Consider the following 55,831-nt stretch of genomic DNA (forward strand, 5'->3'; position numbering starts at 1 on the left):
GCTGGGTGCGGCCCAGGTGCTGGGCAAGCCGATGACCGTCACCGAATGGAACGCCGAACCCTTCCCCTTGCCTGATCGCCATTCACTGCCGCTTTACGTGGCCGGCACCGGCAGCCATCAGGGTTGGGACGCGATCATGCAATACGCCTACAGCCAGCAAGCGTTTTATGAACAGTGGCGCCGGGCCGACAACTGGAACGCCTACAACGACCCGGGGCTGATCGCCACCCTCCCCGCGGCCGCCCTGCTCTATCGGCGCCAGGACGTGCACCAGGCCAAGACCCGCTACGTTTTCGCGCCCACTGCAGCCACCCTGTTCAACCAGGAGATCTCCCCGGCCAACTCGGTGATGCTGCGCACGGCCATGGAGAAAGGCCGCCTGCAGATCGCCATGCCGCAAACCCCGGAGTTGCCATGGCTGCAAGCCGGCGCACTACCTGCAGATGCGCAGGTACTGAAAGACCCTGGTCAGTCGCTGATCGATAGCGATGCCAGTGAGGCGGTAACCGACACCGGCGAGCTGCGGCACAACTGGCAACAGGGCCTGTACACCATCGATACACCCATGACGCAGGCGGCAACCGGATGGTTGGGCGGCCAGTCGCTCAACGTGGGTGACATCCAGCTCCAGCTGAAAACCGCCTACGCCAGCGTCGTGGTGCAGAGCCTGGACGCCAAACCGCTCACCCAGTCACGCAGCCTGCTGATTTCGCTGGGCAGCCGCGCCGTGCCCAGGCCCGACGACGTAACGCCGTTCCATGTCGAGCCCCTGCAAGGCAGCCTGAGCATCAAGGCACCGGCGGGCCTGAAACTCTACAGCCGCAGCAGTGACGGCCATGAAAAAAACCTGCCGGCGAGCTACAAGGATGGGCGTTATCTGATCACCTTCGATGGCCAGCACATGGCCAACTGGCTGTTCTTGAAATAGGGCATATCGCCATCTACAGTCATTGAAGCCCTGTATTCCAGGCATTCGACGCTGCGTCTGTTCCAGGAGGATTGGATGAAGTACTTGGTTGTCGGTGGTGCAGGTTATATCGGCTCACACATGGTCAAGCACTTGCTGCGTGCCGGCCATGAGGTGGTGGTGGCGGACCTTGAGGCGCCGGCACCCGGCATCGAATGGGTATGCCTGGACATCGCCGACGGCCACGCGCTCGACGCTTTGTTCAGCGATTATCACTTCGACGCGGTGTTCCATTTCGCGTCGTTCATCCAGGTCGGTGAGTCGGTGGTCGACCCCGACAAGTACTACCTGAACAACGTCTGCGCGACCCTGAGCCTGCTCGAGGCCATGGTACGGGCAGGTATCAAGCGGCTGATCTTCTCGTCAAGTGCCGCCGTGTATGGCGACCCTCAGTATGTGCCCATCGACGAGCAACACCCGAAGCTGCCGATCAACCCCTACGGGCGCAGCAAGTGGATGGTTGAACAGATGCTCCAGGACTTCGACCAGGCATATGGCCTGCGCTCGGTAAGCTTGCGTTACTTCAACGCGGCAGGCGCCGACCCGGAGGGTGAACTGGGCGAATGCCATGAGCCGGAAACCCACTTGATTCCGCTGATTCTGCAGGCGGCCTCCGGGCGACGCGAAGCCGTGACCGTGTTCGGCCATGACTACGACACCCCGGATGGCACCTGCATGCGTGACTATATCCACGTTGCCGACCTGGCTTCGGCGCACGCGCTGGCGGTCGAGTACCTGCTGAGCGACGGTGCAACCGTATCCTTCAACCTGGGCAACGGGCTGGGCTTTTCGGTGCAGGAAGTGATCGAGACGGCGCGCACGGTGACTGGCCGGCAGATCGCTGTCAACGAAGCGCCGCGCCGCGCCGGGGACCCGCCTCGGCTCGTGGCGGATGCTGAGAAAGCCAGGGCAGTGCTGGGCTGGCAGCCCGTGTTCAGTTCACTGGCTGAGATCGTCAGTCACGCCTGGGCGTGGGAGCAGAAATACCCCTGGAAGTAACAGCCAACCCCTTCGCGCCAGCTCGACGCCAAGGGGCCAACCCTCAGTAATAGGTCCGCGGTTGCTCATCCGCCTTGTTCAGTACCGCCCCAACCAGATTCGACGAGGCCAGGTGATACAGGCAATCTTCGATGTCTTTCTTGCTGTTCATGCCATTGGCCACCACCAGCAGCACGCAGTCGAACTTCGGCAGCACGGTGATCGCGTCATCCGAACTCAGCAGCGGCGGCAAGTCGAAAATGCAGATCCGAGAGTCATAACGGTCGCGCAGGTCGGTGATCAGGTTGCTGACCTTGGGTGACGACAGCACCTCGGTAGACATCGGTACCGGCTCGCGCGTCGGCAGCACCACAAAACGAGGCAGCGTCGGGTTGACCAGCGCCTCTTCGAGCCAGGCCTTGCCATTGAGCACGTCGTTCAGCGCTTTCTCCATCGGCAGGCCGAGGCTGCTACCCACCCGTGGGCGGCGCAGGTCGAAGTCCACCAGCAAGGCCGTCTTGTTGGTGTGGTGGGCGATGCTCATGGCCAGGTTGACGGCCAGCACCGTCTTGCCCGCCTCGGGTGTTGGCGAGGTGATTGCCAGCGTACGCCAGCCATTGTCCTCCATGGCCTGCAACACCTGAGTGCGCAGCAGGTCGATCGCCCCGCTCATGTTCGAGTTCTTGTTGAAGGAAACGATCCGGTTACGCTCCAGGAGCTCCGCATTCAGCGGCACCACCCTGGTCTGTACATAATCGAACTGGCCGAGCTCCCCGGGCTTTTCCATGACCGAAGGCACCTGCGCCGTCTCGGAGGTGGCAGGCGAAACCTGGTGAATGTTCTTACCAATAGCCGGCGTAATTCTGTCCATCGCTGCGCTCCCTATTCAAACCGAGCCATCGCTTTGTAAAGCAGGAGGTCCAACGGCATGTAGACCACATGGACGACCACCAACAGGATAGCAACCAGCAGCAAACCGGCACCGATCATCATCGACAGCAGCTTCTTGCGCCTGGCCTTGTCCGCCTTGGTCGAGATATACGGCACCGCCACCAGCACGCGCCTGCCCAGCACGCTTTCCAGCGCCCCGACCCCGCGCACGCGCTGATTGAGCATTTCCAGCAGCATCACCAGGCCACCGCCAGCGGCCGGGGCCAGCACCAGGCCGAGGGCGACAATTTTCTTGCGGTTGGGTTTGACCGGTTTTTCCGGCATCAGCGGTGGCTCCAGCAACACGAAGCGCTCGGCCTTGTTTTCCTGCTCGAGGCTTTCGGTGATCTTCGCGCCCATTTCCTTGTTGCGGATTTCTTCGTACTTCTTGCGCGCGTTGTCGTGATCGCGCATCAGCGTCACCAGGCCGCGTTCAACTTGCGGTGCTTCGAGGATATCGGCCTCGTAGCCTTCCATCTTGGTGGTCAGCTGGCGCTTCTGCTCGGCCAGCGATGCGATGCGCGACTGCGCCGCAGCCATCTTGGTGCGCACCCTGGCGGCATCCAGGTTCAGTGCCCCGGCGGCGGCGATGCCCTGGTCGCCCGAAGCCTTGAGCACGTCGATCTTGCGTTTGATTGCCACCACATCCGGGTGCGCTTCGGTGTACTTGGTCAGCAGGCGCGCATACTCCGCCTTCAGCCCTGGCAGGTCTTGCGGATCAGGGGCTACGGCCCTGCCGTTGGCGCCCTGGGCCGAGGCGCCGGAGTTGGCCGCTGCAAGTTCCAGCTCCAGGTAGCGCAGTTCTTCCTGCGCGGCCTTGTAGTCGCGGTCCACTTCGCGGTATTCCAGTTCGGAACGCGACAACATGCTCATGCGCAGTTGCTGGTTCTCGGGCAAGGCATTGGAATGGGTCTGCTTGAAGTCTGCCAGCTGATTTTCCAGGTCGGCCAGCTCGGCGCCGAGCTTGTTGGCTTCCTGAGTGAGGAATTCGGTGGTTTCGGTGGCACGCTCGGTACGCTGCTTCATGTTCTCGTTGAGGAACAGCGACACCAGTTCATCGGCCACTTCCTTGGCCACGTCCGCGCGTTTGTCTTCGTAGGAGACGGTGAAAGCCACGGTGGCCTCTCCGCGCCCTTTGACAAAGGTGCTGAGCGTGGCCACCACGATGGCGCTGCGCATCTGCTCGATCTTGTCGGTTTCGCTGAGACGGCTGCCGCGGTCGGCAAACAGGCTGTACTTGTCGATGATCCGCAGCAGGTTCTCGCGGGTCATCACCCGCTGGCGGATGACCTCGATACGCTCGTCGGCAAAACTGTTGTTGCCGGCCGAGACCAGGTCCGGGGAAATCTGCTGCGATTCCACCAGAATGGTCCCGGTCGATTGATAGATCGGTGGCACGCTGATTGCCACCCCGACGGTCGCCGCCAGCACGACCACTATGACAACCCCCAACAGCAAGGCACGGTCCTTGATGATGGCGATGTAATCTTTGATAGAAAGCTCGTACTCAGATTTCATAGTGGCCACCAATCCGATGTTCAGATGTCGGGGTATCTATACGTCAGCGTCAAACCAGCGATGGTAGCGTCGGCATCGGGCAGGCCATCCTGTTCACGCTTCTTGTACAGCAACGAGAAACGCAGGTCCCAGGCCGGCGAAAAGGCCCGGCTGGCCCAGACGCTGTAAGTCTGCAGGGTGTTGGGGTTCTGCCCTTTGCTGTCCTGCCACCAGGCATCGGCGCCGACCCGGGTGGTTTCAGTGACCAGGTAGCTCCAGCCGGCACGTACCGTGTCCATCTCGGCAGCGCCGCCCTGGGCGTTGGACATCGTGCTGCGGTCGGCACTGAGGTTGGCCTCGGTACGCGAGCCACGGTAGGTCAGCGATGCACCGCCTTCACCACGGCGCTGGGTACCGGCACCGTTGGTCTGGTTGACACCAACATGCATGTCGCCGACCAAGCTGTCAGAGAACTGGTACTTGACGCCAATGCTGGGGACATAGCTGTTGGTGGCGATTGCCGTAGTGCCGCTGTCCGGCTCGTATCGCCGGGCCTCGAAACGGGTAATGATGTCGGTGCGCTCGCTCCAGGCGTACGTCCAGCTGAAGTCGTTGGCGTACTCGTCATAACCGGTCAGCGAGCTGATGTCGTAGCTGGCATGGGAATAGCGAAGTTCGTTGGCCAAGGTGCTGCGCTCGGTCACCGCGCTGCTCCAGTTGCCCGAGAGCCTGGACATCTTCTGCGTGCCGTCGGTGGTGGTCACCACGCCGGTATCCTGCACCGCGCCGGAGAGCGTCGAGCTTTCATCGTATTGCGCCAGCAGGCCAAAGCCGCCGCTTTCGGTTTCGCGCTGCCAGCCTAGCCTGAGGTTGGGGTCTTCACGGTCATCCATCACCGAGCGGTCGGATGAGCGCAGCACATGCATGCCTACGCCCATGCGCAACTGGTCGCGATCGAACTGACCTACCAGGGTGTAATCAGGCGCAATGATGGTACGCGTCACACCTTTCTCCTTGGACGTCAGGAGCAATGGGTTGCTGTCGTACTCGACAGTCGTGGGAACTTCGACTGAAGACTGCCAGCTAGCGGCATCAACCACCCCAGAGAACGGCATCATCATGATTGCCGTTACAACACTCGTCGTTTTATTGATAGGCACAAGTCGTTCTTAGTTATTAGGAGAGTCAAGGTACGACCAGCGTATCGCCAGCCTGAAGTTGGAAGTTGGTGGACATGTCACGCCCAGAAACCAGATCCTTGTATCGCACCGGCATGACCTTTTGGCCGCGAATGACCTTGATGGCACTTTCGTCGGCGAATTTGTCCATTCCACCCGACATGCTCAAGGCCTGAAGCACCGCCGTAGGGCCTGCCATCGGCACCGGGCCGGGCTTGATCACTTTGCCTTGGACATACACAAGGTTGCCAGCCGTGCTGGTGACCACCACGCTGACGTTGGGCTGCGCCAGGTAAGGTTTTAGTGCGGTCTCGATTTTTTTCGCCACGGCAGTTGCTTCAAGGCCGGCGACATCCACGCGACCCGCCAGCGGGAAGGTGATACTGCCATCGGGAAGGACCACGGTTTCTTGACGCAGGGTATCTTCCTGCCAGACCGAGATCATGACTTTGTCACCAGGGCTTAACAGGTAGGCAGAAGAGGAAGTGTCGGCAGCGGCGGTGCCAGACCAAGCCACCAAGGCACAGAAAACGGACATCAGCAAACGTACCATGAGGGATCCCTCCGGCCAGTCGGCCCAGGTTAAGAGCACTGAATGAGAACAGCAGCAAACCTCTCGCTCCACGTCGCAGGGGCATTACCCGCCGCGCTGGCCTCTACCTTCCTCGAGGCCCGATGCCGCCATGTCGCCACCCTTGCCTCTGCCGCTTCGCACCCACTGGGGGCACTGGCTAGTGGAATATAGCAACGGCTGTAAAATTGACAAGCACTGGCCGGCCGGAAAAACGTAAATATCCCTTTTCTAGCGTCAATCCATTGGCATGGCGGCAACATTGAAACAACTTAGATCTTCTTTCTGTTGGCCACCGCCACAAAACCGATAATGGCAAATGCAAACAACCAACCTGCGGTTGCCAGCGGCACAATATTGGTTTGACTTATATAAGAGTCTGCGGCTCGCGCTGCACCACTCATTAACACCAACAGGAATATCGATTTGATGAAGAGAGTCGAGCGCATGTGCCCCTCCTGCAAAGAGGACAGATCATTATTATTGAGGTGGCGGAAGACTTGATCGCTGCTGATTTGAGCTTATGGGCAGAATGATATTACGTCAACGATCCGACACCATAATAAAAATTAATGACCACCACATGGTCGCGTCAGAAACCCGCCGCCGCTCTGCAGCAGGCCTGACGGTATCCGCATCTTTTGACAGGAAGGCTCTGGCATAGGGTTTTCAGCCGCACAGGTTACAAGCTGAAAAGTGAACAGCGGCGCCCCTGTTCGCATGACACGCCAAAACAGGGGCGGCACCGCTGTTGCGTTACTGAAATACTGAACGGCAATCATTGTTATATCGATATGAAAATCGTCACGCCAATATTCAGGCAGGCAACAGGTCCAAGGTTCGCTCAACTTCATCGAGACTGATGCTGAAACCCTCGCCGTCTGGCTGCCCGACCACGAACGCGAAGTGTTGACCGTCACGGTCGGTCAGGAACTTGTAATAGCTGACAAAGCGTTTCGGTGGCTGCAAGGCGAACACGGTGCCACCCGGCTGAAGGACATTGACACCGTGCACCAGTTGGCTGCCTTCGACACCCATCACCACGCGGGCGCCGGCACACGCTTCAACGATTTCCGGCACCTGCATCCTCAGCGGGTTGATAACCCTGAAACCCCGTGACTTGCGCAGGTGCTCGGCCAGTTCCAGTTCATTGCGCAACATGCGCCGCTCGCCATCGCCGCCACGCAGAATGAACACGCCAGGGTGCGGCGCATGGGAAACATGGGCCAGCAGCTTGTTCCCCATGTCGCGAAAACGCTGGAAACGGCTGTCGTTGTTGCTCATGTCGTCGAACAGCACCAGCTCGCGAAACAAGGCCGTGCGCAGGCGCAGGGGCTGCATGCCCAGCCAGGCCTCGTATGCCGGCGCTTGAGTAAACAGCGGATAACGTGCCGATGGCGCAATGGTTACCGGCACGCCCTCATTGCTGGCCAGGGCATAGGTCGGGCAATCCTCCATCATCCACGTACCGAACCAGCTGTTGCCGTTGTGCGTGCAGTAGATAGCCGCACGCTCGATCTCGTGCTCGACCCTCAGCGAGGGAATGGTAGCTTGCCGCAACGACAGCCACTGGCTTGCCTTGCCCTTGTACAGCGCACCATCGATCAGCCACACATCCTTCAGCAGATAGCCGCGCGTCGGGCCGTGCGTGACTGACAGCCCACCCCGCATGGTCGGGCCAGGGTGCACGTAAGGAAAGAATTCTTTCTCTTGCCAACCCGTGACCCGTTCCATCTGTCCGGGCAGGAAAATCGCCGCAGGCGAAACGGCGCTGCCACCCGGCGCGATATCCCAGCTTTTTTCGGCCAGGCTCTTGAGTTCCTGACCGGGCTGGTGCCCCAGACGCTTCCTGACCATGGCGCTGTAGGCAGCCAGTGTCCATCTGTGGCGGCCGAAACCGCTTGGCGTAGCGAACCTGGAAATATCAGTACCCATTTGCGCCCTCCCTTGAAGGCCAGGTCAGTACATGCGTCGGCACGGCCACCTGTCATTGACAGGCAACGTGTTCCAGAATCGGTGGGCTGGGAAAGCCCGCATAGCGGCTGCGCAGCGTCTGCAGGAACACCTCCTCTGCCCGCCTGGCGCTGTACAGGTAGATCTTGTGCAGGCCGCCAAACACCATTTCCTGATAACGGCTGGCAATTTCCTCGTCGCTGGCTGTATCTGGCAGGCCCAGGTGCAAGGTGACCTTGTTGCCTTCCATTGCAAACAGTGGCGTTTCCCAGAGGAAGTCCGCCTTGCCGGTTCTGGGCAGGCGCACGAACAGGCAGGCGTGGTTGTTCAGGGTGTCCACATCACCGCCACGCCTGCGCTTCCACCTCAGCAACCCGTCATCCGGACGCGCCACGCACAGGCCGATATCGTGGTAATCGAAACCATTGGCCAACGCCCATTCCAGCGTCATGAAGGTGGTCATGGAATTGACTTCGCGCAGCTTTTTTGCGTCCGAAAACACACTTTCGCAATAGCCAAAACGCAATGTGCTCCAGTAACGCTTGCCACCGCGGATGACCTCACAGCCCAGATGGCAGGCGACCACCTCGTCATCGAGCGTGATCAGATCGAGCCGCCCATAGCCTTTGGCCAGGCGGAACACTTCTTCGGTGGGAAACTGCGCCGCCTTGCTGCCCTGCCTGGCGGTGGCGTATGGCCGCAGCAGGTCACGGTCGGCCATGGCGATTTCTTCATCCGACATCACCGGGCGCATCTGGTACAGCGACCGGTTCTTGCGGATACTGCGGCGCAGTTCGCTGTCGTAGCGGGCAATGATCTCGTCCAGTGGCCGCCCCAGGGGCACCACCGCGCTGACATAATGCGGCACCGACAATGCGCCGGCAGTGGGCAGTTCACTTACCAGCACCACCGGGCGCTTGGCGCCGCTGGCCGCCAACGATACCGGCGCCTGATCCTTGCCGCCAATCAGCAGACTGGCCATTTCCCGTTGCTGCTTGCGGCCGATGTAGAGAATTTCGTAGGGGCTTTGCTGCCGCAGGCTGAACCTTGCGACTTCCCATCGCCAGAAACAGGCACGCCCAACCGCTTCGCGTAACTTGTCTGATACATTTCGTATTTCGTAGCGCATGGAGGGCGAGATGAATTTTCGCGCAACAGCCGTCAGCTTCGCTTTCATGTCTTCTTCAACGTCCTTTGCTGTTGCCAATGGGGCTGATCGGGAAAGAGCATGATAAAACTGCGAATGCACACATAAGTCCTTGATGCATATAACATCAACTACCTTGACCCGCCTCACATTCAGTAACAATTTAAGATGCAAGCGCGCGCCTTGGCAAGCGGCATTTTGACAGCATGCGGGCCTATTTCATGACGTCAAAAAACACCATGCCGCACTAACGGGCGGTGTTACTTTTGCTATATACCTGGCTTATTTCACACACGTGAACGTTGCGGTACCCCACTACCGCTCCGTCTGCAGGCCAACAATGCTGCAGGCACGCCTGGCCGAGCGCGGCTTCACTGAACCGCTGCGCACCAGTGAACGTCTGCGCGTGGACCGAAGCTGGAATTGGCAAGTATTGCGCTTTCTCTACAGCCACCGTCCTGACAATTTGTTGTTGCAGGCCGCGCTGCAGCACTTTGCCGATGACGAATCGTTCATCAACGAACGTGCAATTTCCAATCGCGATGCAATCCAGGTGACGCCGAACACTGTGCAAGCGACAGCGGTGACTGGGCCACAGACGCCAGCCGTGCATTTTAAGCTGGCATCGGAGCGCGCCAGGGATGATTGGGTGCTGCTCGACCTTGAACCATTCACTTCGCGCCCGAGGCGAGCCCGCGCAGCGTTCTGGCGCCGTCTGAGGGCGATCGACCAGAACCTGCAATTACGTCGACACGTACTCGGGCAACCGGCCCCTGAGCTTTTCAACATGGCGCGGCAAGCACCCTGCCATTAACGCGGCAATCGCGCCCTGAGCGGGTTGCCCACCACCCATTTCTGCAACTCGGCGGCCGGCATCGGCCGACCCAGCAGGTAGCCCTGGCCCTGGTCACACCCGGCATTGCGCAGGAAATCATACTGCTGCTGGGTCTCGATCCCTTCGGCAGTGATGCGGTAGCCCAGCGCATGCCCCAGGTCGATGATCGCCCGGGCAATGGCCACCGCGTCGTCGTCATCCGGCAAATCCTTGATGAACGCCCGGTCGATCTTCAGGTGGTCGATGGGCAAGGCGCGCAGGTAAGCCAGCGACGAATAGCCGGTGCCAAAGTCGTCCACCGCCGTGGCCACGCCCATGGCCTGCAGCTGGGCCAGGGCCGCGCACGCCTGTTGCTGGCTTTCCATCAACAGGCTTTCGGTGATTTCCACCTCCAGCATGTTGGGTGCCAGGCCATGGCGCTCCAGGGCCATGGCCAGGCTCGAGACGTAGTCGCTGCGCTCGATCTGCAGCGCCGCCACATTGACCGCCAGGGGCCCCGGCAGGCAGTCGGCGGCGCGCCAGGCTGCCAATTGCGCACAGGCCAGGTCGAGCACCCGCTCCCCCAAGGGAATGATCAGGCCACTGCGCTCGGCCAGCGGGATGAAATCGCCAGGGGGTATCAGCCCATGTTCCGGATCGCGCCAGCGCAGCAGCGCCTCGACCCCTTCCAGCTGACCGCTGAACAGGTCGACCTTGGGCTGGTACCACAATTCGAACTCGTTATCCTGCAACGCCCGGCGCAAATTGCGCTCCAGTTCCAGGCGCTGGTGCAGCCGTGCGGTCATGTCGGGGTGATAGGGGCGCCAAGCGTTGCGGCCGCCTTCCTTGGCCGCATACATGGCGGTGTCGGCATGGCGCAACAAGCTGCCCACGTCTTCGCCATGCTGTGGGCACCAGGCCAGGCCGATGCTGCCGGTCACCAGCGCGGTGTTGCCGTTGAGGTCGAACGGCCGCTGCAGGCAGCGCAGCAGCTGCCGAAGCTGATGGCTGACCTGGCCTTGGGTGCCCTGGAGCATGAACACGAATTCATCGCCGCCAAGCCGGCACACCCGGTCGCTGCTGTCGAGCTCCTGCAGGAAGCGCGCTGTCGCCTGTTGCAGCAGCAGATCGCCCATGGCGTGGCCAAGGCTGTCGTTGACCTGCTTGAAACCGTCGATGTCCAGCAGCAACACGGCCAGGCCATGGCCCTCGGCAGTGGCCTCGGCCAATTGCTGCTGGAACAGCACCCGATTGGGTAACCCGGTGATGGTGTCATAGTGGGCCAGGCGTTCCAGCTGGGCCTGCGAGCGCTGCAATTCACGATTACGCTGGTGCAGCTGACGCTGCTTGCGGTTGATCTGGGCAATGAACAGGCTGAGCAGGCCGCTGCAGGTCAGGGCGAACCAGAACAGCGGCGAGTGGAACAGGCTGGCATCCTGCTGGCTTTGCTGGCGCTGTATGTCCACGTGGCCAAGCACCATGGACACGCCGATGCCGGCCAGGGAAACACCGACCGGCAACAAGCGGCAAAGGGCACGACGCGGCGTGCCGGCAGTCGGTTTCTGTTCGTGGGTCATCGGGGAATTGGACGGGGTCATAAGCCTGCAGGTGTGGGCGATTGCCCCTGTATCGGCGCGGCCCACGCAATATTGAGCCAGACTGGTGTTTTTCTTGCTCAGGGTGCATGCTCGAAGCTGAAGCGTTTCACCCGTCCAGACACGTGAGGTGCAGTACCCATGGATCATCTGCTCGATTCGCTGTTTCCTGCCGCCGGCAACATTCCCGAAAACTGGCGCCTTGATGCACCGCTGGAACAACGCGACTACCTGGTGAACGGTGAACTCAGGCGCTGGGACGGGCCGTTGGCCACGGTACGCAGCCCAGTCTGGCTGAAGGAAGCGGACAGCGAACGCCAGGTCGTGCTCGGCAGCGCGCCACTGCTCGACGCCGACACCGCCCTTACCGCCCTGGACGCGGCGGTAAACGCCTACGACAAGGGCCGCGGTGCCTGGCCGAACATGCGCGTGGCCGAACGCATCCAGCATGTGGAAACCTTCCTCGCGCGCATGCGTGAGCAGCGCACCGCCGTGGTCAAGCTGCTGATGTGGGAGATCGGCAAGAACCTCAAGGATTCGGAAAAGGAATTCGACCGCACCTGCGACTACATCGTCGATACCATCAACGCCCTCAAGGACCTCGACCGCCGCTCCAGCCGCTTCGAGCTCGAACAAGGCACCCTCGGCCAGATCCGCCGTGCGCCGCTGGGCGTGGCGCTGTGCATGGGCCCGTACAATTACCCGCTCAACGAAACCTTCACCACGCTGATTCCGGCGCTGATCATGGGCAACACCGTGGTGTTCAAGCCGGCCAAGTTCGGCGTGCTGCTGATCCGCCCGCTGCTCGAAGCGTTCCGCGACAGCTTCCCGCCTGGTGTAATCAACGTGATCTACGGCCGTGGCCGGGAAACGGTCAGTGCGCTGATGGCCAGCGGCAAGGTCGATGTGTTCGCTTTCATCGGTACCCACAAGGCGGCCAGCGACCTGAAGAAACTGCACCCACGCCCGCACCGGCTGCGTGCGGCGCTGGGCCTGGACGCGAAGAACCCCGGCATCGTCCTGCCCCAGGTGGACCTGGACAACGCCGTGGAAGAGGCCGTTACCGGCGCGCTGTCGTTCAATGGCCAACGCTGCACGGCGCTGAAGATCCTGTTCGTCCATGAAGATGTGGTCGAAGCCTTCCTCGACAAGTTCCAGCGTAAGCTCGCTGCGCTCAAGCCGGGCATGCCTTGGGAACCCGGCGTTGCGCTGACGCCGCTGCCGGAGCAAGGCAAGGTCGATTACCTCGACCAACTGGTGGCCGATGCCACGGCCAAGGGCGCACGGGTACTCAACGAAGGTGGCGGGCAAAGCCGCGGTTCGTTCTTCTACCCCGCCCTGCTCTACCCGGTGAATCGCGACATGCGGGTGTACCACGAAGAGCAGTTCGGCCCGGTGGTGCCGGTGGTGCCTTACCGCGACCTGCAGACCGTGATCGACTACGTGCTCGATTCCGACTACGGCCAGCAACTGAGCCTGTTCGGCAACGACCCGGCAACCATCGGCAGCCTGGTCGACATCTTTGCCAACCAGGTCGGCCGCATCAACCTCAACGCGCAGTGCCAGCGCGGCCCCGACACCTACCCGTTCAACGGCCGCAAGAACAGCGCCGAAGGGACCCTGTCGGTGCACGATGCCTTGCGCGTGTTCTCCATCCGGACCTTGGTCGCGACTCGCTTCCAGGAAGCGAACAAGGAGCTGATCAGCGAAATCATCCGCAACCGCCAATCGAGCTTCCTGACCACCGACTACATCTTCTGACCGCGCGCTTATAGAGAATCGATCTAGGGTCATTGTCGATTTTCCATCTGCGCAGACGACTCTAAGCATCAGGGCGCCCATCGGCGCCCATTGCAAAGGAGCGTCGAACATGGCTGCCAAACCCATCCCCGATGGCCAGCACAGCATCACCCCGTACCTGGCCATCAATAACGCCGCCAAGGCCATCGAATTCTACAAGCAAGCCTTTGGCGCCTCGGAGATGTTCCGCCTTGAAGGCCCGGACGGCACCGTTGGCCACGCCGAACTGCGCATCGGCGACTCGTCGCTCATGCTCGGTGACCCCTGCGACCGCGAGGGCGGCCTGACCGCCAGCCAGAAACTCGCCGGTGCTGGCGTAGGCCTGCATCTGTATGTCGAGGACTGCGACGAGGTCTACGCCCAGGCCCTGGCTGCCGGCGCCACCCAGCTGCACCCGGTGACGGACCAGTTCTACGGCGACCGCAGCGGCACCCTGAAAGACCCATTCGGCAATATCTGGTTCGTGTCCACCCACAAGGAAGACCTGACCCCCGACGAAATCCGCGCCCGCGCCGCCAAGATGTTCGCCGGCAACTGAGCGACGAGTTGAAAGCGCGGCGCGTTTGCTTGAAGCTTGAGGCTCGTAGCTTGGAGCTGCTTCATGCGAATCATCGACAAAACCGCCGCGCAGGTGCGCAGCCTGACCCCGGCCGAAGAGGAACTGCTGGTCGGTTTCGCCACCGGCAGCCTCGCCGGGCCGCGCCTGCTGCAGGCCAACCAGCTGCTGATGAAGGTGCGCAGCGCCAACCAGTGGCTGGCCTGCGATTGCCGCAAGGATGCCTTGCCGGTGCTCAATGTCACCCTTAATGGCAGCACCGGCACGCTGTTTTTGAAGAACAACCCGGGCACTGCCGAGCATGCACCCGGCTGCCCGTTCACCAAGGACGAACGAGAAGCCAGCGAGCGCGAGGATGAACCCGTCACACCAGCCGCCTGGCTGGCTCCTGACACCCCACTGCGCCTGATCGGTGATTTCCGCCCTGCCAGCGATACCAGCACAGGCGTGGCGGACGGCAACGACCGGCGCGAACAGCAGCGCCTGTTGTCGCTGCTGCTGACCTGGGTCGAGATCAGCGGCCTGAACCTCTACGCCACGCACCTGAAGAAAGACCTCACCAGCCAGTTCGCCGAGCTGCGCAGTGTCGCCAGCCGTTACCCGCTGCTAGAGCGAGTGCCGGCCGGCAACTACCTGGAAACCCGCCTGGACATGAAGCACATGATGATGCTCAAGTCCCGCCTGCGCGAAGCCACGGTGTTCGGCAACCACCGCCGCCATGGCCTGTTGCTGGATTGCGTCGACCAGATCAAGGGGCGCAAGCTGTTCAACAACCGCAGTGAGGACGGTTTCGACTTCCAGGGGCACCATCTGTATTGGGGCGGCAGTCGGGCGTCGGGCCCACTGTTGGCGCTGGCCCTCTACTCGCCCACCACGGCGGGCAGCCACTTCTATGAATTGATCCACGTGGCCAGTGTGCCGGTGCTGTCGCGCGCGCACCTGTTCCCGGTGTACCGCGACGAGGAGCGTGAGCCACTCAAGGCGCTGGTGTCGCTGATCGACTGGATGGCCAGCAAAGGTGTGAAAGTGCAGATGCGCCGACCGGTGATCGGTGGCCAGGTGATGGATGAGCTGGTGCTGACCTCGGATCAGGACCGGGTGCTGTCGGTGTCGTTGCTGGAGAAACCGATCGGGCCGGAGCCCGATGCCGAGAACTTCAAGCGCTATGCCGACTTCAAGAGCCTGGAAACCTTCCGCAAGTATGTGGCCGGGTTCTTCATGCGCGAGCGCTAAAGACCGTGTCGCCTGCTTTGCGGCTAAAGCCGCTCCTACAGGGATCGCGCTGAATCTGAAATGGGCGCCATACCTGTAGGAGCGGCTTTAGCCGCGAAGAGGCCGGTGCAGCCAAATCACTTTCGACTAAAACGCAGCCCGGAAAATCCCCTCGATCTCATCCTGGCTGGCCGGCCGCGGGTTGGTCAGCCCACAGGCATCTTTCAAGGCATTCTCCGCCAGGATGCCGACATCCTCGAGCTTGGCCCCCAGCTCCGCCAACCCCGCAGGAATACCAACCGCTGCCGCCAGGTGCTCGATGGCCGATATCGCCGCCCCCGCGCCCTGCTCCGCGTCCAGCCCGCAGACCTTGATGCCCATGGCCTTGGCCACATCGCGCAGGCGCGCGGCACTGACCTTGGCATTGAAACGCTGCACATGGGGCAACAGCACGGCATTGCACACGCCATGGGGCAAGTCGTAGTACCCACCCAACTGGTGGGCCATGGCATGCACATAGCCCAGCGAGGCATTATTGAACGCCATACCGGCCAGGAACTGCGCGTAGGCCATGTTCTCCCGCGCCTGCAGGTCGTTGCCATCGTTCACGGCCTGGCGCAGGTTCTCGCTGATCAGGCTGATGGCCTTGAGTGCGCAGGCATCGGTGATCGGCGTGGCCGCCGTCGACACATAGGCCTCGATGGCGTGGGTCAATGCGTCCATGCCGGTGGCCGCCGTCAGCCCCTTGGGCATGGCGACCATCAGTGCCGGGTCGTTGACCGAGAGAATCGGCGTGACGTTGCGGTCGACGATGGCCATTTTCACATGGCGGCTTTCGTCGGTAATGATGCAGAAGCGGGTCATTTCACTGGCCGTGCCTGCCGTGGTGTTGATGGCGATCAGCGGCAGCTGCGGCTTGCGCGAGCGGTCGACACCTTCATAGTCGCTGATAGGCCCGCCATTGGTGGCGCACAGGGCAATGCCCTTGGCGCAGTCATGGGGCGAGCCACCACCCAGCGATACCACGCAGTCGCAGCGCTCGCGCTGCAACAGGGCAAGGCCCGCCTCGACATTGGCGATGCTGGGGTTGGGCTTGGCGCCGTCGAACACCACCGAGTCGATATCCTGCAAGGCCAGCATGCGCCCGATACGGGCGGCGACACCGGCCTTGGCCAGACCCTGGTCAGTGACGATCAGCGCCTTGCGCAAGCCATAACCGGCAATTGCGGCCATGGCCTCGTCGAGGCAATCGATGCCCATGATATTGACGGGCGGAATGAAGAAGGTGCTGCTCATGACCGGATCCTCCTGGCAGGTCTGTCTGCCCATGAGCATCCGCCCGTTCAATGAACGCGATGTTGATCCAGGGCAACGTTAGCCAAGGAACAGCTGGTAAGCCGGATTAGCGGTTTCGTCCCAGTAGCGGTAGCCCATTTCATCCAGCGCCTGGGGCAGGCTGGCCTGCTCGTCGGCCGGCACTTGCAGCGCCGCCAACACCCGCGCCTCCGCCGCGCCGTGGTTGCGGTAATGGAACAGGCTGATGTTCCAGCGCTTGCCCAGCCGCTCCAGGAACCCCAGCAGTGCCCCTGGCCGCTCGGGGAATTCGAAGCGCTGCACCCGCTCATCGGCGCCTGGCGCTGCATGCCCACCCACGGTATGGCGCACATGCAGCTTGGCCAGTTCGTTGTCGGTCAGGTCGAGCACGCTGTAGCCCTGCCCGCGCAGGCTGGCCAGCAGTTGCTCGCGTGGGTCGTGCAGTGGGTGGGTCTGCACGCCAACGAACAGGCGCGCCTCCTTGCCCGGGTAATAGCGGTAGTTGAACTCGGTGATCTGCCGCTTGCCCAGCGCCTGGCAGAAGGCCCGGAAGGCGCCGGGCTGTTCGGGGATGGTCACGGCGATGATCGCTTCCCGCTGCTCGCCCAGCTCGGCCCGCTCGGCCACGTGGCGCAGGCGGTCGAAGTTGACGTTGGCGCCGGAGTCGATGGCCACCAGGGTCTGCCCCTGCACGCCCTCGCGGGCCACGTACTTCTTGATCCCGGCCACGGCCAGGGCACCTGAGGGTTCGGTGATCGAGCGGGTATCGTCATAGATGTCCTTGATTGCCGCGCACAGTTCATCGCTGCTGACGGTCACCACTTCATCGACAAAATGCCGGCACAGTTCGAAGCAATGGGCACCGATCTGCGCCACCGCCACGCCATCGGCGAAAGTGCCGACCTGCGGCAGGATCACCCGCTCGCCCGCCGCCATGGCAGCCTGCAGGCAGTTGGAGTCCTCCGGTTCGACACCGATCACCTTGACCTCGGGGCGCAGGTATTTCACGTAGGCGGCAATGCCCGCGACCAGCCCGCCGCCGCCGACCGGCACGAAGATCGCGTCCAGCGCACCCGGTTGCTGGCGCAGGATCTCCATGCCCACAGTGCCCTGGCCGGCGATCACGTCCGGGTCGTCGAACGGCGGCACGAAAGTCGCCCCTTCGCTGTCGGCCAACGTCAATGCGTGGGCCAGGGCATGCGGAAAGCTTTCGCCGTGCAGCACCACATGGCCACCCCGCGAGCGCACCCCTTCGACCTTGAGCGACGGCGTGGTGGTGGGCATGACGATGGTCGCCTTCATGCCCAGGTGCGCAGCCGCCATGGCCACGCCCTGGGCATGGTTGCCGGCAGAGGCGGTGATCACGCCGCGTTCGCGCTGGGCGCGGCTCAGGCGCGACAGCCGGGTATAGGCGCCGCGGATCTTGAACGAGAAGGTTGGTTGCAAGTCTTCACGCTTGAGCAGCACCTGGTTGCCGAGGCTGGCAGAGAGCGCGGGGGCAGCTTGCAGGGGCGTCTCGATGGCCAGGTCGTACACCGGCGCGGACAGGATGCGGCGCACCTGTTCCGATAGCAGCTGCTGCGGGGTGGACGGGGTACGAGGGTTGACGTTGAGGCTGGTCATCGGTTGCAACTCCTTGGCTTTGTTCACGTGGCCCAGGAGTCAGAGAGAAAAAACCCGCCTCCAGGGCGGGTTCGGTGCACGTACGCGCTAGCCCGCCAAACTGATAATGGCGGTAATAATAATGGCGTTGACGTGCTGGAAGGTTTTCATGGGTAGCGAAGTTATCCCGCCTGGCTTGGCCAAGTCAACACTTGGCTTGCTGCGCCGACAGCGGCACGTCGAAGACCTTGTCGAAGCCCCACTGGAACACAAAGGCATAGACGAAGAAGAACACGAAGAGTGCCAGGTTGGTGAGCAGCGCCGCCCACAGGCTGACATCCAGCCAGTACGCCACCAGTGGCAACAAGATAAGCACCAGCCCGCCCTCGAAGCCCAAGGCATGCAGCAGGCGCCGCATAAAGGTGCGCTCGCGTTGCTGCTGGCGTGCTTCCCAGCGCTCGAAGGCCCAGTTGTAGCCCATGTTCCAGCTCATGGCGATGCCCGACATCAGGATCGACAGCACGGTCGACTGCGCCATGCCGGCGCCAAACGCCAGTTCCAGCGCCGGCGCCACGCAGGCCACGGCGATGGCTTCGTAGAGAATGGCCTGGACGATCTTGCGTGCCTTGCCTTGCATGTTGAGCTCCATCGAGATACGGCCTGACAAAGTACAAGATGAATGCTTGAAGAAAAAGGTTGTTCGGTCAGGTGCCCGCCTTGGGTTTTGCGATGGTGCGCAGATCGAGCGCCGCCCGCGCGGCGCAGCGCGGATAAATCCGCTCCCACATCTGTTTCGGGCCCGTCACGCCTGTGAGGCCAACAGGGCCCGCCTCGTTGGCACGGCGATACATCTCGGTGGGCATTGACGCTGCTCCATCGGTCTACAGTGATGCACCAAGGCGGACAGCGATGGACTGACAGCAACAACTGGCCCGAAACAGATGTGGGAGCGGATTTATCCGCGCTGCGCCGCGCGGGCGGCGCTCGGTCTCACAGGCGCTGGGCTTGTCGCGCCGAACTCCTCACCCATTGGACAACCCCGCATCCAGCTGCTTGTATCTAATCACTTGCAAGCGGCGACAAGTCGACCCACTTCGTCCAGGGAATCGAACGAGGAACAAGACTATGGCGAACTCCGTCATGATGGTTTTCGGCACGCGCCCCGAAGCGATCAAGATGGCCCCGCTGGCCCGCGTCTTGCGCGAATGGCCCGAGGTCGATCTGCACATCTGCTCCACCGGGCAGCACCGCGAAATGCTCGAACAGGTACTCACCGCCTTTGGCCTGAGCGTCGACCAGGACCTCAAGGTCATGACCCAGAACCAGACCCTCAACGGCCTGGCCCGCGACCTGTTGGGCAAGCTCGACCAGGCCTACGAACAGGTCAAGCCCGATATCGTGCTGGTTCACGGCGACACCACCACCAGTTTCATTGCTGGCCTTGCCGCATTTCATCGGCATATCCCCATCGCCCATGTCGAGGCCGGGCTGCGCACCGGCAACCTGCAGCAACCCTGGCCGGAGGAAGCCAACCGGCGCCTGACCGGGGTCATTGCCGACCTGCATTTCGCGCCCACCACCAAGGCCCGCGACAACCTGCTGCGCGAAGGCGTGCCCGTGGAGCAGATCGAGGTCACCGGCAACACCGTCATCGATGCACTGCTATGGATGCGCGAGTACCTCACGCAAAGCGCATGGCAGCCCGCCGCCGATTCGCCGCTGCACACGCTGCATGCCGACCAGCGCATGGTGCTGATCACCGGCCATCGTCGGGAGAACTTCGGCGCAGGCTTCGAGCGCATCTGCCTGGCCCTGGCCGAACTGGCCCTGCGTTACCCCGACGTGCAGTTTGTCTACCCGGTGCACCTCAACCCGCAGGTGCAGAAAGCGGTCTACGGCCTGCTTTCCGGGCACGGCAACATCCACCTGGTGGCGCCCCAGGACTATCAGCATTTCGTCTGGCTGATGAACCGCGCCTACATCATTCTCACCGACTCCGGCGGCGTCCAGGAAGAAGCCCCGGCGCTGGGCAAACCGGTGCTGGTGCTGCGCAAGGTCACCGAACGCCCTTCGGTGCTGGAGGGCGGCACGGTGAAACTGGTTGGCACGCGCACCGAACGAATCGTCAAGGAAACCAGCCAGCTACTCGACGACCCCGAGGCGTATCAGCGCATGGCGAGGGTCTTCACCCCCTTCGGTGACGGGCATGCCAGCGAAATCATCGCCACACGCCTGAGCCGCTGGCTCGAGGAAACCGCCGCCGAGCGAGGCGACGCATGAGCCTGGCGTTTGTCGACTTCCTCACCTATGTGCTGTTCGGCCTGAAGATCCTCGCGATCATCCTCGCCTCGCTGATGTTCCTGCTTGGCCTTGACGACCTGTTCATCGACCTGTGCTACTGGGGCCGCAAGCTGATCCGCCGTTTTCGCATCTACGACAAGCACGAAAGGGCCGATGAGAAACGCCTGTTCGAAGTACCGGAAAAACCCTTGGCAATCATGGTCCCGGCCTGGAACGAGGTGGGCGTGGTCGGCGAAATGGCGCGCCTGGCGGCCTCGACCATCGATTACGAAAACTACCAGATCTTCGTCGGCACCTACCCCAACGACCCGCAGACCCAGGCCGACGTCGACGCCGTGTGCCTGCATTACCCCAACGTACACAAAGTGGTCTGCGCGCGCCCCGGCCCCACCAGCAAGGCCGATTGCCTGAACAACATCATCGACGCCATCCTGCGCTTCCAGGACGATGCCCGTATCGAATTCGCCGGTTTCATCCTGCATGACGCCGAAGACGTGATCTCGCCCATGGAACTGCGCCTGTTCAACTACTTGCTGCCGAGCAAGGACATGATCCAGATCCCGGTGTACCCCTACGCGCCGGAATGGAAAGGCTTTACCGCTGGGCACTACGTCGACGAGTTCGCCGAAAATCACGGCAAGGACGTGATCGTGCGCGAGGCCCTGACCGGCCAGGTGCCCAGTGCCGGTGTCGGCACCTGCTTCAGCCGGCGCGCCATCAGCGCCCTGCTCGAGGACGGCGATGGCATCGCCTTCGACGTCCAGAGCCTGACCGAAGACTACGACATCGGCTTTCGCCTGAAGCAAAAGGGCATGAAGTGTATCTTTGCCCGCTACTCCATCAGCGACCCGGCGCTGGCCCTCAAGCATGAGTGGCGCCCGGGCATGAGCCGCGAGTTCGCCCAGGTGATCTGCGTGCGCGAGCACTTCCCGCGTGACTGGCAGCACGCCATCCGGCAGAAGTCGCGGTGGATCGTCGGCATCGTGTTCCAGGGCACCAGCAACCTTGGCTGGAGCCGCACCGGCGCGCTCAACTACTTCCTCTGGCGCGACCGCCGGGGGCTGTTCGCCTACCTGCTGAGCTTCCTGGTCAACCTGTTGCTACTGGTGCTGCTGGCCATGTGGCTGGTGACCGTGATTGCCCCGGATTCCTGGCGTTTCATGTCGATCCTCAGCGACAGCCAGCTGCTCACCACCCTGCTCTGGCTCAACGGCCTGATGCTGGTCAACCGCCTCTTCCAGCGCGGCTGGTTCGTCACCCGCTACTACGGCATCTTCGAGGGCCTGCTGTCGGCACCACGGATGATGTGGAGCAACTTCGTCAACTTCTTCGCCAACCTGCGTGCCCTGCGCCAAGTCATGGAAATGGGCGACTCGCGGCGGGTGGCGTGGGACAAGACCACCCACGAATTCCCAGCCCTCACTTCGCCTGCGCGTACGCCGCTGGGCCATCGCCTGGTGGAAAAGGGCTACATCACCGAACAACAGCTGGAGCAGGCGATCACCAGCCCGGTACGCCGGCGCCTGGGCCGAGAATTGCTGCTGCGGGGCTGGCTGAACAGCGAGCAGCTTGTAGAAACGCTGGCCGAACAGCTCGACCTGCCCTGGGCACCGCTCAACCCATTCAAGCTCGACCCTCAGTTGATCGCCCTGCTGCCTCGCCGGTTGGCCACGCACTATGGCGTGCTGCCGGTCGCCGAAGACGGCAACACCCTGGTGCTGGCCAGCGAAAGCCCGGTCAGCCAGGTATCGCTGGGGGTGATCAGCCGCCAGCTGAAACGCCCGGTCAGCTGCCGCCTGGCGCCCCAGGGCCGGGTCACGCTGGGCTTGCGCTATCACTACCCGAGCCCCTGGCAAAAGCCCGAAACCCACGACATGCTGACCGTGCTGGAGCGGCACCAGGACGATGCCGACCTGCTCGAACGGGTCAGCCAGCACCAGGTCATGCTCGGCGCGCTGCTGCAGGTGCGCGGCATGGTCCCGGTCACCCTGTTCAACCAGGCACTGATCGATTTCGACCCCGAACGCCAGAGCCTCGGCGAGCACCTGATCGCCCGCGGCATCATTACCGAGGAGGTGCTGCAACAGGCCCTCGCCGAACAGGCCAGCGAACAGCAGGCAGCCTTTGACCTGACCCGGGAGGTGGCATGAAGCCGCGTCTGTCCCTGACTCTTTCCGGCCTGCTGCTGTGCTCCACCGCGCTGGCCACCCAGGCAGCGCCGATGACCGAATTCCAGCGCTTCACCAGCTACCCGTTCATGGAGCGCAGCTACCGCGAAGCGAAGAAAGACAACTGGGCCGAAGTCGAACGCCTGACCCGCCATGTCCTCACGCGTGTGCCGAACAACGATGAAGCCCGTGCGTTGCTGGTCGAGGCCCTTGCCCACCAGCGCCGCTACAAGGAGGCCGAAGCCATGGCCGAGCAGCTCGGCGACGGCCCCGAATACGCCAACGCCCTGCTGGAGCTGCGCCTGACCTGGATCGAGCAGGACCCGCCAGCGGCCAGCCAGGTGGAAGACTGGCTGGCCGGCGCCGACGGCATGCAGCGGGTACGCCTGTGGCAAGCCTACAGCCTGAGCCTGGCCAAGTTCGGCGGTGCCGGCAAAGCCCTGGACTGGCTCAGCCAGCTGCCGCCACGCGACGATGGCCAGGTGCTGCGCCTGGCCCGCGCCAACTTTGCCGAGCAACTGCGCAACTGGAAAGAAACCATCGAACAACTCCAGCCACTGGCCGACAAGGGCCAATTGCCGCCTGAAGACTGGCAGCGGCTGGCCAATGCCTATGTCCAGCAGGTGGACGAAAAGGGCCTGACAAAACTGCTGCAAAGCGCTCCGTCAACCGAAGCCGCCAACCAGACGCGCCTGGCCATGGCCCACCGTGCCATCGCCGTCGGCCATAACCAGCTGGCGCAGCGCTGGCTGCAGCAACTGCCGACCGAACAACTGCAGCAACCCGAGCAACGCCAGCAACTGTGGGAGCTGGCCCGCGAGGGGGACGATGCACAGCTGGTACGCCAGCTGAGCAACGAACTGCAGCGCCCCTGCCTGGAAACGGTCGATTGGCTGTCGCGCCACGACCCGGAGGTCGCCCGTGAGCAGTTCAAAGGTTGCCCCGCCAACGCCGATCCGCGTGCGTATGCGGTACTCAAGCAACGCCTGTATGGCGACCCGGTGCAGCCGCCACAACCGCGCACGGCCGCCGAATGGGAAAAACGCTACCGCCAGAGCGGTGACCTGGCGGCGCTGGAGCAAACGACGTTCCTCTTGCTGCAACAAGGCCGGAATGAACATGCCCGCACATTGCTGGAGCAGGCCTATGACCGCCGCCAAGGGCGCCTGACCCCTTCGCTGCTGCAGCGCCTGGCCAACCTCTACGCGCGCAATGATGGCCCGTTCAACAGCCGGCGCCTGCTTGAGCTGATCCCCAGGGTCGACGCCAATGCCCGCGCACAGCTCCTCGGTCGTTTGGCTGAAAACGGCCAGTGCGATGCTGTGCGCCAGTCGATACCGGCAAACCCGAGCGAAGCTGGCCAGTTTCGTGCCCTGGGCCGCTGCGCCATGCCCGACCGCCCCGGCGAGGCGGTGGTCTACTACCAGGCGGCCGAGCGCCTGGGCGGCGGCGGCAACCGCCTGCCCCTGGCCTATGCCCTGGAAGCCGCTGGCGATTCCGAAGCGGCCCTGCCGATCTGGCGCAGCCTGCCGGCCAGTGCCTGGAACGACAACGCACGCCTGACGGCCGCACGCGGCGCTCTGAATGCCGGTGACGCCAATGCCGCCCGCCGCTACTGGGACGCCGCCACGCACCACAGTGCCGATGACTGGGCGCTGGGCGCCGCCATTGCGCAACGTCAGGGCGACCTGCAAGCAGCCCTGGGCTTCCAGCGCCAGGCCCTGGCGCACAACCCGCGAGCCGATCATTACTACGCGGCCGCCAGTACCGCCCAGTCAGCCGGCGACAGCGCGCAGAGCACCGCTTGGCTGGCCGAGGCCGTGCGCCTGGCGCCCGATCAGCCACGCTATCGTGCCGACTACGGCATGCGCCTGGCAGGCTCGCAGGACCTGGCCCAGCGCCGCCAGTCGATCCCCTATCTGGAACGCGCCACCCACGACTTCCCCGAAGACTATCGCCTGGGCGAAACCCTCGCCCTGCGCTACGACGAAGCCGAGAACAGCGCCGCCGCACGGCGCGAGCTGCGCCGGGTAATCGACGTGGAAGAAAATCTGGTCGATGCCGACGACGAATACGGCAGCCTCGAAGCCCGCAAGTACCGCCAGCGCCGCGCCCACGAAAGCCTGTCACGGCGCGACACCATCACCCTGGCCAGCACCTGGTCACCCGCCGGCACCTCGACCAACGACAAGTTCCTCGACAATGGCCAGCGCAGCGGCACTTCACGGCGCGCGCAATCGCAGAACGTGCAGCTGGCCATGTGGGACCACGCCCTGGGCGAGGAGCCCAGCCGCAACGGCAGCACCTTGTCGGTCTACGGCCGGGTGCTGTTCGGCGGCCAGAGCCGCACCGACTATGCGCAAAGCATGGGCACCGGCCTCGGCCTGCGCTACAAGCCGCTCGGCCAGGCCAACCTCAACCTGTATGCCGAGCTGTATCACCAACGGCAGATCGACGACGACCACTACAGCGGCCTGAGCCTCGGCGAGCTGCTGAGCCCTGCCAAGGTCGGCGGCAACTGGGGTGACCTGCGCCACCATGCCGAATCCAGCAACGACCTGCTGCTGCGGGCCACTGCCTCGTTCCTTGACCAAGGCGACTGGCGCAATGACTGGCGGGTCGACGAGGACGACTGGAACGAGCGCTTCCTCTACCTCGACGCCGCCTGGTGGACCCGCGCAGGCGACCACGCCTGGCTGTCGCGCTACCAACAGGGCCATGCCTGGAAGCTGCCCGGCAACTCGCCACAGACGCTCATGCCGTACGGCTTCTTCGAGTTCTCCAGCCAGGACCCGAGCAACGACTGGCGCCAGGACGCCCGTGCCGGGGTCGGCGTGCGCTGGCAATGGTGGTTCGACGATGACCGCTACAACGCCTACCGCGGCTCGCTGAAGGTGCGCGCCGAGTATCAGCAGTCGCTGGGTGGCAACCTCTACAAAAGCGCCAATGGCGTGCTGGTTGGCGCGGAGATGACCTTCTGATGCGTACGCTCCTGGCAATCTGCATGCTCGCCCTGTGCCTGCCGGCCATGGCCGACCAGCGCCTGTTCTATCAGCCGCTCAACCGCGATGAAGCCGTGACGCCGGCGCAATGGCAGCAGTTATGGCGCGCCACCAAGGCACAGGGGGGCAAGACCCTGATCGTGCAGTGGAGTGCCTACGGCGACAGTGATTTCGGCGGCGCGCAGGGCTGGCTGGCCAACAGCCTGCGCGAGGCCCACGCCCAAGGCCTGGAGCTGGTACTCGGGCTGTACCTGGACCCGGCCTACTACCAGCGCATCGAGGAACTGGACGGTGATGGCCTGGGCAACTACTGGAAGTCGCAGCTGGGCCGCTCGCTTAGCCAGTACCAACAACTTCGCCAGCACTGGCAGCTGCCCGTCAGCGGCTGGTACCTGCCAATGGAACTGGACGACCTGCACTTTCGCGATGCCGGGCGCCGCGAGGCGTTGTACAGCCAGTTGCAGGCATTCAACCGGCGGCTGGACAAACCGCTGCACATCAGCGCGTTCAGTGCTGGCAAGCTGGCACCGCGGGTCAATGGCGCCTGGCTGGATCAACTGGCCGGGCTGGGCTTGACGGTGTGGTGGCAGGACGGTGCTGGCACCGGGCGGTTGCCGCAGCTGGTGCGTCAGAACTACGAGCAGGCGCTGCCATGCCGGGTGGGTGTGGTGCGCGAGGCGTTTCGCCAGGTGAGCAGCGCGGGCCAGGCGTTCAGGGCCGAGCCTGCCGAGCCGAAGCTCAATGGCGGGTGCCATGCCGAGGCGGTATTTGCCTTGCGTTACCGCCCCTGGGCCAAAGGTGTGTTGCCACAGAATTGAGTCGCCAGGCCCGGCCTCTTCGCGGGTAAACCCGCTCCCACAGAACTCTGTGCGGTCTCTGTAGGAGCGGGTTTACCCGCGAAGCGGCCGGGCCTGGCCAAGCAGTACTCCCAGGAGCCCACCGATGTACAAGACCATCGAAGAGCACGTACGCAAGCAAGTCGCCCCCGCTGCCCTGCGCGCCGAGTTCCGCCAGCATGAATTCGACCAGTCCCGACGCTTCTGCCAGCTCATCTTCTGCCTCAGCATCACGGTCTGGCTGATCTTCGACCTCATCGTCAGCTACTTGGGCAACCAGGGCTTCACGTGGTTGTCCGGCCTGTTCATTGGGCTGCTGTGCAGCCTCACGGTGGTCCTCGGTTTCACCCGCAAAGCCCACCACTTCGACGTGCTCAACTTGCTGTTCATTGCCATCATCACCCTGGGCATGCGCCTGATCATCGAAGGCATCCCGATCGCCCTGCGCCCGGTCTGGCTGGTGCTGGGCACCTCTACCGTGCTGTACAGCGTCTCGGTGTTGCCGGTACGACGCTGGTCGTTCTTCTGCGCCATGGCCATCACCTGGGCCATGCTCAACCCGTTCTACCGCACCAATATCGACCTGGACGACCTCGAAGCCGCGATGCTGTTGAGCTATGCCGTGTTCCTCAGCGGCCTGGTGACCTACAGCTACCTGCAGATGCGCCAGGCCAAGCTGCACAACTTCTACATGTCCAAGCTGCTGCTCGAACAGGCCTATGTCGACGTGCTGACCGAAATCCCCAATCGCCGCTCGTTCATGACCAAGGCCGAACGCCAGTTGCAACAGGGGGCTGGGCAATACCTGGCGATGATCGACATCGACAACTTCAAGAAAGTCAACGACCGCTTCGGGCATGACATTGGCGATGAAGTGCTCAAGCGTGTGGCGCTGCACATCAAGGCATCGATGGGAGCGCATGAGTTCGCCAGGCTCGGCGGCGAGGAGTTTGCGATCTTCTTCCAGGGCCTGGACCAGCAAACGGCCGAGCGAGAAGTCGGCAGCTTGTGCAAGCGTGTACGGGAAGACCAGGGCGCGCACCCGGTGACTATCAGCATCGGCCTGGCCCAGGTGGACGCTGCTGACACCCTGACCATGGCGCTGGTCAAGGCCGACCAGGCACTGTACGCGGCCAAGCACCGTGGCAAGGACCGCTTCGTGCTGTGGACTAGCCAGCTGGCAGGTGAATCCTGAACTGTGCCCCGCCCAAGGCGGATTGCGCCACCGTCAGCGTCCCGCCCTGCCCTTCGATCGCCCGGCGGCTGATCGCCAGCCCCAGGCCAAACCCACCCGTGTTGCGGTCACGGCTGCGGTCCAGCCGGTAGAAGGGCTGGAAGATCCGCTCGCGCTCCTCCACCGGAATGCCGATGCCGTCGTCCTCCACGGTCAACAGGCAGGCGCCGTCTGCCTCCAGGCGCAACCTGAGCAACAGGCTTTCATCGCAATAACGCATGGCATTGCGCACCAGGTTCTGCACCGCCCGAGCGGTCAGGCGTGGGTCCAGCACGAAACGAGGTAGATTGCCCTCGGCCTGCACCTCCCACTGGATACCTCGTGTATCCAGTTCTTCGGCAAACCCGCCGAGCACACTGTCGACCAGCTCCAGCAACGACACCTCGACCCGTTCGCGGGCCTGGTCGGCGTTATACAAGCGGCTGTACGACAGTAGCTCAAGCACCAGCTCGTCCAGCTCGCGCACATGCCCGACCAGCTCCAGCAGGCGCTTGCGGCTGGCCGCAGGCACCTCGTCAAACAGCAGCACCAGGCCGAAATCCAGCCGGGTCAGCGGCGTGCGCAGCTCGTGGGATACCGCGTTGAGCAGCTCGCGCTGTTGATTGACGTGGCGTTCAAGGTCGCTGGCCATGGTGTCGAACACCCCTGCCAGCTCACCGATGTTCGAATGCGCCGAAATGTGCGTGCGCTCGGCCATCTGCCCCTGGCCCAAGCGCCGGGCGGTTTCCTTCAGGCGCTCCAGGTCGCGCCAGTGCGGCCATACCCACAGCAGCAGGCAGCCGAGCATGGCCGCACCGATCAGCACTGTCACGCCCCAGGACAGCACGTTGATATCCAGCGGGTCCGGCGGTGAATGCAGGCTCACCAGCCAATCCTTGTCCAGAGGCGCCAGCACCGTTTCGTAATAGCCCCAGTCGCCGATGCGTACAGCGTACTGGCCATGCTCCAGGCGCGCCTGCTCCGACGGGCTCAGGCCGGCCTGGTCGTTACGCAGCAGGTTGACTTGCAACGGCGCGAACAACTTGGCCAGGTCCTGCTCCACCGCCGGCCACTGTTCGCGCGGCACCTGGCGGAACTGGCGGACGATCAGCGACTGCACGCCCTTGGCCTGATCCAGGTTGTAGGCCATGAACCGCTCGTGGAACAGGCCGACGATGGTGTCAGGGATCAACAACAGCGCGCCGGCGTAGGCCACGATGATCACCAGATACAGGCGCACCAGGATTTTCAGCATGCTCGGTCAGCACTCCCACTCGACGCGGCTGAACAGGTAACCCTTGCCCCACACGGTCTTGATCTTGCGCGCCTCACCGGCACTGTCGTCAAACTTGCGGCGCAGCTTGGAAATAGCCACGTCCACCGAGCGGTCGGTGCCGTTGAACTCGATACCGCGCAGTTGCTGCAGGATACGGTCGCGACTGAGCACCACACCGGCATTGCGTGCCAGCACCACCAGCAGGTTGTATTCACCGCTGGACAGCTCCACTTCATCGCCGCGCCAGCTGACCAGGCGCTCGGCGAGGTCGATGCGCAAGCCGCCGATGAGGATCTGGTGGTTGTCCAGGCGCGGCTCGTTGACGCTGCTGCGGCGCAACAAGGTGCGCACACGGGCCAGCAGTACCCGCGGTTCGCAAGGCTTGGTCACGTAGTCGTCGGCACCCATCTCAAGGCCCAGTACCTGGTCGTGGCTGTCGTCGCGGGCCGTCAGCATCAGGATCGGCAGGCTCTGGGATTCCTGGCGCAGCAGGCGGCACAGTTGCAAACCATCGATGCCAGGGAGCATCAGGTCGAGAATCACCAGGTCGGGGTTGTCCTGCCGAAAGGCATCCAGCACGTGGTCGCCCCGGGCAATCACCCGGACATGGAAATCGTTGCGTTGCAGGTAACTGGCGATCAGCTCGGACAGCGCGCTGTCGTCTTCGACCAGGAGAATGTTAGGCATAGGGGCTGCTGGAAAAATGGAGGGGAGCGTCACCGGCCTCTTCGCGGGCAAGCCCACTCCCACAGAATGCTGTACTGCACCTGTGGGAGCAGGCCCACCCACGAAGAAGTCGGCACAGATACCTGCAGAATATAGAAACCCACAAACCGGTAGGACTGTTCTTAACACTTTTTCACACAGGCCCTACAGGTGTTAACAGCCACCCGAGGAACGGTTGCCTTAGGATACGCAGGTCATCATCGGAAGATCCGTATGCCTATTACCCTCCCCCCGCGCCTGCGCCCCCTGGCGCTCGTGGCGCTGCTTGCTCTGTCCCTGGCCGGTTGCGACGATTCGGCTGAGCAGGAAGAAAAACAGCCCGTTCCCCAGGTCCGGGTCGAGACGCTGCAACTGCAGCCCCTGGCCATCAGTACCGAGCTGAGCGGGCGCATCCTGGCGCCGCGCACGGCAGAAGTGCGTGCGCGCGTCGCTGGCGTGGTGCTCAAACGGGTGTATCGGGAAGGCAGCGACGTCAAACAGGGCGATGTGCTGTTCCTCATCGACCCGGCGCCGTTCAAGGCCGACCACGACAGTGCCCGCGCGACCTTGGCCAAGGCCGAGGCCACGCTGTACCAGGCGCGCCTGCGAGAGCAACGCTACCGCCAGCTGGTGGACGACAAGGCCGTCAGCCGCCAGGAATACGACAACGCCCGCGCCGCCTTCCTGCAGGCCGACGCGGCCGTTGCCGAAGCCAAGGCCGCGCTGGAACGCGCCCGCCTGAACCTTGGTTACGCCACCGTCACCGCGCCGATATCCGGGCGCATCGGCCGCGCCCTGGTCACCGAAGGTGCACTGGTCGGGCAGAACGAAACCACGCCGCTGGCGACCATCCAGCAGCTCGACCCGATTCACGCCGACGTGACCCAGTCGACCCGCGAGCTCAACGCCCTGCGCCGTGCGCTACGCGCCGGTGAACTGCAGCAGGCCGGCGAAGGCCAGGCCCGCGCCACCCTGATTCAGGACGATGGCAGCGCCTACCCGCTGCCGGGCAAGCTGCTGTTCTCCGACATCAGTGTCGACCCGAGCACCAACCAGATCACCCTGCGCAGCGAGTTCCCCAACCCGGACCTCGACCTGCTGCCGGGCAGCTACGTGCGCGTGCGCCTGGAGCAGGCCGTGCAACCCAAAGGCTTGAGCGTGCCGCAGCGGGCCATCCTGCGTGACAGCGCCGGGGTGCCGAAGGTGCTGGTGGTCGATGCTCAGGCGCGCGTCAGCGAACGCCAGGTGGTACTGGGCAGCGTCCAGGGTGACCGCTGGCTGGTCAGCGAGGGGCTGGCGCCCGGCGAACGGGTGGTGGTCGAAGGCCTGCAGCACGTCAAGGCAGGCGACCAGGTCCAGGTCGACCCCGCCGCCCAGCCCATCGTCCAGCACACCGGCCAGTGAGGGCCTGATCCATGCCGCAGTTCTTCATCGACCGCCCGATCTTCGCCTGGGTCGTCGCACTGTTCATCCTGCTCGCCGGCGCCCTGGCGATCCCCCAGCTGCCGGTGGCGCAGTACCCCAACGTGGCGCCGCCGCAGGTGGAGATCTATGCCGTGTACCCGGGCGCCTCGGCAGCGACCCTGGACGAAAGCGTGGTCAGCCTGATCGAGCAGGAGCTCAATGGCGCCGACAACCTGTTGTACTTCTCGTCGCAGAGCAGCCTGGGTAGCGCCACCATCACCGCCACCTTCGAGCCAGGCACCCACCCAGACCTGGCCCAGGTGGACGTGCAGAACCGCCTCAAGGTGGTCGAGTCGCGCCTGCCGCGCCAGGTGACCCAGCAAGGCCTGCAGGTAGAGAAGGTGTCCACCGGGTTCCTGCTGCTCGGCACCCTCACCGCCGAGGACGGCAGCCTCGATGAAACCGCGCTGTCCGACATCCTTGCGCGCAATGTGATGAACGAAATCCGCCGCCTCAAGGGTGTCGGCAAGGCGCAGCTGTATGGCTCCGAACGCGCCATGCGCATCTGGATCGACCCAAGCAAGCTGATCGGTTTCAACCTCACGCCCAACGACGTGGCCGAGGCCATCGCCGCACAGAACGCCCAGGTCGCCCCCGGCAGCATCGGCGACCTGCCCGCCCGCAGCACTCAGGAAATCACCGCCAACGTGGTGGTCAAGGGCCAACTGAGCACGCCCGAGGAATTCGCCGCCATCGTCCTGCGTGCCAACCCGGATGGCTCCAGCGTCACCGTCGGCGATGTCGCCCGGGTCGAGGTCGGCGCCCAGGAGTACCAGTACGGCACGCGCCTGAACGGCAAGCCGGCCACCGCCTTCAGCGTGCAGCTGGCGCCAGGGGCCAACGCCATGGAAACCGCCACCCTGGTGCGGGCGAAGATGCAGGAGCTGTCGCGCTACTTCCCCGAAGGCGTCAAGTACGACATCCCCTACGACACCTCGCCGTTCGTCAAGGTGTCGATCCAGCAAGTCATCAGCACCCTGTTCGAGGCCATGTTGCTGGTGTTTGCGGTGATGTTCCTGTTCCTGCAGAACCTGCGCTACACGCTGATCCCGACCCTGGTGGTGCCTGTGGCGCTGATGGGCACCTTCGCTGTGATGCTGGCCATGGGCTTCTCGGTCAACGTGCTGACCCTGTTCGGCATGGTCCTGGCCATCGGCATCCTGGTCGACGACGCCATCGTGGTGGTGGAGAACGTCGAGCGGATCATGGCCGAGGAAGGCCTGCCGCCCAAGGAGGCCACGCGCAAGGCCATGGGCCAGATCAGCGGCGCCATCGTCGGCATAACCCTGGTGCTGGTGGCCGTGTTCCTGCCCATGGCCTTCATGAAAGGCTCGGTGGGGGTGATCTACCAGCAGTTCTCGCTGTCGATGGCGGTGTCGATCCTGTTCTCGGCCTTCCTCGCCCTGAGCCTGACCCCGGCGCTGTGCGCCACCTTGCTCAAGCCATTGGCCAAGGGTGAGCACCATGAGCGCAAGGGCTTCTTCGGCTGGTTCAACCGCCGCTTCGAAAGCATGAGCAACGGCTACCAGCGCTGGGTGCTGCGGGCGCTCAAGCGCAGCGGCCGCTACCTGCTGGTGTATGGCGTGCTGCTGGCGGTGCTGGGTTATGGCTTCAGCCAGCTGCCCACGGCGTTCCTGCCCACCGAAGACCAGGGCTACACCATCACCGATATCCAGCTGCCGCCGGGCGCCAGCCGCATGCGCACCGAGCAGGTGGCGGCGCAAATCGAGGCGCACAACGCCGAGGAGCCGGGGGTGGGCAACACCACGTTGATCCTTGGCTTCAGCTTCTCGGGCAGCGGCCAGAACGCCGCGCTGGCTTTCACCACGCTCAAGGACTGGTCCGAGCGCGGCACCGATGACAGCGCGCAATCGATCGCCGACCGGGCCACCATGGCCTTCACCCAGCTCAAGGACGCCGTGGCCTATTCGGTGCTGCCACCACCAATCGACGGCCTGGGCGAATCGACCGGCTTCGAATTGCGCCTGCAGGACCGCGGTGGCATGGGCCATGAAGCGCTGATGGCCGCCCGCGACGAGCTGCTGGCCGGCGCACAGAAGAGCAAGGTGCTGGCCAACGTGCGTGAGTCTTCGCTGGCGGAGAGCCCGCAGGTGCAACTGGAAATCGACCGCCGCCAGGCCAATGCCCTGGGCGTGTCGTTCGCCGACATCGGCTCGGTGCTGGATGTTGCAGTGGGCTCCAGCTACGTCAACGACTTCCCCAACCAGGGCCGCATGCAGCGGGTGGTGGTGCAGGCCGAAGGCGACCAGCGCAGCCAGGTCGAGGACCTGCTGAAAATCCACGTGCGCAACAATAGCGGCAAGATGGTACCCCTGGGTGCCTTCGTCCAGGCCAAGTGGGTCAGCGGCCCGGTGCAACTGACCCGCTACAACGGCTACCCGGCGGTGTCGATTTCCGGCGAGCCGGCGGCCGGCCACAGCTCGGGCGAGGCCATGGCCGAAATCGAGCGCCTGGTCGCACAACTGCCGGCCGGTGCTGGCCTGGAATGGACTGGCCTGTCGCTGCAGGAGCGCCTGTCCGGCAGCCAGGCGCCGCTGCTGATGGCGCTGTCGTTGCTGGTGGTGTTCCTGTGCCTGGCAGCGCTGTACGAAAGCTGGTCGATCCCTACCGCGGTGCTGCTGGTGGTGCCGCTCGGCGTGCTCGGCGCGGTGCTGGCCGTAACCTTGCGCGGCATGCCCAACGATGTGTTCTTCAAGGTCGGCCTGATTACCCTGATCGGCCTGTCGGCGAAGAACGCCATCCTGATCATCGAATTCGCCAAACACCTGGTCGACCAGGGCGTGGACGCCGCTGACGCAGCACTTCAGGCCGCACGCCTGCGCCTGCGGCCGATCGTCATGACCTCGCTGGCGTTCATCCTCGGCGTGGTGCCACTGGCCATTGCCACCGGCGCCAGCTCCGCTAGCCAGCAGGCGATCGGTACCGGGGTGATCGGCGGCATGCTCAGTGCCACGCTGGCGGTGGTGTTCGTGCCGGTGTTCTTCGTGGTGGTGATGCGTCTGGCCGGGCGCGGCCGTACCAAGGCCGAACAGGCGCAAGCCGGCGAAGCCTGACTGGACAAGCCGGGCGTTGAATGAGAGGGTTCCAGGCATTGACTGCCCGGAACCCTTTTTCATGCCTGATGCCCTGCCCCCCTGCTCCGTTCTGATCCTCGCCGGTGGCCGCGGCCAGCGCATGGGCGGGCGTGACAAAGGCCTGATGCAATGGCGCGGCGAGCCCTTGGTTGCGCATATCCACCGTACCGTGCGGCCGCTCAGCGATGACCTGGTGATTTCCTGTAACCGCAACCAGCAGGCGTATGCCGCTTATGCCGACCAACTGGTGGGGGATGCCGAAGCGGACTATCCAGGGCCACTGGCCGGTGTGATTGCCGGGCTACAAGTGGCCAGGCATGAATGGGTGGTGCTGCTGGCGTGCGATGCGCCGTTGGTTGACCAAGGCCTGATCGATGCGCTCAGGCAACGGGCTATCGACGGGAACAGTGCCGCGATGGTGCGACAGGGTGGGTATTGGCAGCCGATGTTCAGTGTATTACCACGCCGCGTGCTGCCGGTGCTGGAGCAGGCCTGGGCAGCGGGTGAGCGGAGTTTGCAGAAGGCCTTGCTGCGGGAGGCCGTGCAGGGGTTTGAGTGTGCCGGGGATGATCGCAGGTTGAGCAATTTCAATAGCCCGGAGTTGCTGCTCGACTAAATACGTGACGCGGTCGATGTAGGAGCGGCACCATGCAGTTAAAAGATCGCGCAGCGGCGCAATGCAGTTAGCCATTGGTCAGTTCCTCGATACTGATCTCGCGCATCCTGAACTTCTGCACCTTGCCGGTCACCGTCATCGGGAATTCGTCGACAAAGCGGAAATACCTGGGCACCTTGAAGTGCGCGATCCGCGCCTTCGCCCACTCGCGCAGCTCGTCCGCGCTCGCGATGTGCCCCGGGTGCAGGCGTACCCAGGCGACGATCTCCTCGCCATACTTGCTGCACGGCACGCCAATCACCTGCACATCGGCCACCGCCGGGTGGGTGAAGAAGAACTCCTCCAGCTCCCGTGGGTAGATGTTCTCGCCGCCGCGAATGATCATGTCCTTGCTGCGCCCAACGATGCGCACGTAGCCCTGCTCGTCCATCACCGCCAGGTCGCCGGTGTGCATCCAGCCGTCACTGTCGATGCTCTCGGCGGTGGCCTTGGGGTTGTTCCAGTAGCCAAGCATCACGCTGTAGCCGCGGGTGCACAGCTCGCCGATCTCGCCACGCGGCACCGTATTGCCGTCGGCATCGATCACCTTGTTCTCCAGCAGAGGCTGTGTGCGCCCAACGCTGGTCACGCGGCGCTCCAGGTCGTCGTCGGGGCCCGTCTGCAGCGACACCGGGCTGGTTTCGGTCATGCCGTAGGCAATCTGCACCTCGGCCATGTGCATTTCGCCGATTACCCGGCGCATCACTTCGATGGGGCAAGTGGCGCCGGCCATGATCCCGGTGCGCAGGCTCGACAGGTCGAAGTCGCCGCGCTGCGGGTGATCCAGCTCGGCGATGAACATGGTCGGTACGCCATACAGGGCGGTGGCCTTTTCCTCGGCCACGGCGCGCAGGGTCGCCAGCGGGTCGAAGGCGTCATTCGGGTAGATCAGCGTGCTGCCGTGGGTCATGCAACCGAGGTTGGCCATGACCATGCCGAAGCAGTGGTACAGCGGTACCGGTACGACCAGGCGGTCATGCTCGGTCAGGCCCAGGCTTTCGCCGACCATGTAGCCGTTGTTGAGGATGTTGCTGTGGCTGAGCGTGGCGCCCTTGGGGAAGCCAGTGGTACCGGAGGTGTACTGGATGTTGATCGGGTCGTCGCAGCGCAATTGCGCCTGGCGCTCGGCCAAGGCAGCAGGGCTGACGGACTGGGCGCGGGCTTGCAATTCATGCCAGGCGAGGAAGCCGGGCGGCGGTGACACCGCCAGGCTGACCACACCGCGCAGTTCGGGGAAGCGCTCGCAGCCCAAGGCACCGGGCTGACCGTTTAGCAGGCCCGGGACCAGGCCCAGCAGCATGGCGTGGTAATCGGAAGCCTTGAAGGCGTCGGCACAGATCACCCAGCGGCAGCCGGACTGGCCGAGCGCGTAGTCCAGCTCACTGGAACGGTAAGCCGGGTTGATGTTGACCAGGATCGCGCCGACCTTGGCGCTGGCAAACTGGGTGATGCACCATTCGGCGCAGTTGGGCGCCCAGATGCCCAAGCGGTCGCCGGGTTGTACGCCCAGGGCCATGAGTGCGCGGGCGTGCTGGTCGACGGCGTCGGCCAGCTGCTGCCAGGTGTAGCGCAGGGCCTGGTGGCGGACCACCAGCGCATCGCGCTCGGGGAAGCGGGCGACGGTGGTGTCGAAGGCATCGCCGATGCATTGGCTGAGCAGGGCCTTGGTCTGGTTGCCCTGGGAGTAGCTTGGCTGAGACATCGGCATTCTCTTGTTGTTCTTGTGTTGATAGAACCGGCCTCTTCGCGGGTAAAACCGCTCCCACAAGATCACCACAGTATTCGAAAACAGCGCCGTAACTGTGGGAGCGGGTTTACCCGCGAAGGGTCCTGCACTGAACTACCTTACGAACACCTGCGGCGTGGTGGTGGACATGTCCCCCCCCGGCAACTTGATGTTCTTCACCTTCTCCAGCGTCTGAGGGTCGAACACCGCCAAGTCGTTGAAGGTACCGCCCAGGTACAACTTGTCGCCCTTCTTGTCGAAGGTCACGCAGTAATAGGTGTGCTCCAGATTAGCCGCCTTGATCAGCTTGCGCTGCTTGATGTCGTACTTGGCCAGGCGGTTGAGCACACCGTAGATCTGGTTCGGATCTTTCGGTGAACGCAGGCCGGTGAAGTACAGCTCGGTCAGGTCGGCGAACTCCTGGGTGTGGGTCTTGCCGGTCTTGAGGTCGACACTCAGGTAGCCATACAGCAGCTCGGCCTCGTTCGGGTCCTGCTTGGCGTCTTTGAACTTGGCGATGGTGTAGAGCATCGAGAACTCGTGGCGCGGGCTCTGGTGCGGCCAGAAGTACAGCACATCCGGGGCGCTGTAGCCCTTGCGGTTCCAGTTGCGCAGCGGCAGCGCCACCGTGTACTTGCCGGTCTTGACGTCCATCTTGTAGATGTCCGGCCCGGCGACGAACAGGCTGCCGTCGTCGGCGGCGCGCATCAGGTAGACCTGGCGCGGCATCGGGAAGGTACGCACCGGCTTGGCCTCCAGGCCATCTGCGGTGCTGTACACCTCCAGGCGCGGTGGTTTGACCACATAGTGGTCGTTCAGGTGCTGGGTCGGGTTGACCGTGGCGTACACCTCTTTGCCATCGGGGCTCAGGGCGAACGAGTACATCGACTTGCCGACTTCGCCCGGCACGCTGGAGAGGTTGGCGTGGAAAGTGGTCTTGCAGGTGTCCAGGTCGATGCCGTAGATGTCGGCATAGTGGTTGTTGAGCACGTAGGCGGTGCGGTTGTCCGGCGCCATCATCGCGGTGCCGGGGCCGAACTTGTCGGGCATCTGGCAGCTTTTGTACAGCGTGTCGCTGGCCACGTCGATGACGTGCAGGTTGTTCGGGTAGTTGGTGGTGATCAGGTATTCCTGGCCAGCCTTGAGGGCCGGCCCGGCATCGTCGGCCTGTACCGCCCAGGCGCAGGCCGTGGCGGCGATGGTCAGCGCAAGTTGCGCGCAGCGTCCAGCTTTCATGCGGTTTCCCCTTGTCATTCTTGTTGGGCCGGTCACTTGTCTTTCGGGAACACGGTGCCGAGGTTGCGCCAGTCTTCCTGGGAGTTGTTCGCCTGGGCGTTCCAGTCCTGGTAGGTGCTCATCATGTCCGGCACCTGGGCCGGCCACCAGCAAGGGTCGGAACAACCATAAAGGTCGGCTTCCATCGGCTGGCACAGCGAGCTGACGCCACCAAAGGCGTCCACTTCCCAACCCGGGTCGGTGGTGGCGGTGCAACCAGCCACCGCGCTCATGGCCATGACTTCTTCGACGCGGTCTTCGGCGGCGGCCTGCTCGAGGATGCGCGCCTTGTTGTTCAGGGGCTTCAAGTGCTTCATGTCAGTGCGCCTTCCGCGGGGTGATGTAGTGGTCGATGAAGGCCGGGTTGGCGGCCATGATGCGGCTGTAGACTTCGATGCCGAAATCGACCCAGTCGCGCATCAGCTCGCAGTAGTGGTAGGTCGGGTGCTGCGGGTCGCCGTAGCGGGCGTAGCTCTCGTGGTAGCAGCCGCCGGAGCACAGGTTACGGATGCGGCAGCTTTCGCAGCCGGTGTTGCTGCGGTCCAGGCGCTGGGACAGGAAGTCGTTGAGCTGAGCCTGCTTCACCCCCTGGTGCACGTTGCCGAAGGTTGGCAGGCTAGAGCCGGTGAAGCGGTGGCACAGGTTCAGCTCGCCCTCGTGGTCCACGGCCAGCATCTTCAGCCCGGCACCGCACGGCAGGGCCTTCTTGTGGCCTTCGTGGATGTCGGTGATCAGCTGGTGCAGGTTGGAGAAGCCGATATTGCGGTGCTCCAGCGCCGCCTCCAGGTACTTGCGGCCAAGTGCCTTCATGTTGGTGAACACCTGCACCAGCTCTTCGCTGGTGAGGTTGAAGTCGGCCATGTCGCCGGAAGTGACCGGGGCAAAGCCGACTTCGGCGAAGCCCATTTCGTTGAACAGGTGGTTCCAGATGGTTTCGACGTCGGTGATGCCACGGGTCAGCGTGACCCGCGCCCCCACCGGGCGGCTGGTGTAGCGCGACAGCAGCAGGTCGGCCTTGCGCCGCACCACGTCATAGGTGCCCTGCCCGCCCACGGTGATACGGTTGCGGTCGTGCACGGTCTTCGGGCCGTCGATGCTGATCGACAAACCGAAGCGGTGGGCGTTGAGCCAGTCGATGATCTCTTCGGTGAGCAGGGTCGCGTTGGTGGTCATGATGAACTCCACCTGCTTGCCGGCTTCGGCGAAGCGCCGCTCGCAGTAGGCGACCATGTGCTCGATCAGCGGCCGGTTGGACAGCGGCTCGCCACCGAAGAACACCACGCTGTAGCGTTGCTCGTTGGGCGACTCCTTGAGCAGCATCTCCACCGAGGCTTCGGCGGTGGCGGTGCTCATCTTCTTGCCGGCGGACGGTTTGTCCAGGTCTTCCTTGTAGCAGTAGGTGCAGCTGAGGTTGCAACCGGTGTTGACGTTGAGCACCACGGTGTTCAGCGCTGTGCGCTCGACCTGCTTGAGGGCGATTTCCGGGGTCAGCGGCGAGCCGTCGCTGACCAGTTCCAGCGCGATCAGCTCGCGCAGGGTGTCCTGGATATCATCGCCGGCAAACTGCTGGCCAAGGCGCTGCATCAGCTCCTCGGCCGAGCAGCCTTGCTGGCGCAAAGTATCGATGATGCTGCCTGTCACCGCATCGGTGGCAAACAGCGAACTGCTGGGAATATGGAACAGCATGCGGTTGGCATCGACCTGCACTTCGTGCAGGTTGCGCTCGACCAGGTTCAGTAGTACGCCCATGGCGACCTCCCGATAATCGATCCGTTGGAAAAACCGTTATGCCCTGCCGTTATGGCAGCGGCGGGTTGTTCCAGCGCTGAACGGTGACGATCATGTGCCCTTCGCCAGTCTGGCCACCGTCGGCCAGCGTGGCGATGACTTTCAGGTTGCCGGCGTTGTTGGTCATCATCTTGCGCTCAGGGTTGGGGCCGGCACCGCCGGGTACGAACACGCCATCGGCCTGCATCTGCCCGGCGAACTTGACGTCCTCGTCTTCACCAGCACGCTCGTTGAAGGGTTCCACCGCCCAGGTAGCCGGCAGATAGCCGATACGCAGTGGCTGGCCGCTGGCGTCCTTGCCCCAGGCTTCGGCTTCGAAACGGCCCTGGACCTTGGGTACCGAAGCGCCGTTCTCGCCGATACGGGCAATGGAGAACGCCGGCACCACCTTCACTTCCTCGACCTTGTCGTAGACCGCCAGGTTGACGCCCTTGAGCGCACCGACCGTGACCTCGCGCTGGCCAGGCTTGGCATCTGCCGCAGCGCGGGCCTTCACGCGCACCAGGGTCGGGGTCTGCTCCAGCACCTCGGTCACCTCCACACCAGCCCCCAGTTCAGGCTTGCCGGCCAGGCCGGTGCCGACCAGGGTGATCTCGCTTTCGCCCCCGGCCTTGATGAACTCAGGCTGAACCGCCAGCAAGCGCGCCTTGCCTTCTTTGGCTGCGGTGAAGTCCAGGCCACGCTCGTCGTGATCGGCTTCGAACATGCGGCCTTTCATTTCGCCATCCAGCGCAGCGAACACCTGGCGCAGGTTGCTGTCGCCGACCTGTACGTTGCCGCGCCACTCATAGCCGTTGTAGAGAATGGCCGTGCCAGTGCCGTTGAACGGGGTACCGTCGGCGTAGCTGCCTTTGACCTCGACCTTGAAGGTATCGCCCTGCTCGGCACTGACCGTCATCACCCCGCGCACATCGCCCTTGGCCAGCATGTGGCCGCTGAACGCCCACTGCCCCGGCAGCGCGTCGGCGGTCGGCTTGGCCTGCTGCCACTCGGCCCAGGCCGGGCTTTCCAGCGGGAAGCGCTTGGCCAGGTTCGGGACCACTTGCTTGAGGGCGATTTCCAGCCAGTCGCGGTCACGCGCCTGGGCCTGGTATTCGAGGGATGGCCATTGGCCGAGGTGGAAGTTGATCAGGTGTTCCCACTCCTGCGCCGGGCGGCGCTGCAAGGCGACACGGGCACCGGAGTGGCAACGGCCACAGGTTTCGCTGAGCTGGGTGTCGAAGTGCTCGACAGTGTTGAGCCGGCGCTCCATGGCGTAGCGCACGCCATCGGTCTCGCTTGGCGCCAGGCCCTGCTTGTCGGCCAGGTACTTGACCAGGGTACGTCGGTCATCGTCGCTGATTTGCAGGCCATGCATGACTTGCATGCGGGCGATGCTCATCAGCCAGCCTTCCGGGGTCTTGCGCTGGTGGCTGATGCGGCTGTAGGTATCGTTGCCCTCGGGGATATGGCACCCCATGCACTTGTTCTGCAACAGGCTCGGGCCCTGCTCGGCCGCCATGGCCTGGGTGCCCAGCAGTGCGGCGGCGACCAGCGCCAGTTTGCCCGCCTGCCGCCGGAGTCGAGTCGTCTTCAAGGTCAGACCTCCACGGTTGTTGTTCTTATCGTTTTTCACACGCTTTGGTACAGCAGGTGTGCTTGTGACGGTTGTGATACAGAAACTGTGCCAAGTGCTGCAAAGGCGTTGTATTTCAGGCTTTTAGCTGGCCTGAAGGGGCAGCCTGATGCGTTGCCGGGCTAGCCGGAGCGTGCCATTTCGCGACAGCGTGTTTCATCCTGAGACAGGGCCTGCTGCGCAGGCCATCGCAGGCAAGCCAGCTCCCACAGGAAAAGCGCATGGCCACGGCTCAACACAGTGCCCGCGTAGAGGCCGGCACAGCCACTGTTTCATCACCGTCTCACACTGTCTCAATGTGCAACAGCGCACGCCTGCAATCTCAACCTTGCAACGTGGCAAAACCCATGTAGTTCAGCGCCTTGCGGCCATCGACCGACCTTGGCACGGCCATTGCGCCTGTACCGGCCACATCCAATGACAAGAGGCACAGCCCCATGCTTTCCGAACTGCCCATCCTGCCCGCCACCCGCGCCTTCCTCGAACGCACGCTGAAGATGCGCATCGGCGCCGACTGGCAGGACGCCGCCAGCGGTCGCACGCTGTCCTTGCGCAACCCGGCCACGGGTGAAGTCCTCGGTGAAGTGCCCGCCGCCGAGCAGCAAGACGTCGACCGCGCCGTACGCGCCGCCCGCCAGGCCTTCGATGACTCGCCGTGGAGCCGCGTGCGCCCGCGCGAGCGGCAGAACCTGCTGTGGCGCCTGGCCGACCTGATGGAGCGCGACGCCCAGCAGCTGGCCGAGCTGGAATGCTTGAACAATGGCAAGAGCGCTGCGGTGGCCAAGGTCATGGACGTGCAGCTGGCCATCGACTTCCTGCGCTACATGGCCGGCTGGGCCACCAAGATCGAGGGTAGCACCGTCGAAGCGTCCATGCCGTTGATGCCCAACGACCAGTTCCATGGCTTCGTGCGCCGCGAGGCCGTCGGGGTGGTCGGTGCCATCGTCGCCTGGAACTTCCCGCTGCTGCTGGCCTGCTGGAAGCTCGGCCCAGCCCTGGCCACCGGCTGCACCGTGGTGCTCAAGCCCGCCGACGAAACCCCGCTGACGGCGCTCAAGCTGGCTGAGCTGGTAGACGAGGCAGGCTACCCGGCCGGGGTGTTCAACGTCATCACCGGCACCGGCCTGAACGCCGGCGCAGCGCTGAGCCGCCACCCAGGCGTGGACAAGCTGACCTTCACCGGCTCCACCGAAGTGGGCAAGCTGATCGGCAAGGCGGCCATGGACAACATGACCCGCGTCACCCTGGAGCTCGGCGGCAAGTCGCCGACCATCATCATGCCCGACGCCAACCTGCAGGAAGCCGCCGCCGGCGCCGCCACGGCGATCTTCTTCAACCAGGGCCAGGTGTGCTGCGCAGGCTCGCGCCTGTATGTGCACCGCAAGCACTTCGACAACGTGGTGGCCGACATCGCCGGCATTGCCAACGGCATGAAGCTCGGCAGCGGCCTGGACCCAGCGGTACAGATGGGGCCGCTGATCTCGGCCAAGCAGCAGGACCGGGTCACCGGCTACATCGAGCTCGGCCGTGAACTGGGGGCGACCATCGCCTGTGGCGGTGAAGGGTTCGGCCCGGGTTACTTCGTCAAACCGACGGTGATCGTCGACGTCGACCAGCGCCATCGCCTGGTACAGGAAGAGATCTTCGGGCCGGTTCTGGTGGCGATGCCGTTCGACGACATCGACGAAGTGATCGGCATGGCCAACGACAACCCTTATGGCCTGGGCGCGAGCATCTGGTCCAACGACCTGGCGGCAGTACACCGGATGATTCCGCGCATCAAGTCGGGGTCGGTGTGGGTCAACTGCCACAGCGCGCTGGACCCGGCGCTGCCGTTTGGTGGCTACAAGATGTCCGGTGTCGGCCGTGAGATGGGCGCTGCAGCCATCGAGCACTACACCGAGCTCAAATCGGTGCTGATCAAGCTCTGATTTAAAGTCTGGGGCTGCGAAGCGGCCCCAAGATCTCAGATGTAACCCTGCTCGCCGAGCCACCGCCGCAGCATCATCTGTTGTTCCCTGGATTTTCCATTTAAGACTTCATCAAGCAATTCACCTGCCAGCAAACTGCACACCACCGGCGCCAGCTCGATCCCCTGCACATGCCAAACCCCCAATGGCTGATCCGCCGTCACCACCACCTCGGCCTCGTCCACGAATCCATCGCGCAATACAGGCCGCCGCGCCACCCGCACCGCCGCCCAGTCCGCCGCCAGGTGCAACGGCTGCGCATCCGGCCATACCTGACGGCGCCTCCAGAATGGCTGCCCGGCACGTTCAAGCTCCTGCCCGTAAAAATCCCGCCCGATACGGGCAAACCGCAGGAACAGCTGCTTGATCCGCTGCTGATGGAACTGCTTGGCCAAACCCGCGCGCTCTGGCCGGCGCAGCAAGGTATTGATCACCACTGGCGCCTGCAGCGCAGACGACAGCGACTGGAAAATCCCGTTCCCCGACAATGGGTCCACCGCCATCGCCGCATCGCCCACCCGCAACCAGTCGTCCCCGACACAGTCGCCAGCGAGAATGGCCGTGCTGCTGCGCGCATGCACCTGTGCAGGCTCCAGCGCATGCCCATCGAACAGCTCGGCCACCAGCGCCGACGCACGACGGCGTGCGGCGCAAAATTCGGGCAGCGCCGCCTTGCCCGGTAGCCCCTCGGCGTCCAGGGTCACCTGCCAATAGCAGCGCCCGTCGGCCAAGCGGGCCATCCAGGCCCAGCCATCGTCCAGGCTTTCCACCGCCGACGCCGGCTTGCCAGGTGCTGATTGCCAGAGGTTGAGCAGGCTCACCGTTTCCGGCCCGCGCAAACGGTCCGCCGCCAACGGTGCCTGTCGGCCACGTGCCTCGACCAGGAAGTCGCCCTGAAGCAGCTGCCCATCATCCAGCCGCACCTGATAGCCCTCGGCGCGCACAACGTCACGCACACGCCCTTGTACCAGTGTCACACCTGCACGCAGCAAGTCATTACGCAACGCACGATCAAAGCGCTGGCGGTCAAGCAGGTATTCCTGATTGAGTTGCAGGTGCTGGCCACTCCAGCGCACCTGCCGTGTCGCTGGCACCGCCGCCTCGGCCAGGGCGCCGCCCAGCCCGGCATGGCGCAGCCCTTCCAGTACCCGCTGCGAAACCCCTTCCACGGCGGCAAAACGCCGCCAGTCGGAGACCACCGTCACCGGGTAACCCAGCCGGCGCAGGCCCAGCGCGGTAGCGGCGCCGGCAGGCCCGGCGCCCAACACCAGAATGCGCGGTTCAGGCATCTGCCGCACCTCGACGCTCTGGCCCGCTGAACGTGGCATGCGCCTGCAGCCAGGCATGCACCTGCTGGCGGTCCATGCCAGGCTGACGCTGCAACAGCGCCGCAATCCGCCCAGCGACAGCGGCACAACCCAGGCTTGCCCCCGCCATGCCGCGCTCGCCCACGTAACCACCGAAATCGGCCTGGGCAGTACCCAGCCAAGACCACTGCCCCGGCGTGCAACGGGCATCACCGGTAATACGGATGACGCCCGGGTAGCAGGCCGGATACACCGCATTACCCTGCGCCGGGCTGGACGCACAAAGCAGCACCCCGGCTGCCTGCACCTCGGCGCACGCCTGGCGCAGCACCGGCCGATCCTGCTGCAGGCCAAGGCTGAGGTTGATCAACGTAACGCCCTGCTCCGCCAACCAGAACAACCCGGCGGCAACCTGCAAGGCGCTGGTACTGCCTTGCTCGGTAAACACCTGGGCCAGCAACAGCGGCAGCTCGCCGGCTTCAGCTTGCAGCCTGGTGACCACGGCGCTGCCATGACCAAGCCGGTCTGGTTGCAATTCGCCCTCGCACAGCACGCCCTCTTCCAGCCAGAAGCGTCGCGCCATGACCAATGCCTGCGAGGGCGCACAACCACTGTCGATCACACCGACCCTGAACTCAGCGGCCATGCTTGATCGCCTCCTGGGGCAATACGCGCAATTGCCCACCTTGCAGATGCAGATGCAGGTCGGCATCGGCCAGCGTCGAGGCGCGGTGGCTGATCAAGATGCGCGTGCGCCCGGCGAACAGTTGGTCGATGGCGGCAATCACTTCGCGTTCGGTGGCTTCGTCCACCGCCGAGGTGGCTTCGTCGAGCACCAGGATCGAAGGGGCCTGGAGCACCGCCCGAGCGATGGCGATACGTTGCTTCTGCCCACCGGAGAGCTGCTGGCCACGCTCACCGAGCAACCCGTCCAGCCCCAGCGGCAGGCTCTCGACCAGGCTGTCCAGGTGGGCCAGTTGCACCACCCGTTCCAGCTCCCCACGGCTGGCCTGCGGGGCGCCATAGGCCAGGTTCTGCGCCAGGGTGCCGCGGAACAGCACGATGTCCTGGCTGACCACGGCGATGCGCTGGCGCACGGCGGCCAGATCGAGTTCGCGCAGGTCGGCGCCGTCGAGCAGGATGCGCCCGGCATCCGGGTCATAGAAACGCTGCAGCAGGTCGATCAGGGTCGATTTGCCGACACCGGAGGCACCGCTGATGGCGACTTTCAGGCCTGCGGCGATGCAGGCATCGACCTGGGCCAGCACCGCACCCTGGCGCCCGTCATGGGCAAAGCACACGCCTTCCAGGCGCAGCTCGCCCGGCCCGTGGGGCATGGGCCTGGGCGTTTCTGCTTCGCGCACTGCCACGGCCTCCTGCTTCAGCTCCATTACCCGGCCCAGGCTCACCGCCATGCGCTGCACCGCCACGTACAGGCCTAACAGGCTCTGCACCGGGCCGACCGCCATGCCCATGTAGGTGGAAAACGCAATCAGTGCGCCGAGCTGCCAGGTGCCCTGGATCACCCACCAGCCACCGACCAGGAACGCGCAGGCGCGGCACCAGGAGGTCAAGGTGCCAGGGATCGCCTGGGTGAAGAACTCGGTGACCTGCACCTTGAGCAGCTGGCGCATGTAGCCCTGCCCCAACTGGTCCAGGCGCCCGGCCTCGCGATTTTGCTGGCCGGCAGCCTGAATGAACTTCATCGCCGGCAATGTCTCGACCAGAAACGACGACACGTCCGCCGAGCGCTCGCGCAGGTTGCGCACCTCGCGCTCAACCTTGCGCCGCATCCAGCGCAGCCACAGCACTTCGATCGGGATCAACAGCGCCAGCAGCAACGACAGTTGCCAGGACAGCATCAACATCAGCGCCACCGCGCCCACCAGGCCAATCACCGCCGATACCGCCGAGAACAGCGAATCCACGGCAAAACGCTGGATCTCGGCAACATCACCGTCGAGCCGCGAGAGAATGTCACCGGTACGCCGGCGCCCGTAGAAGGTCGGCGACAGCTGCTGCAAGTGGCGGTACAGGTCATCGCGCAGGGCGAACAGAATACGCCCCGACAAACGTGTGTGCAGGTAGCGGTTGACGCCCGCCAGCACCGTGCCCAGCAGGCCGGCGCCAATCATGATCGCGGCCATGTGCCAGAGGGTCTGGTAGTCCTTGGCCAACAGGCCTTCGTCGATCAGCGTCTTGACCAGCCAGGGTTGTACCAAGGCCAGCAGCGATGCGCCGAAGGACAAGCCCAACAGCACGCCGATAGCCCGTCGATGGGGGCGGACGAAACCGTACAGCCAAGCCAGGGCCTGGCGCATGAGGAGCGGGTTGCTGGACTCCACCAGCCTGGCGAACAGGTTACCCATGTCAGCCACGCAACGGTTTGAGCTTGCGGTACAGCGTCGCCCGGCTGATACCCAGGGCTTCGGCAGCCGCCGAGACATTGCCCTGGTGCCGCGCCAGGGCGGCACGGATCAGCTCCAGCTCGTTATCCTTCAGGCTACCGGATGGCGCCGCGCCACTGGCCAGTTCGTCCAGCAGGCAGTCGGTCAGGTGCTCGAGGGTCAGCACCTGCTCGCCGTCCTCGCGCATGGCCAGGGCGGTACGCACGACCATTTCCAGCTGGCGGATGTTGCCCGGCCAGTCGAAACCTTCGAGCAATGCTGCCAAGGCCGGGTCGAGGGTCACACCGCTGGCGCCGGCCTTGTCCAGCACGGCCTCGATAATGCACGCCAGGTCATCGCGTTCGCGCAAGGCCGGCAGGCGCAGGGATACGCCATTGACCCGGTAGTACAAGTCTTCGCGAAAGTGCTGTTCCTGCACCAGGCGCTTGAGGTCGCGGTGGGTGGCGCAGATCAGTGCCACGTCGATATCCTGCTCGTCGCCCGCGCCCAGCGGCGCGACCCGGCGCTCCTGCAGCACGCGCAGCAGCCGCGCCTGCAGGGCCAGCGGCATGTCACCGATTTCGTCGAGGAACAGCGTGCCGCCATGGGCCTGCATCAGCCGCCCGACCATGCCGCCACGGCGTGAGCCGGTGAAGGCGCCTTCGCGATAGCCGAACAGTTCGGATTCGATCAGGCCTTCGGGAATGGCGGCGCAGTTGACCGCAACAAACGGCTTGTCCGCCCGCGGGCTGGCCTGGTGCAGGGCACGCGCCACCACTTCCTTGCCGGTGCCGGTCTCGCCCATTAGCAACACTGGCAGGCCGTTGCCCAGGCCTTGGCGGGCCATGCGCAGGTTACGCGCCAGCCGTGCATCACCGCCGGCCAGGGCATCCAGCGCAGGCGATTTGTTGGCCGGCGCCGGTTTGGCAGGCGCCGCGCTGCCGTTGAGCGGGCTGTGACGCGGCAGCTGCAACGCACGGAAGAAAAACTCGCCCTTGGCCGTTTGCACATTGCTCACCCCGCCCTGCCACAGGCGGGCGATGAAGGCCGGTGAACGTTCGCCCAGCAGGTCGCTGCTGCGCCGCCCGATCAAGCCCTGGCGCGGCACCTGCAGCAATTGGCAGGCATTGTCGTTGGCGGCCAGCACCTCGCCGTCCAGGCTCAGCGCCAGCAAGCCGTGCCAGGCGCTGTTGAGGTATTGCGGGCGGCTGTGGAAGGCCAGCACCAGCTGTTGGGGGTGGCACAGGCCGAACATCCTGCTCTCGATATTGCCAGCCGCCATCATCAGCATGCTCAGGCTGTCCTGTGGCTGGGCCATGACCCCTTCGCGGGTGATATCGAGTACGCCGATCACTTCGCCACGCGGATCGCGCAACGGGACAGAGGTGCAGGAGAACGGGCTGAGCCGGTCCAGGTAATGCTCGCCGCAGTTGATCAGTGTCGGCCGGCCTTCCACCACGGCGGTGCCGATGGCATTGGTGCCACGCAGCGATTCGCTCCAGCAGCTGCCAGGGTGCAGGTCGCGCAGGCCTTCGCGTTCCAGCACGTGGGTCTGGCCTTCGATGGCCAGCACGTTGGCCTGGGCATCGCCGAGGATGATGATGCCGCCCTTGCCCTGGCGCGAGACCAGGTAGTCCAGTTCAGGGGTGACGGCGTCCACCAACAGCCGGTTGCGTTCCAGCAGCGCGCGCAGGTCGTGGCCTTGCTGCAGCCCCAGGCCGACCTGTTCGCCTTGCAGGCAGTCCAGGCCATGACCAAGGCTGCGGCGCCAGGAAGCATCGATTTCATCGCGCAGCATGCCCAGCGGCAGCTCGCCTTCGCTGGCCAGGCGCAGGCGAGCCTGGCGGGATTCGTGCAGCGGGTCTTGGGCGTTTGTTATGGGGAATTGTCGCGCCATGTTTGCTCCAGCTGTGGCCCCCTTGTCAGGGCAACGGGCTTGGTTTTTTTTCGCAGTGTGCGGGAGATTTTTGTGGGCGTCGAGGTGCATGCCTTGAGGGGGGGCCTGTGAGATCGAGCGCCGCCCGCGCGGCGCATCGCGGATAAATCCGCTCCCACATCTGTTGCAACGTGGCCATGCCTGACACGCCATGGTTGTCGGCCGGTTTGCACGGCTCAAGTCGTGCGCCAGGGCGGGCAACCATGGCGTAACAGGTTCGGCACGTTGCAACAGATGTAGGAGCGGATTTATCCGCGATGCGCCGCGCGGGCGGCGCTCGATCTCCCAAGCGGCATCTCTCTCAAGGCATGTACTCCCAACCCCACCGCTAACCCCAATGCTGGGGAACACCGCCCACCAGAAAACCTGCAAAGACCATCAGCCCCACACCTGAAGCCCAAGCCACACAAGGCCTGCAGCCCAATGTGAAAATCTTGGCATGGCTGTTGCCGTAGTCCTCCCAGACGCCCCAAGTCATGGGCCCGTTAGCAGGAGGAACTGACTCATGCTCCGACCGATACCCAACCCGCTGGCAGTGGCGATCGTCGCCGGCCTGTTCCAGCTCCCGGCGCAGGCAGCGCTGTATGCCGTCGACACTGGGCCCTACACACCTGAAAACGGCCACTACGCCGCCTGGTACCAAGACACCCACGGCCGCACCCTCGACCTGTGCCTGTCCAAGGCAGTGAGCTCGCGGGTTGCCGGCGCCCCCGGTGCACCGTCGTACATGTGCACCCTGCTGCCGGCCCCAGGCATCTTCGACGACACCCAGCCTTTGGTCTTCCCGACCAACTGGCCGGATGAAGCCTTCTGGTTCACCGCCGACGCGGCCATCACAGACGCCGCCCGCGGGGTCACCCTGAGCTACGGCAGCGCCATCGAAGCGGCATTCGGCGGCGGTGACCCGGCAGAAAACGACCAGATCAGTTTCGCCCGCGTGCGGATCCGGGTCGATGTTCCCGCCGCCGGCACCTACGTGGTCACCCACCCCTATGGCGTCGAAGTGTTCGATGTACCCGCCGCCGGGCGCCGCGCGATCAACATGACCCGCGACATCGGTATCGGCTCTGCCGGCACCTTTACTGGCGCATTGAAGGGCGATGTCGGGCCGTTCCTGCGCAGCGTCAACGGCCCCTACACCGAAGGCAGCGAGAAATTCATCGGCGACCCCAACCTCAACGAACGTGTCACCGGCAGCCCGTTCAACACCAACTTCGTACGCATCGAAGGCCCTGGCGGCATCGACTTGCGCACCGACCTGTTCGCCATTTCCGGCAAGCTCTCCGAAGTGGTCCGGCCAACCCCGTTGATCCCGCTGCGCAGCACGTATTCGCGGCACACCGAAAACGGTGACCTGCGCGCCCAGCAGGACGTGTTCGTGCTAGCCCCACCACCGCCTGGCAGCGCCACCCTGACCAGCCAGACGCCCAACCTGCCACTGACCGAAGCCAACGGCACCGGCACCTGGTATGCCCAGTCGGCACTCAACCCGGCGCTGCCGACCAGCATGCTGATCAGCGCTGACAACAGCGTGGCGATCCCCACCAGCAGTGTGACCACCGCCGACCTGCCGCTCACCGACCTGGTGACCATCACCAAGGCCGAATACAGCCTGGCCAACGCCACCCTGACATTGATCGCCACCAGTAGCGACGAAACCAGCCCGCCGGCAATGACTGCCCGCACCGGCAACGGCACCTTCATCGGCAACTTCATTGGCAACGGCGCGCAGAAAAGCCTGACCGCCAACTTGTCGCCCATTCCGCCGGCCAAGGTGCAGGTCACCAGCGCCAACGGCGGCACCGACATCGAAGACGTGGTGCTGGTGCCATGAACAGACAAAGGCTTGGCCTTCAAGGAGGCAGCATGAACACTTGGCAACGCCGTGCGCTGTTGGCCGCCGGTTTCTCCCTCACTATCAGCAGTGCGGCCTGGGCTGCGCTGTCCGATGTCGACCCTGGGCCCTACACCTTCGCCACCGGCGGCTACCCACTGTGGTACAAGGACAGCGACGGCCTGTCACTGGAACTGTGCCGCTCACGCGCCGTCAGTACCCTGGTAGCCGGCGCACCGGGGGCACCGGCCTACATGTGCACGCTGCTGCCGGAACCGGGCATCTTCGACGATACCCTGCCACTGGTGTTCCCCGACAACTGGCCGCCGGAGATGTTCTGGTTCCTGGCAGAAACCAGTATTCCGGCCGTGGGCAACAGCGGTTATGAGCTCGACGCCTATGTCGCCGGCGTGGAGGCGGCCTTTGCCGCGGAAAACCCGGTCGATGGTGACCAGCAGAGCTTTGCGCGCATCCGTATCCGCGTCTCGGTCCCCCGTGCCGGTACCTACACCATCACCCACCCCTACGGCGTGGAGACGGTCAACGTCACCACCCCCGGGCGCCGGGCGATCAACATTACCCGTGACGTCGGTATCGGTGCGCCAGGCAACTTCACCGGGGCGCTCAACGGTGCCATTGGCCCGTTCATCCAGGGCTTGGGGGCACCCTATACTGCAGTGAACCCGGACACCGGCACCACTGACACCTTCATCGGCGACCCCAACCGGCCGGAAGCGATCAAGGGCAGCCCGTTCGGCACCAACTTCATTCGCATCGACGGCCCGCCCGGGCGCATCGAGACCAACCTGTTCACCGTTTCCGGCAAGGTGCTCGACCAGCGTCCGCAGTTGCCGGCGACGCTTGAGCGGGCCACTTACTCGCGCAATGGCAGCGGTACCCGGGTGGAAGTGTTTGCCAAGGCTCCGACAGGCGCCAGCGTCTGCTTCCGTAATGGCCTGGCACTGGTCGGCACGCCGCCATCGGCGTGCCAGTTCAGCATGCTCACCGACAACAGCGGGCTGTTCTTCAGCCAGCAACTGAGCCAGGTGGCGCCACCGCCAGTCGTGGTGGTGACAGCCAGCAGCAGCGATATCAATACCCAGCCGACCGCCATTTCCAGCAAGTTGTCCGACGTGGTCAACGTCAGCACCGCGCGTTACGAGTGGAGCAACAAGCGGCTGACCATCGAAGCGCGCTCCAGCGATGAAGTGGTGATCCCGGACATGGTCGCCCAGGGCTACGGTCGCCTGTCCAAGTCCGGCACCCTGCAGACACTCACCATCAATGATGTGAGCCAGCCACCTGCGACCGTCACCCTCAAGTCGAGCCATGGCGGCATGGATGTGGAGCCGGTGGTCGTGGTCGGCACCGCGCCGGTCGAGGCTGGCAACCAGCCACCGGTCGCCCAGGCCGATGTCGGCAGCACCAGCGTCGGCGTGCCGTTGACGATGAACCTGCTGCTCAACGACAGTGACCCGGACGGCAACCTGCCACTGAGCATCACCGACGTAACCCAACCGGCTACCGGCCAGGGCAGCGTGGTACTCAACGGCAGCACTGCGGTGACCTACACCCCGCCGCCCGGCGCCACGCAACCCGTGGTGGCTACCTTCACCTACCGGGCGATGGACGCCAAGGGGCTGAAATCGCAGCCAGCCACCGTGACCGTCAACGTCGCGCCCAACCAGGCACCAACCGCCAACGCGGACACTGCGACCACCCTGGCCGCCCCGCTGACCATCAACGTGCTGGCCAACGACACCGATCCGGAAGGCAACGTGCCGCTGACCGTGGTCAACCTCACCCAGCCGGCAGCCGGCCGCGGCACGGTGACCAGCGACGGCACCACCGTCAGCTACACCCCACCGGCCACCGTCACCACGGCCTTCACCACCACCTTCACCTACCAGGCGCGTGACGCCCTGGGCGCGGTATCCGCACCGGCCACCGTCACGGTCAACGTGCAGCCACGACCGGCAGCCGGCGAGACTTTCGCCGTCACCGCCGCCACCGTTCTGGCCCGCTCGAACAACCGTTACAACTGGGATGTCAGCGGCACCTCGTCGGTGACCACCGGCAACACCATCACCGTGCGGGTCACCACCACCACCGGCGTGCAGACCCTCGGCACCACAACGGTACCGGTGACTGGCCGTTGGCGCCTGACGGTGAGCAACAGCACCACGGTCGTCCCGACGGCCGCACCGACCGCCACCGTGACCAGCAGCCAAGGCAGTACCCGTACCGTCAACGTAACTGTGCAGTAAGGCCAGGAGACCGCCATGAAGCGCCTGTATCCACTGCTGCTGAGCCTGGCCCTGGCGGGCCAGGCCGGGGCCGATGACCTGATGGACAACGCCGACCTAGCGCCCGGCAGCGACCTCGGTGAACCGGTGATCATCCGCCTGCTGCCGGCCGGTGCCGGTCAGGCGGCGGTGATCGAGCAGCAAGGTAACGGCAACCGCGCCGCCCTCGACCAGAACGGCCAGGCCTTGCTGGGCCGCATCGTCCAGGCCGGGGGTGCGCAGGAGGCGTACATCCTGCAGGAAGGAAGTGACCTGATGGCCAGCATCAGCCAACAGGGATATGGCAACAGCGCTGCGATCCGCCAGAGCGGCACCAGCAACAGCGCCAGCATCGAGCAGATCGGCAACAACAACAGCGCAACTATCGAGCAGGCAGGCGCAGGCCTGAGCAGCTCAGTGACCCAAGCCGGCAATGGCCAGCGTGTTCAGATCACCCAATACCGATAGACCTGGAGGCACCACCATGTTCAAGCTCGCTCCCCTAAGCGCCGCTATCGTCCTGGCCTTGGCCGGCCAGGTCATGGCTGACGACAGTACCTCGAACCAGTCGCAGACCGGTAACCAGAACATCGCCGAGGTACAGCAGACGGTTGCGCCGTTCGCTGCGGCCACCCAGACCCAGACCGGCAAGGGCCACAACCACCTGGCGGTGCAGGAAAACAGCACCAGCACCATCACCCAGAGCGCCAGTGGCTCGTACAACGCAGGCTACGGCGAGCAGCTGTTCGAAAATGGCAGCCAGATCACCCAGCAGGCATCCGGTTCCTATAACGATGCCTTCGCCAGCCAGTCGGTGGGCGAGAGCAACCAGTCGCTGCAGAACCAGCAAGGCAGCGAAAACCGCTCGACCGTGTGGCAGGACACCCAGACCAACAGCCAGGCCACCACCACCCAGAGCGGCCAGCGCAACGAAGCCTTCGTCGAGCAACTGTTCGGCGGCAGTAACAACCGCGCCAACATCACCCAGGATGGCCAGGACAACTACGCCGCCTCCGAACACATACTGCAAAACGACGGCTACGTGCAGATCTACCAGCAAGGCAAGCAGAACTTCGCCTACGGTGACCAGCGCGACGGCATCGGCGGCACGCTGACCATTGACCAGTACGGCACCGGCCACTCGGTGGAAGTCTGGCAGGACACCCAGACCGACGCACGCGCCACCGTCAACCAGACCGGCCAGACCAACGAAGGCTACATCGACCAGAGCTTCGGCAAGGACAACGTCGCCAACCTGTATCAGACAGGTCAGTCCAACGCCAGCTGGTCGGATCAGTTCGAAACCAACAACTCGAACACCACCGTCTCGCAAAGTGGCAAGAACAACAGCAACTTCAGTTACCAGACCGGCGATAACCAGAGCCTGACCATCAACAGCAAGGGCACCGGTAACAAGGTCCTGGCCAGCAACTGGAAAGGCGACAAGCTGGGTGGCCAGTTCGGCAAGAACCAGACCGCCAACATCAACCAGAACGGCACCAACAACAGCGCCAACCTGACCCAGAACGGCGAGTACCAACTGGCCACGCTGAACCAGAAAGGTACCGGCAACACCATGCAGACCAAGCAGGCCGACAGCTACAACGAGCTGTACTTCGAGCAGAACGGGAGCGACAACAGCCTCATCGCCGACCAGCGCGGCACCGACAACTACGCCTACGGCTCGTCCACCGGCAGTGGTAACAGCATCAACCTGGACCAGTCCGGCTACGCCAACCAGAGCTACACCACCCAGCTGTACGGCAGTGGCAACAGCGCGACGATCAAGCAGGCTGACAGCGCCAACGTCGCCTACGTGACCCAGGGCGGCAACAACAACGCAGCCATCGTCAACCAAAGCGGCGCCTACCAGAGCGCCACCATCAGCCAGATGGGCAACGGCAACACGGCTACCGCTACCCAACGCTAATCGGCTCCCCCCTTGAACCGCGGCGTCTCCTCTCCCTGGCGTCGCGGTTCCTTTTTATCTCCCTGCTTTGCACATGAGTGATGACGCGGTCCTTGTAGGAGCGGCCTTGTGTCGCGAAAGGGCTGCAAAGCAGCCCCGGCGATATCTGCGGCGAAGCTGAAATCCTGGGGGCGCTTCTCCCCCCTGCGCGACACAAGGCCGCTCCTACAAGGACCGCGTTGGGCTTACAATGCCTGGAACTCACCCACGCCGCAGCCCCATGATCCAGTCCGACCTCGACCTGTTCGGCCCCCAGCCGCAACGCTTGGCCAGCCACACCGTGCTGCTGCCCGGCTTCGCCCTGGCCGGCATCGAGCCACTGCTCGACGCGCTGCGCCCGGTGCTGCGCGCAGCGCCATTCAGGCACATGCAGACACCGGGTGGCCTGAACATGGCGGTGGCGTTGACCAACTGCGGGTCGCTGGGTTGGGTCAGTGATGCCAAGGGCTATCGCTACAGCGCCACCGACCCAGTCAGCGGCCAACCCTGGCCAGCCCTGCCCCAGGTGCTGCTCGCGCTGGCGGGCCGCGCAGCGGCGACGGCCGGTTTCGAGGGTTTCGTGCCCGATGCCTGCCTGGTCAACCATTACCTGCCCGGCACCCGCCTGAGCCTGCACCAGGACCGCGACGAGCAGGACTTCAGCCAGCCGATCGTGTCGGTTTCACTGGGGTTGCCAGCGGTGTTCCTGCTGGGCGGGTTGCAGCGGTCGGACCGGACTCAGCGGGTTCCGTTGAGCCATGGGGATGTGCTGGTGTGGGGTGGTGAAGACAGGCTGCGCTTTCATGGGGTGTTGCCGATCAAGCCGGGTGTGCATCCACGCATGGGCGAGCGGCGGATCAACCTGACCTTGCGCAAGGCCGGGTGATTCAAGGGTTCGACGATGGATTTGCAGGGTCCGTGAGATCGAGCG

General features: G+C 64.1%; 43 protein-coding genes (1 of these 43 running past the window's edge). 20 read left to right on the forward strand and 23 right to left on the reverse strand.

Features of this window, described 5'->3' with window-relative positions; all coding sequences use genetic code 11:
• Positions 1–928, forward strand: the 3' end of a protein-coding gene (locus H040_RS22550; RefSeq protein ID WP_027916660.1) for a cellulase family glycosylhydrolase. The gene continues 1,673 nt to the left of window position 1, outside the view; the window shows 928 of its 2,601 coding nt (coding positions 1,674–2,601); the start codon falls outside the window, past its left edge; it ends in the stop codon at positions 926–928.
• Positions 929–1,003: 75 nt separating this feature from the next.
• Positions 1,004–1,966: a UDP-glucose 4-epimerase GalE gene (gene galE, locus H040_RS22555; RefSeq protein ID WP_027916661.1), complete on the forward strand. Its 963-nt coding sequence runs from the start codon at positions 1,004–1,006 to the stop codon at positions 1,964–1,966.
• A gap of 43 nt (positions 1,967–2,009) precedes the next feature.
• Here the strand turns inward: galE and H040_RS22560 are convergent, their stop codons facing one another.
• The 7 genes from H040_RS22560 to H040_RS22585 form a co-directional block, all read right to left on the reverse strand.
• A complete protein-coding gene (locus H040_RS22560) occupies positions 2,010–2,816 on the reverse strand; it encodes a CpsD/CapB family tyrosine-protein kinase (protein ID WP_027916662.1) in 807 nt (268 codons plus the stop codon).
• 11 nt (positions 2,817–2,827) lie between these two features.
• Positions 2,828–4,393: a GumC family protein gene (locus tag H040_RS22565; protein ID WP_027916663.1), complete on the reverse strand. Its 1,566-nt coding sequence runs from the start codon at positions 4,391–4,393 to the stop codon at positions 2,828–2,830.
• A gap of 20 nt (positions 4,394–4,413) precedes the next feature.
• The gene (locus tag H040_RS22570; RefSeq protein ID WP_081784222.1) at positions 4,414–5,487 is read right to left on the reverse strand and encodes a hypothetical protein; all 1,074 of its coding nucleotides are present in this window, start codon (positions 5,485–5,487) and stop codon (positions 4,414–4,416) included.
• 70 nt (positions 5,488–5,557) lie between these two features.
• On the reverse strand, positions 5,558–6,103 hold the full coding sequence (locus H040_RS22575) for a polysaccharide biosynthesis/export family protein (RefSeq protein WP_027916665.1): 546 nt from the start codon (positions 6,101–6,103) through the stop codon (positions 5,558–5,560).
• Between the two features lie 290 nt (positions 6,104–6,393).
• Positions 6,394–6,570 (reverse strand): EPS-associated small membrane protein EppA, encoded by a 177-nt coding sequence (gene eppA / locus H040_RS27530; RefSeq protein WP_177326664.1) that lies wholly within the window; start codon positions 6,568–6,570, stop codon positions 6,394–6,396.
• Positions 6,571–6,937: 367 nt separating this feature from the next.
• Positions 6,938–8,056 carry a glycosyltransferase family 61 protein gene (locus tag H040_RS22580; RefSeq protein WP_027916666.1) on the reverse strand — a complete coding sequence of 373 codons (1,119 nt, stop codon included), beginning with the start codon at positions 8,054–8,056 and terminating at the stop codon, positions 6,938–6,940.
• Between the two features lie 52 nt (positions 8,057–8,108).
• Positions 8,109–9,251 (reverse strand): hypothetical protein, encoded by a 1,143-nt coding sequence (locus H040_RS22585; protein WP_027916667.1) that lies wholly within the window; start codon positions 9,249–9,251, stop codon positions 8,109–8,111.
• 310 nt (positions 9,252–9,561) lie between these two features.
• On the opposite strand from H040_RS22585, the gene H040_RS22590 reads away from it, so the two are divergent.
• Complete coding sequence (locus H040_RS22590) at positions 9,562–10,035, forward strand: hypothetical protein (protein WP_027916668.1); 474 nt, start codon at positions 9,562–9,564, stop codon at positions 10,033–10,035.
• On the opposite strand, the gene H040_RS22595 is transcribed toward H040_RS22590, so the two are convergent.
• Complete coding sequence (locus tag H040_RS22595; protein ID WP_050437152.1) at positions 10,032–11,633, reverse strand: putative bifunctional diguanylate cyclase/phosphodiesterase; 1,602 nt, start codon at positions 11,631–11,633, stop codon at positions 10,032–10,034. The two genes, H040_RS22590 and H040_RS22595, sit on opposite strands and share 4 nt — an antisense overlap.
• A 138-nt stretch (positions 11,634–11,771) precedes the next feature.
• On the opposite strand from H040_RS22595, the gene H040_RS22600 reads away from it, so the two are divergent.
• The 3 genes from H040_RS22600 (at position 11,772) to H040_RS22610 (ending at position 15,219) form a co-directional block, all read left to right on the forward strand.
• Entirely contained in the window at positions 11,772–13,391 is a 1,620-nt protein-coding gene (locus tag H040_RS22600; RefSeq protein ID WP_027916669.1) for an NADP-dependent glyceraldehyde-3-phosphate dehydrogenase, read from the forward strand.
• Positions 13,392–13,500: 109 nt separating this feature from the next.
• Positions 13,501–13,968 carry a VOC family protein gene (locus tag H040_RS22605; protein WP_027916670.1) on the forward strand — a complete coding sequence of 156 codons (468 nt, stop codon included), beginning with the start codon at positions 13,501–13,503 and terminating at the stop codon, positions 13,966–13,968.
• 63 nt (positions 13,969–14,031) lie between these two features.
• A complete protein-coding gene (locus H040_RS22610; protein WP_027916671.1) occupies positions 14,032–15,219 on the forward strand; it encodes a hypothetical protein in 1,188 nt (395 codons plus the stop codon).
• A 126-nt stretch (positions 15,220–15,345) separates the two neighbouring features.
• Here H040_RS22610 and yiaY read toward each other — a convergent pair whose 3' ends face one another.
• From yiaY to H040_RS27380, 4 genes are all read right to left on the reverse strand, one after another.
• Positions 15,346–16,494 (reverse strand): L-threonine dehydrogenase, encoded by a 1,149-nt coding sequence (yiaY, locus tag H040_RS22615; protein ID WP_027916672.1) that lies wholly within the window; start codon positions 16,492–16,494, stop codon positions 15,346–15,348.
• A gap of 78 nt (positions 16,495–16,572) precedes the next feature.
• Positions 16,573–18,135 carry a threonine ammonia-lyase, biosynthetic gene (ilvA, locus tag H040_RS22620; RefSeq protein ID WP_027916673.1) on the reverse strand — a complete coding sequence of 521 codons (1,563 nt, stop codon included), beginning with the start codon at positions 18,133–18,135 and terminating at the stop codon, positions 16,573–16,575.
• Between the two features lie 184 nt (positions 18,136–18,319).
• Positions 18,320–18,751: a PACE efflux transporter gene (locus H040_RS22625; protein WP_027916674.1), complete on the reverse strand. Its 432-nt coding sequence runs from the start codon at positions 18,749–18,751 to the stop codon at positions 18,320–18,322.
• A 67-nt stretch (positions 18,752–18,818) separates the two neighbouring features.
• The gene (locus H040_RS27380; RefSeq protein ID WP_155954350.1) at positions 18,819–18,977 is read right to left on the reverse strand and encodes a hypothetical protein; all 159 of its coding nucleotides are present in this window, start codon (positions 18,975–18,977) and stop codon (positions 18,819–18,821) included.
• 262 nt (positions 18,978–19,239) lie between these two features.
• Between H040_RS27380 and wecB the strand changes: the two genes are divergently transcribed.
• The 5 genes from wecB to H040_RS22655 all read left to right on the forward strand — a co-directional run bounded on the left by wecB (position 19,240) and on the right by H040_RS22655 (position 27,616).
• Positions 19,240–20,394: a non-hydrolyzing UDP-N-acetylglucosamine 2-epimerase gene (wecB, locus tag H040_RS22635; protein WP_027916675.1), complete on the forward strand. Its 1,155-nt coding sequence runs from the start codon at positions 19,240–19,242 to the stop codon at positions 20,392–20,394.
• Positions 20,391–22,565 (forward strand): cyclic di-3',5'-guanylate-activated glycosyltransferase NfrB, encoded by a 2,175-nt coding sequence (nfrB, locus tag H040_RS22640; protein WP_027916676.1) that lies wholly within the window; start codon positions 20,391–20,393, stop codon positions 22,563–22,565. The genes wecB and nfrB overlap by 4 nt, the downstream gene beginning before the upstream one ends.
• A complete protein-coding gene (locus H040_RS22645) occupies positions 22,562–25,564 on the forward strand; it encodes a phage receptor (RefSeq protein ID WP_027916677.1) in 3,003 nt (1,000 codons plus the stop codon). The genes nfrB and H040_RS22645 overlap by 4 nt, the downstream gene beginning before the upstream one ends.
• Positions 25,564–26,403: a DUF4434 family protein gene (locus H040_RS22650; RefSeq protein ID WP_027916678.1), complete on the forward strand. Its 840-nt coding sequence runs from the start codon at positions 25,564–25,566 to the stop codon at positions 26,401–26,403. The genes H040_RS22645 and H040_RS22650 overlap by 1 nt, the downstream gene beginning before the upstream one ends.
• Positions 26,404–26,527: 124 nt before the next feature.
• Entirely contained in the window at positions 26,528–27,616 is a 1,089-nt protein-coding gene (locus H040_RS22655; RefSeq protein ID WP_027916679.1) for a GGDEF domain-containing protein, read from the forward strand.
• Here H040_RS22655 and H040_RS22660 read toward each other — a convergent pair.
• On the reverse strand, positions 27,591–28,889 hold the full coding sequence (locus H040_RS22660; RefSeq protein WP_027916680.1) for an ATP-binding protein: 1,299 nt from the start codon (positions 28,887–28,889) through the stop codon (positions 27,591–27,593). The genes H040_RS22655 and H040_RS22660 overlap by 26 nt on opposite strands.
• 6 nt (positions 28,890–28,895) lie before the next feature.
• The gene (locus H040_RS22665; RefSeq protein WP_027916681.1) at positions 28,896–29,597 is read right to left on the reverse strand and encodes a response regulator transcription factor; all 702 of its coding nucleotides are present in this window, start codon (positions 29,595–29,597) and stop codon (positions 28,896–28,898) included.
• 252 nt (positions 29,598–29,849) lie between these two features.
• On the opposite strand from H040_RS22665, the gene H040_RS22670 reads away from it, so the two are divergent.
• The 3 genes from H040_RS22670 to mobA all read left to right on the forward strand — a co-directional run bounded on the left by H040_RS22670 (position 29,850) and on the right by mobA (position 34,790).
• Positions 29,850–31,019 carry an efflux RND transporter periplasmic adaptor subunit gene (locus H040_RS22670; RefSeq protein ID WP_027916682.1) on the forward strand — a complete coding sequence of 390 codons (1,170 nt, stop codon included), beginning with the start codon at positions 29,850–29,852 and terminating at the stop codon, positions 31,017–31,019.
• Between the two features lie 11 nt (positions 31,020–31,030).
• The gene (locus H040_RS22675; RefSeq protein ID WP_027916683.1) at positions 31,031–34,153 is read left to right on the forward strand and encodes an efflux RND transporter permease subunit; all 3,123 of its coding nucleotides are present in this window, start codon (positions 31,031–31,033) and stop codon (positions 34,151–34,153) included.
• Between the two features lie 61 nt (positions 34,154–34,214).
• Positions 34,215–34,790, forward strand: coding sequence for a molybdenum cofactor guanylyltransferase MobA (mobA, locus tag H040_RS22680; protein ID WP_027916684.1), 576 nt, complete (start codon positions 34,215–34,217; stop codon positions 34,788–34,790).
• A 67-nt stretch (positions 34,791–34,857) separates the two neighbouring features.
• Here mobA and H040_RS22685 read toward each other — a convergent pair whose 3' ends face one another.
• The 5 genes from H040_RS22685 to peaA form a co-directional block, all read right to left on the reverse strand.
• Positions 34,858–36,531, reverse strand: coding sequence for a fatty acid CoA ligase family protein (locus H040_RS22685; protein WP_027916685.1), 1,674 nt, complete (start codon positions 36,529–36,531; stop codon positions 34,858–34,860).
• Positions 36,532–36,669: 138 nt separating this feature from the next.
• Positions 36,670–37,791: a quinohemoprotein amine dehydrogenase subunit beta gene (gene peaD / locus H040_RS22690; protein ID WP_027916686.1), complete on the reverse strand. Its 1,122-nt coding sequence runs from the start codon at positions 37,789–37,791 to the stop codon at positions 36,670–36,672.
• 32 nt (positions 37,792–37,823) lie between these two features.
• Complete coding sequence (gene qhpC, locus H040_RS22695; RefSeq protein ID WP_027916687.1) at positions 37,824–38,147, reverse strand: quinohemoprotein amine dehydrogenase subunit gamma; 324 nt, start codon at positions 38,145–38,147, stop codon at positions 37,824–37,826.
• A gap of 1 nt (position 38,148) precedes the next feature.
• A complete protein-coding gene (gene peaB / locus H040_RS22700; RefSeq protein ID WP_027916688.1) occupies positions 38,149–39,579 on the reverse strand; it encodes a quinohemoprotein amine dehydrogenase maturation protein in 1,431 nt (476 codons plus the stop codon).
• Positions 39,580–39,628: 49 nt separating this feature from the next.
• The gene (gene peaA, locus H040_RS22705; RefSeq protein WP_027916689.1) at positions 39,629–41,194 is read right to left on the reverse strand and encodes a quinohemoprotein amine dehydrogenase subunit alpha; all 1,566 of its coding nucleotides are present in this window, start codon (positions 41,192–41,194) and stop codon (positions 39,629–39,631) included.
• Positions 41,195–41,670: 476 nt separating this feature from the next.
• Between peaA and H040_RS22710 the strand changes: the two genes are divergently transcribed.
• Entirely contained in the window at positions 41,671–43,164 is a 1,494-nt protein-coding gene (locus tag H040_RS22710; RefSeq protein ID WP_027916690.1) for an aldehyde dehydrogenase family protein, read from the forward strand.
• 35 nt (positions 43,165–43,199) lie between these two features.
• Here the strand turns inward: H040_RS22710 and qhpG are convergent, their stop codons facing one another.
• The 4 genes from qhpG to H040_RS22730 are packed head-to-tail and all read right to left on the reverse strand — an operon-like array spanning position 43,200 to position 48,794.
• Positions 43,200–44,492, reverse strand: a complete 1,293-nt coding sequence (qhpG, locus tag H040_RS22715; protein ID WP_027916691.1) for a flavin-dependent monooxygenase QhpG — start codon at positions 44,490–44,492, stop codon at positions 43,200–43,202.
• Positions 44,485–45,156 carry a subtilisin-like serine protease QhpE gene (gene qhpE, locus H040_RS22720; protein WP_027916692.1) on the reverse strand — a complete coding sequence of 224 codons (672 nt, stop codon included), beginning with the start codon at positions 45,154–45,156 and terminating at the stop codon, positions 44,485–44,487. The genes qhpG and qhpE overlap by 8 nt, the downstream gene beginning before the upstream one ends.
• Entirely contained in the window at positions 45,146–46,879 is a 1,734-nt protein-coding gene (locus H040_RS22725) for an ABC transporter ATP-binding protein (RefSeq protein WP_027916693.1), read from the reverse strand. The genes qhpE and H040_RS22725 overlap by 11 nt, the downstream gene beginning before the upstream one ends.
• 1 nt (position 46,880) lies before the next feature.
• Positions 46,881–48,794, reverse strand: coding sequence for a sigma-54-dependent Fis family transcriptional regulator (locus H040_RS22730; protein WP_027916694.1), 1,914 nt, complete (start codon positions 48,792–48,794; stop codon positions 46,881–46,883).
• A 544-nt stretch (positions 48,795–49,338) separates the two neighbouring features.
• Between H040_RS22730 and H040_RS22735 the strand changes: the two genes are divergently transcribed.
• From H040_RS22735 to alkB, 5 genes are all read left to right on the forward strand, one after another.
• Complete coding sequence (locus tag H040_RS22735) at positions 49,339–50,667, forward strand: hypothetical protein (protein ID WP_027916695.1); 1,329 nt, start codon at positions 49,339–49,341, stop codon at positions 50,665–50,667.
• A 32-nt stretch (positions 50,668–50,699) separates the two neighbouring features.
• Positions 50,700–52,934 carry an Ig-like domain-containing protein gene (locus H040_RS22740; RefSeq protein ID WP_027916696.1) on the forward strand — a complete coding sequence of 745 codons (2,235 nt, stop codon included), beginning with the start codon at positions 50,700–50,702 and terminating at the stop codon, positions 52,932–52,934.
• 15 nt (positions 52,935–52,949) lie between these two features.
• Positions 52,950–53,420, forward strand: a complete 471-nt coding sequence (locus H040_RS22745) for a curlin (protein ID WP_027916697.1) — start codon at positions 52,950–52,952, stop codon at positions 53,418–53,420.
• Positions 53,421–53,436: 16 nt separating this feature from the next.
• Positions 53,437–54,882, forward strand: coding sequence for a curlin (locus tag H040_RS22750; protein WP_027916698.1), 1,446 nt, complete (start codon positions 53,437–53,439; stop codon positions 54,880–54,882).
• A gap of 259 nt (positions 54,883–55,141) precedes the next feature.
• A complete protein-coding gene (gene alkB, locus H040_RS22755) occupies positions 55,142–55,786 on the forward strand; it encodes a DNA oxidative demethylase AlkB (protein WP_027916699.1) in 645 nt (214 codons plus the stop codon).
• Positions 55,787–55,831 lie beyond the last annotated feature (45 nt).

This window comes from Pseudomonas sp. URMO17WK12:I7, assembly GCF_003269045.1.
In the GTDB taxonomy this organism is placed as follows: Bacteria; Pseudomonadota; Gammaproteobacteria; order Pseudomonadales; family Pseudomonadaceae; genus Aquipseudomonas; species Aquipseudomonas putida_J.

Coding starts and splice junctions, on each gene's coding strand:
- galE (WP_027916661.1), top strand. CDS start 1,004: ATGAAGTACTTGGTTGTCGGTGGTGCAGGTTATATCGGCTCACACATG.
- H040_RS22560 (WP_027916662.1), bottom strand. CDS start 2,816: ATGGACAGAATTACGCCGGCTATTGGTAAGAACATTCACCAGGTTTCG.
- H040_RS22565 (WP_027916663.1), bottom strand. CDS start 4,393: ATGAAATCTGAGTACGAGCTTTCTATCAAAGATTACATCGCCATCATC.
- H040_RS22570 (WP_081784222.1), bottom strand. CDS start 5,487: ATGCCGTTCTCTGGGGTGGTTGATGCCGCTAGCTGGCAGTCTTCAGTC.
- H040_RS22575 (WP_027916665.1), bottom strand. CDS start 6,103: ATGGTACGTTTGCTGATGTCCGTTTTCTGTGCCTTGGTGGCTTGGTCT.
- eppA (WP_177326664.1), bottom strand. CDS start 6,570: ATGCGCTCGACTCTCTTCATCAAATCGATATTCCTGTTGGTGTTAATG.
- H040_RS22580 (WP_027916666.1), bottom strand. CDS start 8,056: ATGGGTACTGATATTTCCAGGTTCGCTACGCCAAGCGGTTTCGGCCGC.
- H040_RS22585 (WP_027916667.1), bottom strand. CDS start 9,251: ATGAAAGCGAAGCTGACGGCTGTTGCGCGAAAATTCATCTCGCCCTCC.
- H040_RS22590 (WP_027916668.1), top strand. CDS start 9,562: ATGCTGCAGGCACGCCTGGCCGAGCGCGGCTTCACTGAACCGCTGCGC.
- H040_RS22595 (WP_050437152.1), bottom strand. CDS start 11,633: ATGACCCCGTCCAATTCCCCGATGACCCACGAACAGAAACCGACTGCC.
- H040_RS22600 (WP_027916669.1), top strand. CDS start 11,772: ATGGATCATCTGCTCGATTCGCTGTTTCCTGCCGCCGGCAACATTCCC.
- H040_RS22605 (WP_027916670.1), top strand. CDS start 13,501: ATGGCTGCCAAACCCATCCCCGATGGCCAGCACAGCATCACCCCGTAC.
- H040_RS22610 (WP_027916671.1), top strand. CDS start 14,032: ATGCGAATCATCGACAAAACCGCCGCGCAGGTGCGCAGCCTGACCCCG.
- yiaY (WP_027916672.1), bottom strand. CDS start 16,494: ATGAGCAGCACCTTCTTCATTCCGCCCGTCAATATCATGGGCATCGAT.
- ilvA (WP_027916673.1), bottom strand. CDS start 18,135: ATGACCAGCCTCAACGTCAACCCTCGTACCCCGTCCACCCCGCAGCAG.
- H040_RS22625 (WP_027916674.1), bottom strand. CDS start 18,751: ATGCAAGGCAAGGCACGCAAGATCGTCCAGGCCATTCTCTACGAAGCC.
- H040_RS27380 (WP_155954350.1), bottom strand. CDS start 18,977: ATGCCCACCGAGATGTATCGCCGTGCCAACGAGGCGGGCCCTGTTGGC.
- wecB (WP_027916675.1), top strand. CDS start 19,240: ATGGCGAACTCCGTCATGATGGTTTTCGGCACGCGCCCCGAAGCGATC.
- nfrB (WP_027916676.1), top strand. CDS start 20,391: ATGAGCCTGGCGTTTGTCGACTTCCTCACCTATGTGCTGTTCGGCCTG.
- H040_RS22645 (WP_027916677.1), top strand. CDS start 22,562: ATGAAGCCGCGTCTGTCCCTGACTCTTTCCGGCCTGCTGCTGTGCTCC.
- H040_RS22650 (WP_027916678.1), top strand. CDS start 25,564: ATGCGTACGCTCCTGGCAATCTGCATGCTCGCCCTGTGCCTGCCGGCC.
- H040_RS22655 (WP_027916679.1), top strand. CDS start 26,528: ATGTACAAGACCATCGAAGAGCACGTACGCAAGCAAGTCGCCCCCGCT.
- H040_RS22660 (WP_027916680.1), bottom strand. CDS start 28,889: ATGCTGAAAATCCTGGTGCGCCTGTATCTGGTGATCATCGTGGCCTAC.
- H040_RS22665 (WP_027916681.1), bottom strand. CDS start 29,597: ATGCCTAACATTCTCCTGGTCGAAGACGACAGCGCGCTGTCCGAGCTG.
- H040_RS22670 (WP_027916682.1), top strand. CDS start 29,850: ATGCCTATTACCCTCCCCCCGCGCCTGCGCCCCCTGGCGCTCGTGGCG.
- H040_RS22675 (WP_027916683.1), top strand. CDS start 31,031: ATGCCGCAGTTCTTCATCGACCGCCCGATCTTCGCCTGGGTCGTCGCA.
- mobA (WP_027916684.1), top strand. CDS start 34,215: ATGCCTGATGCCCTGCCCCCCTGCTCCGTTCTGATCCTCGCCGGTGGC.
- H040_RS22685 (WP_027916685.1), bottom strand. CDS start 36,531: ATGTCTCAGCCAAGCTACTCCCAGGGCAACCAGACCAAGGCCCTGCTC.
- peaD (WP_027916686.1), bottom strand. CDS start 37,791: ATGAAAGCTGGACGCTGCGCGCAACTTGCGCTGACCATCGCCGCCACG.
- qhpC (WP_027916687.1), bottom strand. CDS start 38,147: ATGAAGCACTTGAAGCCCCTGAACAACAAGGCGCGCATCCTCGAGCAG.
- peaB (WP_027916688.1), bottom strand. CDS start 39,579: ATGGGCGTACTACTGAACCTGGTCGAGCGCAACCTGCACGAAGTGCAG.
- H040_RS22710 (WP_027916690.1), top strand. CDS start 41,671: ATGCTTTCCGAACTGCCCATCCTGCCCGCCACCCGCGCCTTCCTCGAA.
- qhpG (WP_027916691.1), bottom strand. CDS start 44,492: ATGCCTGAACCGCGCATTCTGGTGTTGGGCGCCGGGCCTGCCGGCGCC.
- qhpE (WP_027916692.1), bottom strand. CDS start 45,156: ATGGCCGCTGAGTTCAGGGTCGGTGTGATCGACAGTGGTTGTGCGCCC.
- H040_RS22725 (WP_027916693.1), bottom strand. CDS start 46,879: ATGGGTAACCTGTTCGCCAGGCTGGTGGAGTCCAGCAACCCGCTCCTC.
- H040_RS22730 (WP_027916694.1), bottom strand. CDS start 48,794: ATGGCGCGACAATTCCCCATAACAAACGCCCAAGACCCGCTGCACGAA.
- H040_RS22735 (WP_027916695.1), top strand. CDS start 49,339: ATGCTCCGACCGATACCCAACCCGCTGGCAGTGGCGATCGTCGCCGGC.
- H040_RS22740 (WP_027916696.1), top strand. CDS start 50,700: ATGAACACTTGGCAACGCCGTGCGCTGTTGGCCGCCGGTTTCTCCCTC.
- H040_RS22745 (WP_027916697.1), top strand. CDS start 52,950: ATGAAGCGCCTGTATCCACTGCTGCTGAGCCTGGCCCTGGCGGGCCAG.
- H040_RS22750 (WP_027916698.1), top strand. CDS start 53,437: ATGTTCAAGCTCGCTCCCCTAAGCGCCGCTATCGTCCTGGCCTTGGCC.
- alkB (WP_027916699.1), top strand. CDS start 55,142: ATGATCCAGTCCGACCTCGACCTGTTCGGCCCCCAGCCGCAACGCTTG.